This is a genomic window from Methylobacterium sp. E-005 (assembly GCF_022829725.1).
Taxonomy (GTDB): Bacteria; Pseudomonadota; Alphaproteobacteria; order Rhizobiales; family Beijerinckiaceae; genus Methylobacterium.
Map to the genome: position 1 here is coordinate 1 of NZ_JAKSYG010000105.1, position 55,309 is coordinate 55,309.

At 70.4% G+C, this 55,309-nt stretch carries 54 protein-coding genes (1 of these 54 cut by a window edge); 32 read left to right on the forward strand and 22 right to left on the reverse strand.

Annotated elements, in window-relative coordinates; genetic code table 11:
- Positions 1-192: 192 nt before the first annotated feature.
- The 4 genes from MKK88_RS12185 to MKK88_RS12200 form a co-directional block, all read right to left on the reverse strand.
- Positions 193-1,119: a hydroxymethylglutaryl-CoA lyase gene (locus tag MKK88_RS12185; RefSeq protein WP_244000133.1), complete on the reverse strand. Its 927-nt coding sequence runs from the start codon at positions 1,117-1,119 to the stop codon at positions 193-195.
- Positions 1,120-1,127: 8 nt separating this feature from the next.
- The gene (locus MKK88_RS12190) at positions 1,128-2,321 is read right to left on the reverse strand and encodes a CaiB/BaiF CoA transferase family protein (protein WP_243999990.1); all 1,194 of its coding nucleotides are present in this window, start codon (positions 2,319-2,321) and stop codon (positions 1,128-1,130) included.
- A gap of 67 nt (positions 2,322-2,388) precedes the next feature.
- Complete coding sequence (locus MKK88_RS12195; protein ID WP_243999992.1) at positions 2,389-3,336, reverse strand: LysR substrate-binding domain-containing protein; 948 nt, start codon at positions 3,334-3,336, stop codon at positions 2,389-2,391.
- 17 nt (positions 3,337-3,353) lie between these two features.
- A complete protein-coding gene (locus MKK88_RS12200) occupies positions 3,354-3,728 on the reverse strand; it encodes a hypothetical protein (RefSeq protein ID WP_243999994.1) in 375 nt (124 codons plus the stop codon).
- Positions 3,729-3,972: 244 nt separating this feature from the next.
- Between MKK88_RS12200 and MKK88_RS12205 the strand changes: the two genes are divergently transcribed.
- The 4 genes from MKK88_RS12205 (at position 3,973) to MKK88_RS12220 (ending at position 7,629) form a co-directional block, all read left to right on the forward strand.
- Complete coding sequence (locus tag MKK88_RS12205) at positions 3,973-4,605, forward strand: LemA family protein (RefSeq protein ID WP_243999996.1); 633 nt, start codon at positions 3,973-3,975, stop codon at positions 4,603-4,605.
- A gap of 9 nt (positions 4,606-4,614) precedes the next feature.
- A complete protein-coding gene (locus MKK88_RS12210) occupies positions 4,615-5,430 on the forward strand; it encodes a TPM domain-containing protein (RefSeq protein WP_409566651.1) in 816 nt (271 codons plus the stop codon).
- A complete protein-coding gene (locus MKK88_RS12215) occupies positions 5,420-6,052 on the forward strand; it encodes a TPM domain-containing protein (protein ID WP_243999998.1) in 633 nt (210 codons plus the stop codon). The genes MKK88_RS12210 and MKK88_RS12215 overlap by 11 nt, the downstream gene beginning before the upstream one ends.
- 248 nt (positions 6,053-6,300) lie before the next feature.
- Complete coding sequence (locus MKK88_RS12220) at positions 6,301-7,629, forward strand: glycosyltransferase (RefSeq protein WP_244000000.1); 1,329 nt, start codon at positions 6,301-6,303, stop codon at positions 7,627-7,629.
- A 24-nt stretch (positions 7,630-7,653) separates the two neighbouring features.
- Here MKK88_RS12220 and MKK88_RS12225 read toward each other — a convergent pair whose 3' ends face one another.
- The 3 genes from MKK88_RS12225 to MKK88_RS12235 all read right to left on the reverse strand — a co-directional run bounded on the left by MKK88_RS12225 (position 7,654) and on the right by MKK88_RS12235 (position 13,534).
- On the reverse strand, positions 7,654-11,019 hold the full coding sequence (locus MKK88_RS12225) for a GAF domain-containing hybrid sensor histidine kinase/response regulator (RefSeq protein WP_244000002.1): 3,366 nt from the start codon (positions 11,017-11,019) through the stop codon (positions 7,654-7,656).
- Positions 11,016-12,338, reverse strand: a complete 1,323-nt coding sequence (locus MKK88_RS12230; protein WP_244000004.1) for an O-antigen ligase family protein — start codon at positions 12,336-12,338, stop codon at positions 11,016-11,018. The genes MKK88_RS12225 and MKK88_RS12230 overlap by 4 nt, the downstream gene beginning before the upstream one ends.
- Before the next feature lie 182 nt (positions 12,339-12,520).
- Positions 12,521-13,534 carry a CobW family GTP-binding protein gene (locus MKK88_RS12235; RefSeq protein WP_244000006.1) on the reverse strand — a complete coding sequence of 338 codons (1,014 nt, stop codon included), beginning with the start codon at positions 13,532-13,534 and terminating at the stop codon, positions 12,521-12,523.
- A gap of 293 nt (positions 13,535-13,827) precedes the next feature.
- Between MKK88_RS12235 and MKK88_RS12240 the strand changes: the two genes are divergently transcribed.
- From MKK88_RS12240 to MKK88_RS12250, 3 genes are all read left to right on the forward strand, one after another.
- The gene (locus tag MKK88_RS12240) at positions 13,828-15,153 is read left to right on the forward strand and encodes an efflux RND transporter periplasmic adaptor subunit (RefSeq protein ID WP_244000008.1); all 1,326 of its coding nucleotides are present in this window, start codon (positions 13,828-13,830) and stop codon (positions 15,151-15,153) included.
- Positions 15,154-15,169: 16 nt separating this feature from the next.
- On the forward strand, positions 15,170-18,319 hold the full coding sequence (locus tag MKK88_RS12245; RefSeq protein WP_244000010.1) for an efflux RND transporter permease subunit: 3,150 nt from the start codon (positions 15,170-15,172) through the stop codon (positions 18,317-18,319).
- Between the two features lie 134 nt (positions 18,320-18,453).
- On the forward strand, positions 18,454-19,989 hold the full coding sequence (locus MKK88_RS12250; RefSeq protein ID WP_313902315.1) for an efflux transporter outer membrane subunit: 1,536 nt from the start codon (positions 18,454-18,456) through the stop codon (positions 19,987-19,989).
- Between the two features lie 150 nt (positions 19,990-20,139).
- Here the strand turns inward: MKK88_RS12250 and MKK88_RS12255 are convergent, their stop codons facing one another.
- The 4 genes from MKK88_RS12255 to MKK88_RS12270 form a co-directional block, all read right to left on the reverse strand.
- Complete coding sequence (locus MKK88_RS12255) at positions 20,140-20,931, reverse strand: flagellar hook basal-body protein (RefSeq protein ID WP_244000013.1); 792 nt, start codon at positions 20,929-20,931, stop codon at positions 20,140-20,142.
- Between the two features lie 210 nt (positions 20,932-21,141).
- Positions 21,142-21,621, reverse strand: a complete 480-nt coding sequence (locus MKK88_RS12260) for a secondary thiamine-phosphate synthase enzyme YjbQ (protein WP_244000015.1) — start codon at positions 21,619-21,621, stop codon at positions 21,142-21,144.
- The gene (locus MKK88_RS12265) at positions 21,618-23,465 is read right to left on the reverse strand and encodes a cisplatin damage response ATP-dependent DNA ligase (protein WP_244000018.1); all 1,848 of its coding nucleotides are present in this window, start codon (positions 23,463-23,465) and stop codon (positions 21,618-21,620) included. The genes MKK88_RS12260 and MKK88_RS12265 overlap by 4 nt, the downstream gene beginning before the upstream one ends.
- The gene (locus MKK88_RS12270) at positions 23,462-24,520 is read right to left on the reverse strand and encodes a ligase-associated DNA damage response exonuclease (RefSeq protein ID WP_244000020.1); all 1,059 of its coding nucleotides are present in this window, start codon (positions 24,518-24,520) and stop codon (positions 23,462-23,464) included. Before MKK88_RS12270 ends, MKK88_RS12265 begins: the two co-directional genes overlap by 4 nt.
- A gap of 68 nt (positions 24,521-24,588) precedes the next feature.
- Here MKK88_RS12270 and MKK88_RS12275 point away from each other — a divergent pair, with 68 nt between their 5' ends.
- Entirely contained in the window at positions 24,589-25,536 is a 948-nt protein-coding gene (locus MKK88_RS12275; protein WP_244000022.1) for a class I SAM-dependent DNA methyltransferase, read from the forward strand.
- A 67-nt stretch (positions 25,537-25,603) separates the two neighbouring features.
- Complete coding sequence (locus MKK88_RS12280; RefSeq protein ID WP_244000024.1) at positions 25,604-26,398, forward strand: YoaK family protein; 795 nt, start codon at positions 25,604-25,606, stop codon at positions 26,396-26,398.
- 58 nt (positions 26,399-26,456) lie between these two features.
- Here MKK88_RS12280 and MKK88_RS12285 read toward each other — a convergent pair whose 3' ends face one another.
- The 4 genes from MKK88_RS12285 to MKK88_RS12300 all read right to left on the reverse strand — a co-directional run bounded on the left by MKK88_RS12285 (position 26,457) and on the right by MKK88_RS12300 (position 28,240).
- Positions 26,457-26,903 (reverse strand): carboxymuconolactone decarboxylase family protein, encoded by a 447-nt coding sequence (locus MKK88_RS12285; protein ID WP_244000026.1) that lies wholly within the window; start codon positions 26,901-26,903, stop codon positions 26,457-26,459.
- On the reverse strand, positions 26,900-27,271 hold the full coding sequence (locus tag MKK88_RS12290; RefSeq protein WP_244000028.1) for a MerR family transcriptional regulator: 372 nt from the start codon (positions 27,269-27,271) through the stop codon (positions 26,900-26,902). Before MKK88_RS12290 ends, MKK88_RS12285 begins: the two co-directional genes overlap by 4 nt.
- A gap of 119 nt (positions 27,272-27,390) precedes the next feature.
- A complete protein-coding gene (arfB, locus tag MKK88_RS12295) occupies positions 27,391-27,822 on the reverse strand; it encodes an alternative ribosome rescue aminoacyl-tRNA hydrolase ArfB (protein WP_244000030.1) in 432 nt (143 codons plus the stop codon).
- Between the two features lie 121 nt (positions 27,823-27,943).
- The gene (locus tag MKK88_RS12300) at positions 27,944-28,240 is read right to left on the reverse strand and encodes a BolA family protein (RefSeq protein ID WP_244000032.1); all 297 of its coding nucleotides are present in this window, start codon (positions 28,238-28,240) and stop codon (positions 27,944-27,946) included.
- 100 nt (positions 28,241-28,340) lie between these two features.
- On the opposite strand from MKK88_RS12300, the gene MKK88_RS12305 reads away from it, so the two are divergent.
- From MKK88_RS12305 to cobT, 4 genes are all read left to right on the forward strand, one after another.
- Positions 28,341-28,964 carry a J domain-containing protein gene (locus tag MKK88_RS12305; protein WP_244000033.1) on the forward strand — a complete coding sequence of 208 codons (624 nt, stop codon included), beginning with the start codon at positions 28,341-28,343 and terminating at the stop codon, positions 28,962-28,964.
- A gap of 208 nt (positions 28,965-29,172) precedes the next feature.
- Positions 29,173-30,156, forward strand: coding sequence for a cobaltochelatase subunit CobS (gene cobS / locus MKK88_RS12310; RefSeq protein ID WP_244000035.1), 984 nt, complete (start codon positions 29,173-29,175; stop codon positions 30,154-30,156).
- A gap of 17 nt (positions 30,157-30,173) precedes the next feature.
- Complete coding sequence (locus tag MKK88_RS12315; RefSeq protein WP_244000037.1) at positions 30,174-30,668, forward strand: DUF29 domain-containing protein; 495 nt, start codon at positions 30,174-30,176, stop codon at positions 30,666-30,668.
- A 6-nt stretch (positions 30,669-30,674) separates the two neighbouring features.
- Positions 30,675-32,582: a cobaltochelatase subunit CobT gene (gene cobT, locus MKK88_RS12320; protein ID WP_244000039.1), complete on the forward strand. Its 1,908-nt coding sequence runs from the start codon at positions 30,675-30,677 to the stop codon at positions 32,580-32,582.
- Positions 32,583-32,944: 362 nt separating this feature from the next.
- Here cobT and rpmB read toward each other — a convergent pair whose 3' ends face one another.
- Entirely contained in the window at positions 32,945-33,247 is a 303-nt protein-coding gene (rpmB, locus tag MKK88_RS12325) for a 50S ribosomal protein L28 (RefSeq protein WP_091718626.1), read from the reverse strand.
- 351 nt (positions 33,248-33,598) lie between these two features.
- Here rpmB and MKK88_RS12330 point away from each other — a divergent pair, with 351 nt between their 5' ends.
- Together MKK88_RS12330 and MKK88_RS12335 are read left to right on the forward strand one after the other, a co-directional pair.
- Complete coding sequence (locus MKK88_RS12330) at positions 33,599-34,546, forward strand: DUF3108 domain-containing protein (protein ID WP_244000137.1); 948 nt, start codon at positions 33,599-33,601, stop codon at positions 34,544-34,546.
- Positions 34,547-34,617: 71 nt separating this feature from the next.
- Positions 34,618-34,908, forward strand: coding sequence for a DUF1330 domain-containing protein (locus MKK88_RS12335; RefSeq protein WP_244000041.1), 291 nt, complete (start codon positions 34,618-34,620; stop codon positions 34,906-34,908).
- Positions 34,909-35,010: 102 nt separating this feature from the next.
- Here the strand turns inward: MKK88_RS12335 and MKK88_RS12340 are convergent, their stop codons facing one another.
- Complete coding sequence (locus MKK88_RS12340) at positions 35,011-35,367, reverse strand: darcynin family protein (protein ID WP_244000043.1); 357 nt, start codon at positions 35,365-35,367, stop codon at positions 35,011-35,013.
- A 75-nt stretch (positions 35,368-35,442) separates the two neighbouring features.
- On the opposite strand from MKK88_RS12340, the gene MKK88_RS12345 reads away from it, so the two are divergent.
- From MKK88_RS12345 to MKK88_RS12375, 7 genes are all read left to right on the forward strand, one after another.
- Positions 35,443-36,069 carry a TetR/AcrR family transcriptional regulator gene (locus tag MKK88_RS12345; protein WP_244000044.1) on the forward strand — a complete coding sequence of 209 codons (627 nt, stop codon included), beginning with the start codon at positions 35,443-35,445 and terminating at the stop codon, positions 36,067-36,069.
- A 29-nt stretch (positions 36,070-36,098) separates the two neighbouring features.
- On the forward strand, positions 36,099-36,416 hold the full coding sequence (locus MKK88_RS12350) for a hypothetical protein (RefSeq protein WP_244000046.1): 318 nt from the start codon (positions 36,099-36,101) through the stop codon (positions 36,414-36,416).
- Between the two features lie 88 nt (positions 36,417-36,504).
- Positions 36,505-39,915: a helicase-related protein gene (locus MKK88_RS12355; protein ID WP_409566654.1), complete on the forward strand. Its 3,411-nt coding sequence runs from the start codon at positions 36,505-36,507 to the stop codon at positions 39,913-39,915.
- Between the two features lie 9 nt (positions 39,916-39,924).
- Positions 39,925-40,218 (forward strand): RNA-binding S4 domain-containing protein, encoded by a 294-nt coding sequence (locus MKK88_RS12360; RefSeq protein ID WP_244000050.1) that lies wholly within the window; start codon positions 39,925-39,927, stop codon positions 40,216-40,218.
- Positions 40,219-40,423: 205 nt separating this feature from the next.
- A complete protein-coding gene (fdxA, locus tag MKK88_RS12365) occupies positions 40,424-40,762 on the forward strand; it encodes a ferredoxin FdxA (RefSeq protein WP_091718611.1) in 339 nt (112 codons plus the stop codon).
- Between the two features lie 504 nt (positions 40,763-41,266).
- Positions 41,267-41,866, forward strand: a complete 600-nt coding sequence (locus MKK88_RS12370) for a CarD family transcriptional regulator (protein ID WP_244000052.1) — start codon at positions 41,267-41,269, stop codon at positions 41,864-41,866.
- A gap of 311 nt (positions 41,867-42,177) precedes the next feature.
- Positions 42,178-43,053 (forward strand): RNA polymerase factor sigma-32, encoded by an 876-nt coding sequence (locus MKK88_RS12375; protein WP_244000054.1) that lies wholly within the window; start codon positions 42,178-42,180, stop codon positions 43,051-43,053.
- 56 nt (positions 43,054-43,109) lie between these two features.
- Here the strand turns inward: MKK88_RS12375 and MKK88_RS12380 are convergent, their stop codons facing one another.
- The 4 genes from MKK88_RS12380 to MKK88_RS12395 all read right to left on the reverse strand — a co-directional run bounded on the left by MKK88_RS12380 (position 43,110) and on the right by MKK88_RS12395 (position 45,933).
- Positions 43,110-43,616: a GNAT family N-acetyltransferase gene (locus MKK88_RS12380; protein ID WP_244000056.1), complete on the reverse strand. Its 507-nt coding sequence runs from the start codon at positions 43,614-43,616 to the stop codon at positions 43,110-43,112.
- Positions 43,617-43,658: 42 nt separating this feature from the next.
- The gene (locus tag MKK88_RS12385; RefSeq protein WP_244000058.1) at positions 43,659-44,891 is read right to left on the reverse strand and encodes an MFS transporter; all 1,233 of its coding nucleotides are present in this window, start codon (positions 44,889-44,891) and stop codon (positions 43,659-43,661) included.
- A gap of 70 nt (positions 44,892-44,961) precedes the next feature.
- Positions 44,962-45,351 (reverse strand): tautomerase family protein, encoded by a 390-nt coding sequence (locus MKK88_RS12390; RefSeq protein WP_244000060.1) that lies wholly within the window; start codon positions 45,349-45,351, stop codon positions 44,962-44,964.
- Positions 45,352-45,363: 12 nt separating this feature from the next.
- Positions 45,364-45,933 (reverse strand): DUF4865 family protein, encoded by a 570-nt coding sequence (locus MKK88_RS12395; RefSeq protein ID WP_244000062.1) that lies wholly within the window; start codon positions 45,931-45,933, stop codon positions 45,364-45,366.
- Positions 45,934-46,024: 91 nt separating this feature from the next.
- On the opposite strand from MKK88_RS12395, the gene MKK88_RS12400 reads away from it, so the two are divergent.
- The gene (locus tag MKK88_RS12400; protein ID WP_244000064.1) at positions 46,025-46,912 is read left to right on the forward strand and encodes a LysR family transcriptional regulator; all 888 of its coding nucleotides are present in this window, start codon (positions 46,025-46,027) and stop codon (positions 46,910-46,912) included.
- An 18-nt stretch (positions 46,913-46,930) separates the two neighbouring features.
- On the opposite strand, the gene secB is transcribed toward MKK88_RS12400, so the two are convergent.
- Positions 46,931-47,431: a protein-export chaperone SecB gene (gene secB, locus MKK88_RS12405; RefSeq protein ID WP_244000066.1), complete on the reverse strand. Its 501-nt coding sequence runs from the start codon at positions 47,429-47,431 to the stop codon at positions 46,931-46,933.
- A 321-nt stretch (positions 47,432-47,752) separates the two neighbouring features.
- Here secB and MKK88_RS12410 point away from each other — a divergent pair, with 321 nt between their 5' ends.
- The 9 genes from MKK88_RS12410 to gmk all read left to right on the forward strand — a co-directional run.
- Positions 47,753-48,466, forward strand: a complete 714-nt coding sequence (locus MKK88_RS12410; RefSeq protein WP_244000068.1) for a Tim44/TimA family putative adaptor protein — start codon at positions 47,753-47,755, stop codon at positions 48,464-48,466.
- An 18-nt stretch (positions 48,467-48,484) separates the two neighbouring features.
- Positions 48,485-49,666, forward strand: coding sequence for a murein transglycosylase A (locus MKK88_RS12415; protein ID WP_244000070.1), 1,182 nt, complete (start codon positions 48,485-48,487; stop codon positions 49,664-49,666).
- A complete protein-coding gene (locus MKK88_RS12420) occupies positions 49,663-50,295 on the forward strand; it encodes a Smr/MutS family protein (RefSeq protein WP_244000072.1) in 633 nt (210 codons plus the stop codon). Before MKK88_RS12415 ends, MKK88_RS12420 begins: the two co-directional genes overlap by 4 nt.
- Before the next feature lie 97 nt (positions 50,296-50,392).
- Positions 50,393-51,283, forward strand: coding sequence for a bifunctional DNA-formamidopyrimidine glycosylase/DNA-(apurinic or apyrimidinic site) lyase (gene mutM, locus MKK88_RS12425; RefSeq protein WP_244000074.1), 891 nt, complete (start codon positions 50,393-50,395; stop codon positions 51,281-51,283).
- 164 nt (positions 51,284-51,447) lie between these two features.
- Positions 51,448-52,845, forward strand: coding sequence for an endolytic transglycosylase MltG (gene mltG / locus MKK88_RS12430; protein WP_244000076.1), 1,398 nt, complete (start codon positions 51,448-51,450; stop codon positions 52,843-52,845).
- A 245-nt stretch (positions 52,846-53,090) separates the two neighbouring features.
- On the forward strand, positions 53,091-53,267 hold the full coding sequence (locus MKK88_RS12435; protein WP_244000078.1) for a hypothetical protein: 177 nt from the start codon (positions 53,091-53,093) through the stop codon (positions 53,265-53,267).
- Between the two features lie 126 nt (positions 53,268-53,393).
- Positions 53,394-53,834 (forward strand): DNA-binding protein, encoded by a 441-nt coding sequence (locus MKK88_RS12440; protein WP_244000080.1) that lies wholly within the window; start codon positions 53,394-53,396, stop codon positions 53,832-53,834.
- Positions 53,835-53,934: 100 nt separating this feature from the next.
- Positions 53,935-54,810, forward strand: coding sequence for a YicC/YloC family endoribonuclease (locus MKK88_RS12445; RefSeq protein ID WP_244000082.1), 876 nt, complete (start codon positions 53,935-53,937; stop codon positions 54,808-54,810).
- A gap of 39 nt (positions 54,811-54,849) precedes the next feature.
- Positions 54,850-55,309, forward strand: partial view of a guanylate kinase gene (gene gmk, locus MKK88_RS12450; RefSeq protein ID WP_244000084.1) — the 5' portion only. It continues 203 nt past the right edge of the window; the window shows 460 of its 663 coding nt (coding positions 1-460); the start codon lies at positions 54,850-54,852; its stop codon lies off the right edge, out of view.

Genomic DNA, 55,309 nt, shown 5'->3' on the forward strand with positions numbered 1-55,309 from the left:
GATCCGGCTCCGGCCGAGATCGAAGCCGCCGCCGAGATCGAGTCCGAGGTCGAAGCCGAGCCAGTCGTGGCGGCGCTCGAGCCGGTCGCCCCCGCGCCGGTCGCGCTTCCCATGGTCGCGCCTCGCGCCCATCTGATCCCGCCGGGCGGGAGAGGGGGCGCGTTGCGTCCGCCAGTAACGTCTCACTTCGGTTCAAGCCGCCTTGGCGGGCACCGGGTGCAGGTCGCAGGGGCGTCCGGCCTTGGCGACCTGCCCGGGCACGTCGTGCCCGACAAGGCGCGGCAGGTCCCGCGACAGGCCGATCAGCGCCGCGAGGTCGAGGCCCGTCGTCAGGCCCATCTCGTGCGCCATGCTGACGAGATCCTCGGTGCAGATGTTGCCGGTGGCGCCGGGCGCGAACGGGCAGCCGCCGAGGCCGCCGAGCGCCGCGTCGAAGCGGCGGGCGCCCGTGTCGTAGGCGGCCAGCACGTTGGCGAGGCCGAGGCCGCGCGTGTTGTGGAAGTGGAGCGTCAGCCGTCCGGCGCCGACCAGGGGTAGCACCCGCGCGACGAGGCGCGCCACCTGCCGGGGGTTGGCCATGCCGGTGGTGTCGGCGAGGGTCACCCCGTCGACGCCGAGCGACAGGTACCGCTCCACCTGCGCGACGACCTTGTCGACCGGCTGGTCGCCCTCGAACGGGCAGCCGAAGGCGGTCGCCACCGTGGCGTTGGTGCTGACCGGCGCGCCGCGCACCGAATCCATGATCCGCGCGAAGCCCGCGATCGAATCGGCCGGGCTCATCCCCATATTGGCGCGGTTATGGGTCTCGCTCACCGAGGCCACGAGGTTGATCTCGTCGACCTTGGCGGCGAGCGCCCGCTCGGCACCCTTCGGGTTCGGCACCAGGGCGACGTAGACGGTCCCGGGCCGGCGCCGGATCCCGGCGAAGACGTCCGCCGCGTCGGCGAGCGCCGGCACCGCCTTCGGCGAGACGAAGGACGAAACCTCGATCCGGCTGAAGCCGGCCTCCGAGAGCGCGTCGATCAGGCGGATTTTTTCTGCCGTCGCCACGAAGACGGGCTCGATCTGGAAGCCGTCGCGGGTGGCGACCTCCTGGACGATCATCGCGTCGCTGTTCATGACCCCAGTCATGCCACCGCTCCCTTCGCGCGGAGCGCCGCGATCCGCTCGGCATCGAGGCCGAGTTCGCCGAGCACCGCGTCCGTGTGGGCGCCGAGCGCCGGGCCCTGCCAGCGGATTTCGCCCGGGGTGTCGGACAGCTTCGGCACGATGCCGGGCATCTTCACCTGGGTCCCGCCGGGCAGCTCCGCCTGGAGGATCATGTCGCGGGCCTGATAGTGCGGGTCGGCCACGATGTCGGCCACCGAGTAGATCCGGCCGGCCGGCACGTCGGCGGCCTCCAGCACGGCGAGCGCCTCCTCGACCGTCTGGGTCTTCGACCAGTCGGCAATCGTGCCGTCCAGCATCGCGGATTGCTGCGAGCGCCCCGCGTTGTTGCGCAGGGCCGGATCCTCCGCGAGGTCCGGACGGCCGATCGCCGTCATCAGGCGGCGGAAGATCGGGTCGCTGTTGCCGGCGATGACGACGAAGCCGCCGTCCCGGGTCGGATAGGTGTTCGACGGGGTGATGCCCGGGAGCGCGCCGCCGGTGCGGGTGCGGACCTCGCCCAAAAGATCGTATTCGGGGACGAGGCTCTCCATCACGTTGAACACGCTCTCGACGAGCGAGACGTCGATCACCTGCCCGGCGCCCTGGCCGGTCTTGACCCGCAGCAGCGCCATCAGGGCGCCGATCACGCCGTGGAGCGAGGCCAGGGTGTCGCCGATGCTGACGCCGACCCGGGCGGGGGGCGCCTCCGGGCTGCCGGTGGTGAAGCGGATGCCGCCCATCGACTCGCCGATGGCGCCGAAGCCCGGCCGGTCGCGGTACGGGCCGGTCTGGCCGTAGCCGGAGATCCGGACCATCACGAGGTTGGGATTGAGGGACGAGAGCACGTCCCAGCCGAGTCCGAGCTTCTCCAGGCCGCCGGGGCGGAAGTTCTCGACCACCACGTCGGCGCTCCGGGCGAGCTGCTTGACGATGTCGAGGCCCTCAGGACTTTTCAGATTGACCGCGATCGACTTCTTGTTGCGCGACTGCAGGTACCACCAGAGCGAGGTGCCCTCGTGCATCTTGCGCCACTTGCGCAGGGGGTCGCCCTCGCCCGGGGGCTCGACCTTGATCACCTCGGCGCCGAACTCGGCCATCAGCCGCGTCGCGAAGGGCGCGGCGATGAGCTGGCCGAGTTCGAGAACGCGGATACCGCTGAGCGGGCCGGACATCCTCTCCTCCATCTTTTGTTACCTCACGGCTACTTTGAACCAGGGCCTGGAGTCCAAACACCATCCATCATCCTGCGTTCTCCAGCGGAGAACGCAACGCATCGGCGGCGCGCAGATGGTCGAGCAGGAGTTGGGCGGCCGGCGGCAGGAAGCCGGGGCGGACGACGAGGCTCAGCATGCGCTGCGACCACGGGTCCGTGAGCGGCACCGCGGCGAGCCGCATCGACGGCCCGAGCAGGGCATGGACATGTTCCGGGACGGTCCCGAGGCCCATCCCGACCTGCGCCATCCGGCAGATCGCGTCGAAGCTCGGCACGTGCATGCGCAGGTGCAGCGGCCGGCCGAGGCGCCGGGCCTCGTCCCGCAGGGCCGCGTAGATCGAGCTCTCCACGTGCAGCCCGACATGGTCGTAGTCGAGCGTCTCGGCGAGCGCGATGGCGGCGCGGTCGCTCAGGGGATGATCTTCCGGCATGACCAGGACGAGCCGGTCGGCCCGGTACGGGTAGGCGATGAGCGTGCGCGTGTCGGTGCCGCCCGCGCAGATGCCGAGATCGGCGAGCCCCTCCTCGACGCCGGCCACGACGCCGCCGCTCGGGCGCTCCTCCAGATCGACCCGGATCCCACCCTGCGCGGCGAGGAACGCCTGCAGATCCTCGGGCAGGAATTCCACGATGGCTGAGAGGTTGGCGAGCACCCGCACGATGCCGCGCACGCCGCGCGCATGCTCGGCGAGTTCGAGCGCGATCTGCTCGGCGCTCGCCAGCATGCGGCGGGTGTGATGCAGCAGGGTCTCGCCCGCCGGAGTCAGGCGCATGCCGCGGGGCTCGCGGATTAGCAAGGTACAGCCCAGCGCGTGCTCCAGTTCAGCGAGCCGCTTGCTCACCGCCGATGGGGCGATCGCGGCCCGCCGCGCCGCGCCGTTGAGCGTGCCCTCCGTGCAGATCGCCGCGAACAGGCGCAGCGTCTTCAGGTCGAGGCGGCTCAGGGTCGCGGCGATCGGCGGGCCTGCGGACATCGGATGTCCCGGCCCGGTCAGTCCGGCGAACCGACCGGCTGGCCATAGCTGCCATAGCCGAGCTTCGCCCCCTGCCGGTTGACGCGGCCGAAGCGCATCACCGCCTGCTCCAGGTAGTCGATCGCGTCGACGAGATGCGTGCGGGCCGCCGCGATCGTGTCCTCACCCTCCTCGACCGGCGCCTCGGCGAGCTTCACGGCGGCGATCAGCACCCGGTCGCGCTCGTCCTCGATCCGGGGGTCGCGCTCGACATGGCCGCGCACCCGCGCATCGTAGGCCTCGATGACCGACCAGGGCAGCGCGTCCTTGTTGGATGGCGCCTGGAAGGCGAGCGCATGGCGCCGCGCGACCGCGCTTGCGGCCCTGACGTGATCGGCGAGCACTGCATCCATCTCTGACCTCCGCGGCACCGCCTCGAGTACAAGGACCGAGAGCCGTGTCGATTGCAACGCGATCGGGATCGACCCTCGGCATCCCGAACGTGCATCCCGAACGTGTATGGCCGCACGCCGTTGCCCCGATCGGCCGATCCTCCCATCCTTGAGCAGGGGGTGGGGCTTACCTTGGTGGATCGAATCGGTATCTGTCGAATTCGTGATGAACGAGCCGCGACTCGCCCGGCGAACGGGGAACGGAATGATGACGACACTGACGGCCGGCGCCCAGCGCCAGCCCTCCGCGGCGCGGCTCCTCGGCCTGTTCTCGATCGTCCTGGTGGCCATCGGCCTGTCCGGCTGCGGGGCGATCAACCGGGTGCCGACCCTGCAGGAGCAGGCGAAATCCTCCTGGAGCGAGGTGCAGAACCAGTACCAGCGCCGGGCCGACCTGATCCCCAACCTCGTCGAGACCGTGAAGGGCTACGCCCAGCAGGAGAAGGACGTGCTGATCGGCGTCACCGAGGCCCGCGCCAAGGCGTCGAGCGTGAAGGTCGACGCCTCCACGGTGAGCGACCCGCAGAAGTTCAAGGAATACCAGGACGCGCAGAACCAGCTCTCCGGGGCGCTCGGGCGCCTGCTGGTGACGGTCGAAAAATACCCCGACCTGAAATCGAACCAGAACTTCCTGGCCCTGCAATCGCAGCTTGAGGGCACCGAGAACCGCATCGCGGTGGCGCGGCGCGACTACATCACGGCCGTCCAAGCCTACAACACCGAGGTGCGCACGATTCCGGGCCGCTGGATCGCGGCGTTCCTCTATCCCGACGCCAAGCCGATGGAGACCTTCACGGCGACGCCGAATGCCGACCGGCCGCCGAACGTGAAGTTCTAGGGACCGCCCGTGAGCCGGAACATCCCGGTCCGGGTGCGGCTCGCCCTGGCGCTCGCCGTCATCGCGGCCTGCCTGGCGGTCTACGCGGTCGGGGCGCTCGCGGCCGAGCTGAGCTTCCCGACGCTCACCGGCCGCGTCGTCGATGTGGCCGGCCTGCTCACGCCGGACCAGCGCCACGCGCTCGAAGTCAAGCTGAAGGCGCACGAGGACAAGACCTCGGATCAGGTCGTGGTCGCGACCGTGCCGAACCTCCAGGGCACGACCATCGAGGATTACGCCAACCGCCTGTTCCGGGCCTGGAGGCTCGGGCAGGCCAAGACCAACAACGGCGTCCTGCTCCTGGTGGCGCCGCAGGAGCGCAAGGTCCGCATCGAGGTCGGCTACGGCCTCGAAGGCGCGCTGACCGACGCCCAGTCCCGCACCATCACGGCGAGCGCGATCACGCCGCGCTTCAAGACCGGCGATTGGTTCGGGGGGCTCGACGCGGGCGTGGACGGGATCCTGGCGATCCTGTCGCGGGACGCACAGGAATGGCAGCGCGCGCCGCAGCCCAAGGACGACGCGGCCGATCCCATGCAGGTGGCGATCTTCGTGATCCTGCTTCTGATCGTGGTGGTGGTGGCGTGGCGCATGGCCCGGCTCGGCAACCGGGGCGGACGGGGTGGACGGGGCGGCGGAATCGTGATCCTGCCCGGCCCCGGTTCGGGCGGCTGGGGCGGGGGCTTCTCGGATGGCGGCTTCGGCGGTTCATCGGGTGGGTTCGATGGCGGCTTTTCCGGCGGGGGCGGCTCGTCGGGCGGCGGAGGGGCCTCCGATGGCTGGTAGCCTTACCGACGCGCTCACGCCGGAGGCGCGCGCCCGCCTCGCCCGGGCCGTGGCGCGGGCCGAGGCCGGCACGTCCGGCGAGATCGTCGTCATAGTCAGCGCGCGGGCGGGCGCCTACCGCTCGCTCGTCCTGCTGGCGACGCTGGTGGCGGCCCTGATCCTGCCCTGGCCGCTGATCGCGCTGACGCCCTGGGGGCCGGCCGCCATCGCGCTGGCGCAGGCCGCCCTCGTGGCGGCGATCCTGCTCGCGAGCCAGAGTGAGCGGCTGCGCCTCGCCCTGGTCCCCCGCCGCCTGCGCAGCGCCCGCGCCCGGGAGGCGGCGCAGCGGGCCTTCTGGTCCCGGGGCCTGAGCCTGACCCGATCCCGCACCGGCGTGCTGCTCTACCTGTCGCTGGCCGAGCGGCACGCGGAGATCGTCACCGACCTCGGCGTCCTGCGTGAAGTCTCGCCCGCCGCCTGGGACGGCATCCTGGCCGCCCTCATCGCGGCCCTCGGGCGGGGCGAGATCGAGGCCGGGTTGACGGCGGCGATCGGGGCCATCGGCACCTGCCTGGCGGAGCATCTGCCGGCCGGGCCCGACGATCCGGACGAGTTGCCGAACCGGGTGATCGTGGTGGACTGATACGGCTTCCGGTCGAGGGCTTCGGCACCGCCGTCCATGCGCGCAGAGCGAAGCGGTCCAGCCCGCGCCACGCGCGCCGATGGTGCGCTGCCGCACGAAGCCGTTCGCACTCCGTAACCAGATGGATCGGCGGGCGATTTTCCCTCTGACACCGGCGCATGATCGCGCCCGGGGCGCCCGCTCGAGACGGGGCCGAAACCCCAACAGGGGCGAGGCCGGTGCCGCTGGCGTCGCCCAAGGAGGCCTCGATGAAGATCCTGATCGCGGCGACGCCGCTCACCGGCCACGTCAACCCGCTGCTCGCCATCGGCCGCGCCGCCGCCGCGCGGGGTGACGACGTGCTCGTGCTGTCCGACGCGCTGTTTCGCGCAAAGATCGAGGCGGCGGGCCTGCGCTTCACGGCCTACGCCGATAACGGCTCAGCCACGTTCCGGGAGACCGAGTTGCCGGCGGGGCCCGAGCGCTACCGGCGCGAGTTCCAGCGGCGCTTCATCGATCCGATGCCGGATCAGGCCTCCGTGCTGCGCCGGCTGATCGCCGAAGAGGCGCCGGACGTGATCGTCGCCGGCAGCCTCTTCCTCGGGGTGCTGCCCCTGCTCCTCGACGAGACGCCGCGGCCGCCGATCGTGACCGTCAATGTCAGCTTCCTGTTCCTGGATCGGCCGGACCACGCCCCGGTCGGCCTCGGCCTTCCCCCCGCCCGGGACCGGGGCGAGCGGGTCCGCTACGCCGCCCTGAAGGCCGGTATGGACGCGGCCTTCACCAACCCGGTGCGCAGCTACACGGACGGCGAACTCGCCAGGCTCGGCCTGCCGCCGCTGCCGGCCTCGCTGCCGCATTCCATCGTGGTGCTCCCGGACCTGTTCCTCCAGCCGACGGTGCCGGGCTTCGAATACGAGTACGGCACGCTGCCCCCGGGCGTGCGCTTCATCGGGCTCCTGCAGCCGCCGACCCCGCCAGCCCCCCTCCCGGACTGGTGGCCGGCGCTGGAAACCGCGAACGCGGCGGGCAAACCCGTCGTGCTGGTCACGCAGGGAACGCTGGCCAACGCCGATTTCGGCGAGCTCCTCGAACCGACCCTCGCGGCCCTGGCCGACCGGGCCGATCTCCTCGTCCTCGCCACCACCGGCGGCCGCCCCGTCACGGCCCTGCGCGGGCCGATCCCCGCGAACACGCGCCTCGCCGGCTTCCTGCCGTTCCGCGATCTGCTGCCGCGGGTGAGCGTGCTCGTGACCAATGGCGGTTACGGCAGCGTCAGCCTAGCGCTGGCCGCCGGGGTGCCGATCGTCTCGGCCGGCCTCACCGAGGACAAGGCCGAGGTGAATGCCCGCGTCGGCTGGTCCGGCGCCGGGATCAACCTCGCCACCAACAATCCGAGCCCGGAGGTCCTGCGGGAGGCGGTGGATCGGGTGCTCGCCGAGCCGACGTTCCGGCAGCGCGCCGGCGCGCTCCAGGCGGCCTTCGCCAGCCGCGACGCCATGGCGGGCACGCTGACGGCCCTGGACGACCTCGCCCGCTCCGGGCCGATGCGCAGCGGCGGCGCGAGGCTCGCGGTGCCGCTGGCGCGGTCGGCCTGACGGCGTCCGCCCGGTCGCGCGCGTTCAGGCCGCGCGCAACTGGCGGATGGCGCGCAACGCCGTCGCCCGCTGGATCTCCAGGCGCCGGATCAGCGGGATCAGGTCGGCCCCCGCATGGGCGGCCGCCTCGACCTCCCGGCACAGGCTCGACAGGCCGACGAAGCCCAGGAGCCCCGCCGCCGCCACGAGGGCGTGCGCGTCGTGGGCGATCTGGAGCCGGTCGGTCTCGCTCGGCCGGAACCGCTCGGACAGCTCGTTCGCCAGGAGATCCAGCAGCGCGCCGACCCGATCCGCCCCGAAATTCGACTCCATCTCGGTCAGCACCGCGGCGTCGAGGATGGCGGAATCGACCTGCGCGGCCCGGTGTGGCTCCTCCGCCCGCGTCGGCCGCCGCGCACCGGGCGCCGACCAGCGGCTGATCGTGGCGAAGAGATCGGCCCGGCGGAACGGCTTGCCGACATAATCGTCCATCCCGGCCGCGCGCAGCTCCTCGATCTGGGCGGGCAGCACGTTGGCCGTCATGGCCACGATCGGGATGTCGCAGGCCGGCGGCGCCAGCGCGCGGATGCGGCGGGTGGCGGTCAGCCCGTCGACCCGGGGCATCTGGACGTCCATCAGCACCAGATCGTAGGGGCGCCCACCCGCGACCGCGGCGGCGACCGCCGTGATGGCCTCGGCCCCGTCGCCCGCCACCTCCACGACGTAGCCCTGCGATTCGAGCACCGCGCAGGCCAGTTCCTGGTTGAGCGGCACGTCCTCGACCAGGAGCAGGCGCAGTTGCGCGGCGTCCCGCTGCGCGGTGGTGGTAGCCGCGGCAGGGGCTTGGGCGGTAGCCCGGGCAGCGGCTTGCGCCCGCGGCCGGGCGCTCTCGCGCTCCTCCCCCGCCGCGTGGCCTGGGGCCGCTTCGGCGCTCCGCGGCAGGGTCAGGCGGAACCAGAAGGTCGATCCCTGACCCTCGCGGCTCTCGACGCCGATCTCGCCGCCCATCAGCGTCACGAGGTGGCGGGAGATGGCCAGCCCCAGCCCGGTGCCGCCGAAGCGCCGGCTGATCGAGCCGTCCACCTGGCTGAAGCGCTTGAACAACCGGTCCTGCTGGGCCGGTGCGATACCGATGCCGGTATCGGTCACGGCGAAGCGAATGACGTCGCCGGGGCTGCCGTCGGGGGCGGTGCCCGCGCCCTCCCGCTGCACCGTCAGAGTGACGGAGCCGGCGGGCGTGAACTTAACGGCGTTGTTGAGCAGGTTGAGCAGCACCTGCCGCAGGCGGCCGGGATCGCCGACCACGTGACCCGGCAGCGCCGGGTCGATCCGGCCCTCGATCGCGAGGCCGCTCCGGATCGCGCTGCCGCGCACGATCGACACCGCCGCGTCAACGGTGGAGACCAGGGGGAAACCGACCGGATCGAGGGTCAGCTCGCCGGCCTCGATCTTGGAGAAATCGAGGATGTCGTTGACGACGGTGAGGAGCGCCGCGCCGGAGCTCTGGATCAGCTCCAGGCGGCGCCGGTCCTCGTTCTGGAGCGTGCCCTGGTCGAGGAGCAGGTCGGCATAGCCGAGGATGCCGTTGAGCGGCGTGCGGATCTCGTGGCTCATGGCGGCCAGGAACTCGCTCTTGGCCGCGCTCGCCCGTTCGGCCTCGGCACGGGCCGCCTCCGCGTCCCAGGTGGCCGCCCGCAGCGCCGCCTCGGCGGCCTTGCGCTCGGTAATATCGAGGTGGAGCCCGACCATGCGCTGCGGCTGGCCCTCGGCTCCGAACACGGTCCGCCCGCGGGCATAGAGCCAGCGCTCGCCCACCCGGAACTCGGCCGCGTAGGGCGTCGAGGTCTCCACCGCCCGCCGGATCTCGTTCCAGACGTCGCCGACATCCTCGGAATGGAGGAGCCTGGTCCAGTCGGCCGCAGGCAGGATATGCGGCGCGCCGGTCTCCGGGAGCCCGTGCATGCGTGCGCTCTCGGGGCTCAGGGTGGCGAGCCCGGTCCGCATGTCCCAGTCCCAGGTGCCGGCCTCCGCGGCGTCGAGGGCGATCCCCAGCAGACCGCGGGCCTCCTCCACGGCGAGGCGGGCCGTTACGATGTCGTCGACATCGAGGGCGGTGCCGAGCCATTCCAGCACAGCGCCGTCCGCGGGATCGAGGCGGATCGGGACCAGGGATACCTTGTGCCAGCGGTAGACGCCGTCGTGGCGCCGGATCCGCCACTGACCGCTGAAGCCCTCGCCCGTCGCGACCGCCCGGGTCCAGGCCGCCTCCATGGCGGCGGCGTCATCGGGATGGTTTCGTGCGAGGCGCTGGGCCCGGTCCGACCCGATCGGCCCATAATAGGCCTGGAACTGCGCGTTGGCGTAGGTCGCCTGCCCGTCGCCGACCCGCATGGTCCAGATGAGGATCGGCAGGGTCTCGGCGAGGCCGCGATAGCGCAGCTCGCTGCGGCGCACCTCGTCCTCGGCGCGGCGGCGCTCGGTCACGTCGATCAGCACGCCGGCGAGGCGGACCGCGTCCCCGTCCTCACGGCAGACGCCGCGCACGACCACGTGGCGGATCTCGCCGTCGGGCCGCAGCAGCCGGGCGTCGAAGTCGAAGCTCGCCCGGCGCGCGATCGCGTCGGCCACGATCGCCTCGAGCCGGGCCCGGTCGTCGGGGTGGTAGAGCTGCGCGAAGGCGTCGAGGCGCGGCGGTGGCGTTCCGGGATCGCGGCCAGCGATCGCGTAGAGGCTGGCCGACCAGACCGGCTGGCCATCGGCGAGGTCCACCCGCCAGTTGCCGACGCTGGCGAGCTGCTCGGCCATGGTGAGCTGCTGGTTGGCCGCCTCCTGGGCCCGGGCGCGGGCGTTGATCTCCCGATGCTGCTCGCGGATCAGGGCCTCACGGATCGCCGCCCGCTCGATCTCGCGCGCCCGGCGGGCATTGGCCTCGGTGAGGCGCAGATGGGCGAGGACGATCTCGGCCAGGTCGCGGAAGGTCGCGATCTCGTCCTCCGAGAGCCCGGCGCGGGGCTCCGGATCGATGAGGCAGAAGGTGCCGATCCGCAGGCCGGGCCGCAGGCTCAGCGGCAGGCCCGCGTAGAAGCGGAAGCCCCCGGCGGCGGCGACCCCCGGCATGTCGCGGAAGCGCGGATCGTCCCGGGCATCGGGCACGACCAGCAGGGCGTCGCTGCGGATCGTGTGATCGCAGATGCCGTCCGTGCGCGGGATCGCCCCCGGCAGATCGATGCAGGGCGTTTTCGGCCACAGCTCCGTGGCGTCGATGAAGTTCACGAGGGCGGTGCGTACGCCGAACAGGCGGCGGGCGGTGTGGCACACGGCATCGAAATGCGGCTCGGGCGCCGTCCCCAGGATGCCGAGGGCCCGGAGGGCTGCGAGCCGTTCCCCCTCGCTGTCCGGCTGTGTGCTCACGGGATCGTCTCCGGCTGCGGACCTCCGACCGGTGATCCGCTGGCCCGGAGGGAGGGATGGCCCGCCCGGGTCCGGGTTTCAAGCGCAGCCCGATGCGGCCTTCCCACGCGCAGCCGCGCGGCTTCGAGCGCCCAGACCATGCCGAGCATCATGTAGACGTGACGCCACTTCTCGATATCGATCTGGAAGGCCTGCAGGAAGAACATCAGCAAAGCCGGCCAGACGATCTGGGCATGCGCCCGGAACGGCGACGGAAGCACCAGCAGGCGGAACCCCACGAAACTCGTCGTCAGCACCAGGCCGATGAACACCGCCCCGCCGAGCCAGCCGCCATTGGCGAAGGAGCCGATATAGGAGTTGTGCGGCTCCAGCCCGAAAACCAGCCGCCAGTGCATCGGCCCCATCCCGAACGGGCGTTCCAGCAGCATGGCGAGGCCGCGGATCTGATTGCCGAACCGCCCGGTCTCGCCCTGATCGTAATCCTGGGTGAGCGCCGCGCGGGTCTCGAACATCTTGTGGACGTGGTCGACCGAGAGCAGGCCGATCACCGCCACGGTGCCGAGCACGAGGGTCGCGAGGGTGAGGAGCACGATCCGGCGGCGCAGCCGGATCGAGCGGCTGCCCGCATAGACCGAGCCGACCATGAGCAGCACCGCGACGGCGCTCCCGCCCCAGGAGCCCCGGGAGAACGACAGGAAGATGCCGGCCACGATGATCAGCAGGCCGGCGAACGCGGCCAGGGGCCGGCGGGCCGAGCCGGTGAGCAGGCCATGCATCAGGTAGAGGGCGCCCAGCGTCAGGAACGAGCCGAACACGTTCGGGTCCTGGAAGGTGCCCGACGCCCGGTCGTACTTGTAGAACAGGTCCTCGATGCCGAGCCATTGCAGGTAGCCGACGATGCCCAGCGCCGCCGAGAACACGCAGCTCGCCGTATAGGCCTTGAGCGCCAGCTCCATCCGGGCGTGGGTGTCATCCGCGAAGAACATGGCGAAGAAGATGCAGGTGATCGTGAGGTAGATCAGCTGCACCGTCCAGGTGACCGGAAACTCCTCGTTGAGATACGGCAGCAGCGCGCAGACGATCGCCGCAAGGTAGAGCAGCAGCAGGGCGAGCAGCGGCACCGCCCCCCGGTGCAGGCGCACGCCGAGGCAGAGCCAGAGGACGATCGTCGGGATCGCCACCGCGTCGTAGGGGGACGTGTCCGAGAACGCGAAGCAGGCGAAGAAGATGAAGGCGGCAAACAGCGCCTTCGCCATCGTCTCGACGGCGAAGCGGAGCGGGATGCCGGGCGCGATTCCGGCGGGAGCGCTGTGGGCCATGATACGCGGGCTCCGCGGGCCCGATACGCAGGCCCGCAGCCGCTAGGGTGACAGTCAATCGTTGAGAATCGGCTTCGGCCCCGAAACGGGGGTGTCCGACGGCAGCGAGGTTGAGAACGCGGAGCGGCCGAGCGCTCCCTCGCCCCTCTGCGGGGGAGGGAGAACCGTGTCGCCCTACAGCCTCACACCCGGCAGGCCTCGAACCCCTCCCGGATCGTCGCCTCATCCAGGTTCCGGCCGATGAACACCACCCGGGACACCCGCTTCTCGTCCTGTCCCCAATCGCCCTGCACGTCCCCGTCGAGGATCATGTGGACGCCCTGGAAGACGAAGCGCTTCGGCTCGTTCGGGAAGGCCACGATGCCCTTGCAGCGCAGGATGTCGGGCCCCTGAACCTGCGTCAGATTCGAGATCCAGGGCATGAATTTCTCCGGGTCCACCTCCCCGTCGATCTTCGCCGAGATCGAGCGGATGTCGGAATCGTGGTGATGGTGATGCCCCTCCTCCAGGAAGTCGGGTTCCACCTCGAGGATGCGGTCGAGATCGAAGGCGTTGCGCTCCAGCACCGCGTCGAGGGGGACGGCGCAGTTCTGCGTGCGGTGGAGCTTGGCCAGGGGGTTGATGGCGCGGATCTCGGCCTCGACCCGGTCCAGGTCGGCCGGCGCCACGAGGTCGCTCTTGTTGAGCAGAATCACGTCCGCGAAGGCGATCTGGTTCTTCGCCTCGGGGGCGTCCTTCAGGCGGTCGGTGAGCCACTTGGCGTCCGCCACCGTCACCACGGCGTCGAGGCGGGCGGCCTCGCCCACGTCCTGGTCGACGAAGAAGGTCTGGGCCACCGGCGCCGGGTCGGCGAGGCCCGTGGTCTCGACGATGATCGCGTCGAACTTGCCCCGGCGCTTCACCAGCCCGTCCATGATCCGGATCAGGTCGCCGCGCACCGTGCAGCAGACGCAGCCGTTGTTCATCTCGAACACTTCCTCGTCGGCGCCGACCACGAGGTCGTTGTCGATGCCGATCTCGCCGAATTCGTTGACGATCACGGCGTATCGCTTGCCGTGATTCTCGGTGAGGATCCGGTTGAGGAGCGTGGTCTTGCCCGCACCGAGATAGCCGGTGAGCACGGTCACCGGGATCTTGCCGGAGGTCGATCCAGCTGGGACGCCGGTTTGGGCGGGAGCAGGGCTCGTGTCGGTCATGGCGAATCTTCGGGCTGTGACGGAGGATCGGGCCGGGCTGGGCCCACGACCGTTGTCATATTGTAACAAATCCCGGCAAAGGAAGACGGAGCCACACGGTTTCGCGACCGGGGCCGCCCATCGATTGCACGTTGGACAAGCTTTGCTCTAGGCACGCGGGGTCGCCGGGGAACATCCGCGCGATTCGCCACAGAAAAGCACCAGCGATCGCATTGATAGGGGTAGCGTTCCGCGCGAATCCTATCCGCTTGAGTCAGCCCGGTCTCTTCGTCCGGACGCAGAAGAACACGCCCATGGACGCCCGAAACCCGCTGGAACAGGACGACACGACCCTGGCGCCGCCGCGCAGGCGCCGGTTGTCGGGTCCGCTCGTCATCGTTCTGCTCCTGGCAGCCCTGGGCGGCCTCGCCTTCGCCTTCCCGGATCGGGCCCGCGAGACGGCCTCGCATGTCGCCGGCTCGGTGACCGGCCTGTTCGGCGGTTCGAGCAACCCCGATCCGGGCATCGACGCCGTGAAGGCCGGCCCGGTGGAGCGGGTGTTCCGGCCCTCCAAGGAGCAGCGCGCCGCCTTCGAGATCCTGCCGGTGGCCACGCAGGTGTTCCGGCCGGAGGGAGCCGCCGAAGGGCGCATCGCCCTCAACGACGACGACAACGTGCCGGTGGTCTCGCCCTATGCGGGCCGGGTGACCAAGGTGCTGGTCCGCGCGGGCGACGACGTGAAGGCCGGCGACGTGCTGCTGACGCTGGAGGCCACCGACATGGTCCAGGCGCAGAACGATTATCAGGCGGCGCTGAACAACCTCGGGAAGCAGCAGGCGCTGCTCAAGCTCGACCAGACCATCGCGCAGCGCCAGCAGGAGCTGTTCCAGGCCAAAGCCACGGCGCTCAAGGACTACCAGTCGGCCCAGAACGACGTCATCGCCGCCCAGAGCGACCTGAAGACCGCCGAGGCGGCGCTGGACGCGGTGAAGAACCGCCTGCGGCTCCTCGGCAAGACCGATTCCGAGATCGCCGCCTTCGAGAAGAAGGGCACGATGAGCCCGGAGACGCAGATCCGGGCGCCGATCCCTGGCACGATCGTCCAGCGGAAGGTCGGCATCGGGCAATATCTCTCGGCCTCCAGCGATCCGGTCTTCGTGATCGGCGACCTGTCCACCGTCTGGCTCGTGGCCAACGTGCGCGAGAGCGAGATTCCGAAGATCCGGATCGGCCAGGAGGTCGAGGCGAAGGTCGCGGGCTTCGGCACACGGGTGTTCAAGGCCCGGGTGAACTACATGGCCTCCAGCCTCGATCCGGCGACGCGCCGGCTCGCCGTGCGCAGCGAGGTCGACAACCCCGACCGGGTGCTGCGGCCCGAGATGTTCGCCACCTTCACGATCATCACCGGCAAGGGCGAGCCGAGCCCGAGCATCCCGGCGGCGGCGATCGTGTACGAGGGCGACCGCACCCATGTCTGGGTGGCGCGGCCGGACGGCGCGGTCGAGGCGCGCGACATCAAGCTCGGGCTGATCAACGGCGACAGCGCCCAGGTTGTCGACGGGTTGAAGGCGGGCGAGCAGGTCGTGACCCGCGGCGCCCTGTTCATCGACCGGGCCGCCTCCGGCGACAAGGCGTCCTGAGCGAGGATCCGGTCCGATGAACGCGCTGATCGCCTTCTCGCTGCGCCAGCGCGTGCTGGTGGTTCTGCTGTTCGTGGTGATGCTGGGCATCGGCTACGGCGCCTACACGCAGCTCAACATCGAAGCCTATCCCGACCCGGTGCCGCCCCTGGTCGACGTGATCACCCAGAACCCGGGGCAATCCGCCGACGAGATCGAGCGCTACATCACGATTCCGCTGGAGGTCGCGCTCGCCGGCATCCCGAACGCCCAGGTGGTGCGCACCATCTCGCTGTTCGGCCTGTCCGACGTGAAGGTGCAGTTCAACTACGAGTACACGTACGAGGAGGCGCTGCAGCGGGTGCTCAACCGCCTGTCGCAGGCCCCATCCCTGCCGAACGGCGCCACGCCGCAGATCTCGCCGACGAGCCCCGTGGGCGAGATCATGCGCTACAAGCTGGTCGGCCCGGCGGGCTACTCGCCGATGGACATGAAGACCCTTCAGGACTGGGTGCTGCAGCGCCGGTTCAAGGCGATCCCCGGGGTGGTCGACGTGACCGCCTTCGGCGGCAAGGCCAAGGAATACGAGATCGCGGTCGACCTGAACCGCCTGCAGGCGCAGGGGCTGACCCTCGTCCAGCTGACCACGGCGCTGAACAACGCCTCGATCAACGTCGGCGGGCAGACGCTGAATGTCGGCCAGCAATCGGCCGTGGTGCGCGGCATCGGCCTGATCCGCGACATGGACGACATCAAGGACACGATGATCAGCCTCGTCAACGGCACGCCGGTGCTGGTGCGGGACGTGGCCGAGGTGCGCGTGTCGAACGCGCCGCGGCTCGGCATCGTCGGCCATGACGACCAGCCCGACGTGGTTGAGGGCATCGTGCTGATGACCCGCGGCGGCAAGAGCCTGCCGACCCTGGAACGGGTCGAGGCCGAGATCGACAAGATCAACAGCTCCACGATCCTGCCGCCCGACGTGAAGATCGAGCGGATCTACGACCGGTCGGGCCTGATCCACACCACCACCCATACGGTGATGCACAACCTCGTCTTCGGCGTGGTGCTGGTCTTCGTGGTGCAGTGGCTGTTCCTGGGCTCGCTCACCAGCGCGATCATCGTGGCGGCGACGATCCCCTTCGCCCTGGGCTTCGCGATCCTGATCCTCGTGGTGCGGGGCGATTCGGCGAATCTGCTGTCCCTCGGCGCGATCGATTTCGGCCTGATCGTCGATGCCACCGTCATCATGGTCGAGAACGTCTTTCGCCACATCGCCGAGCCCGACCACGTGAAGGGCGAGGCGCCCCCGGCGGGGCTGACCGGGCGGCTCGGCACGATCGCGATCGCCGGCCGCGAGGTGAACCGGGCGATCTTCTTCTCGGCCACCATCATCATCGTCGGCTTCCTGCCGCTGTTCACGATGACGGGCGTCGAGGGCCACATCTTCGGGCCCATGGCCAAGACCTACGCGTACGCGCTGATCGGCGGCTTGCTCGCGACCTTCACGGTCTCGCCCGCCCTCTCGGCGCTGATGCTGCCTAAGAACCTGGAGGAGCGCGACACCCTGATCGTGCGGGTGCTGCGCGTCGGCCACGAGGCGGCCCTGCGCTTCGGCCTCCGGAATCGGGTCCTGGCGCTCGGCGTGATGCTGGCGGTGCTGCTCGTCTCGGGCCTCGCGGCGCGCAACCTCGGCCTGGAATTCCTGCCGCGGCTCGAGGAGGGCAACCTCTACGTGCGCGGCACCATGCCGGCCTCAATCTCGCTGGAGGCCGGCAACGCCTACGTCCAGCGCCTGCGCAAGATCTTCCAGGAAGTCCCGGAGGTCGTCACCGTGCTGTCGCACCAGGGCCGGCCGAACGACGGCACCGACGCGACCGGCTTCTTCAACGTCGAGATCCTGGCGCCCCTGAAGCCGATCGACCAGTGGCGCAAGGGCCTCGACAAGGAGACCCTGATCGCCAACCTGAACAAGCAGCTGGAATCAGAGTTTCCGGGCATCGAGTTCAACTTCTCCCAGTATATCGAGGACAACGTCCAGGAGGCGGCCTCCGGGGTGAAGGGCGAGAACTCGGTCAAGATCTACGGCAGCGATCTCGCCCAGCTCACCAAGACCGCCAACGCCGTGAAGGCGGCGCTCGGCACCGTCCAGGGCATCACCGACCTGTCGGTGTTCGAGTCGCTGGGCCAGCCGACGGTGCGGATCGACGTCGACCGCCACAAGGCCGCCCGGTACGGCCTCTCGATCGGCGACGTGAACACCACGATCCAGGCGGCGATCGGCGGCCAGACCGCGGGCGACCTCTACGAGTACGGCTCGGACCGGCACTTCCCGATGCGGGTGCGGCTGGCCAAGGAGTACCGCTCGTCGCTCGCCGGCATCCGCAACATCGCGGTCGGCGCCCAGAACCCCAACGGCGGCGTGATCCAGGTGCCGCTCTCCGAGATCGCCGATGTCGACCTCGTCTCGGGCGCCTCGTTCATCTACCGCGAGGATCAGGAGCGCTACATCCCGGTGAAGTTCTCGGTGCGCGGGCGCGACCTCGGCAGCGCGGTGATCGAGGCGCAGCGCAAGGTCGCCGATGCGGTGGACCTGCCGCCGGGCTACCGGCTGGAATGGGTCGGGCAGTTCACCAACCTGCAGGAGGCGGCGCACCGGCTGAGCCTCGTGGTGCCGATCACGCTGCTGCTGATCGCCCTGCTCCTCTACATCAACTTCTCCTCGGTGGCCGACATGCTGCTGACGCTGTCGGTGATCCCGATGGCGATGATCGGCGGCATCTTCGCCCTGTCGCTGACCGGCACGCCGTTCTCGATCTCGGCGGCGATCGGCTTCATCGCCCTGTTCGGCATCTCGACCATGGAGGGCGTGATCCTGCTGGCCTACTACAACCAGCTCCTCGACGAGGGCTGGAGGAAGCAGGAGGCGGTCTGGCACGCCGCCGTGGTGCGCATGCGCCCGGTGATGATGACCTGCGTGGCGGCCTGTGTCGGCCTCCTGCCGGCCGCCGTCTCAACCGGCATCGGTTCGCAGGTGCAGAAGCCCCTGGCGCTGGTGGTGGTCGGCGGCATCATCCTGGCGCCGAACCTGATCCTCGTGGTCGTGCCGGTGCTGATCTCCCTGTTCTCCCGGCGCAAGCCGAACCCGGACGCGCAGGCGCGGACAGAGCATCGGGCCGCCGCGTGAGCCGGCTCATAAGCAGGGTGCGGCTCGTTGCAGGCGCGCCACAACGGGCTGCCGGCGCGCGCCATCTGGGGACGGCTGCATTGACTTGGACGGGCTCCGCGCCGCTCTACCACGATGGGGTTTCCGGGGGCGGAATGGTGATGCGTGCGCCGAAACGGTGCGGACGGGCGGTGGCCGTGCTGGCCGCATCCCTGTCGCTATCGGCCTGCGCGGTCGGTCCGAACTACGTGCCGCCCGAGGTTCCGCCGGTCAGCCGCTACACCCGAGAGCCGCTGAAGAACCCCTCGGCCGCCGATGCCGTCCGCACCCGGCAGGGCGGATCGGCCGACCAGAGCTTCGTGTCCGGTGCCGACATCCCGGGCCAGTGGTGGACCCTGTTCCACTCGAAGGCGCTGAACCGCCTCGTCGAGCAGGCGCTCGCCAACAACCCGAACCTCGAAGCCGCCCAGGCCGCGCTGCGCATCGCCCAGCAGAACGTGCTGGCCCAGAAGGGCACGCTCTATCCGAGCCTGACCGCGACCCCGCAGATCCAGGGCGCCCTGGCGCCGGGCCTCGACCTGCAATCGCCCCTGCAGAACCAGGCCCAGTACCTCTACAGCCTCTCCACCCCGCAGGCGGTCGTCTCGTACAATCCGGACGTGTTCGGCGGAAATCGCCGCCAGATCGAATCGCTCGAGGCCACCACCGAGAACCAGCGCTTCCAGCTGGAGGCCGCCTATCTCAGCCTCACCGGCAACGTCGTCGCCGCCGCGATCCAGGAGGCGTCCCTGCGGGCGCAGATCGAGGCGACCCGCCGGGTCATCCAGGCGCAGACCGAGATCCTGCAGCTCTACAACAAGCAGCTCTCGCTCGGTCAGATCGCGGGCGCCGACGTGGTGCAGCAGCAGGCGGCGCTGGCCCTGTCCCAGCAGCTCCTGCCGCCGCTGGAAAAGGCGCTGGCGCAGCAGCGCAACCTGCTCACCGCGCTGGCTGGCCGGCTGCCCTCGGACGAGGTCAGCGAGACCTTCGAGCTCTCGGCCCTGCGGCTTCCGACCAAGCTGCCCGTCAGCCTCCCCTCGCGGCTGGTGCAGCAGCGTCCGGACGTGAAGGCGGCCGACGCGCTGGTCCAGCAGGCGAGCGCGAATGTCGGCGTCGCCCTGGCCAACCGCCTGCCGCAGTTCAGCCTGACGGCGACCGGCGGTTCCAGCTCCACGCGGATCGCGCAGGTGACCAATCCGGGAGCCGCGTTCTTCACGATCATCGGGCAGGCCACGGCGCCGATCTTCGATGCCGGCACGCTGTTCCGGCGCCAGCGGGCGGCGGAGGAATCGCTCACCCAGGCGGAGGCGCAGTACAAGGCGACGGTGATCACCGCCTTCCAGAACGTCGCCGATGCCCTGCGGGCGCTCCAGGCCGACGCAAAGGCGGTGGCCGCCGCCGATGCCGCGGTCAGCGCCACGAACCAGAGCCTCGGGCTGATCCGCAAGCAGTACACCGCGGGGGCGGTCACGTCCTCGCAGGTGCTGATCGCGCAGCAGGGCTATCTCTCGGCGCTGATCACCTCGGCGGGCGCCCGCGCCACGCAATACGCCGACACGGCGGCCCTGTTCGTGGCCCTCGGCGGCGGGTGGTGGAACCGCGCCGACGTGGCGCCGCCCCCGCCCGAGAAGGATCCGCTGAAGATCCTGTGACGTCGCCCGGATGGCTCCAGCCGTGGTTTCGAAAGGTCGAGACCTTTCGCGGGTCCAGGGCGGAGCCCTGGAGTCCTTCAGGGCTCCGCCCTAAAAACCCGCCAAACGGCACGCCCTTTGGAATCCCGGAATCTGAAGTCAGACAGACCCTCACGCGTACATCGCGATGGCGTCCTGCAGCATCTGGTCGGCGGTGCTCATCACCTTGGTGTTGGCCGTGTAGGCCTGCTGGGTCTCGATCATCTTCGAGAACTGGTCCGCGATGCCGGCATTCGATTGCTCCACCGCACCGGCCTTCAGGGTCGCGCCGTTGAGGCCGTAGCTCGGCGTCTCGGACTGGCCGTTGGCCACGTAGGCGCCGCCGTCGAGGGAGGTCAGGTTCTCCTGCGTGCCGAACTGCGCCAGCGTCAGGGTGCCGAGCGGCACGGTGCTGCCATCCGCGGCGGTGCCCGTCATGGCGCCGGCTGAGGAGACCGACAGGTCCGCGAGGGTGTTGGCGCCGGTCGGCACCGTGACCGGCGCGGTCGCCGAGGGACCGGCGAACAGGTAGTAGCCGGCGCCGTTGACGAGGTAACCGTTGGCATCCGGGGTGAAGTCACCGCGCCGCGTGTAGGCGGTCTGGCCGGTGAAGGTCGGGCTCTGGTCGGTGCCTGTGTTGTCCCGGACGATGAAGTAGCCGTTGCCCGAGATGCCGAGGTTGGTCGAGACCCCGGTGGATTGCATCGTGCCCTGGATGCCGAGCGTGTCGCGCGTATTGCTCGCCACACCGCCCGATTGCTGCGGCCCGCGGCCGGTCTGCGCCAGCATGTCGGCGAAATGCGTCTCGGTGGTCTTGAAACCCGCCGTCTGCGTGTTGGCGATGTTGCCCGAGATGTTGTTGAGCGCAAGGGACTGGGCCGATGCGCCGGAAATCGAGTTGGCGAGCGCGGCGTAGAGGCTCATCGGGGTCTCCGTGCGTCGGAGCGGCGGGAATCATCCGACGGGACATCATAGGCGCGCGCTATGGTTAACCGGCGGTGTGTTGCTGGTTTCGCAGACGTCCTTGCGTGCAGCGAAGCAATCCCGTCTCGCGCCGCGGCTCCGAACGTCGCGCCGCCCTGGGCCGCTTCGCTGCGCGCGCGATGACGGCGCTGGTCGAACGGGCCGTGCCGGTCACCGGCCGATCACGCTCAACACGATCTCTCGCCGGTGCGGCCGGTCGCGGTGCTCGATCAGGTAGATCCCCTGCCACGTGCCTAGCGCCAGCCGGCCATTGACCAGGGGTATGCTCAGCGCCGAATCGGTCACCAGGGTCCGGATATGGGCCGGCATGTCGTCCGGCCCCTCGGCGCCGTGGACGTAGCCGGCGTGGCGCGGCGCGAACCCGTCGAGGGCGGTCATCAGGTCGGTCTGGACGTCGGGGTCCGCGTTCTCCTGGATGGTGAGCGAGGCCGAGGTGTGCCGGCAGAACACCGTCACCAGCCCGTCCCGGAGGCCGCTGTCGCGGACGAACGCCGATACCGCCTCGGTAAAGTCCGTAAACCCCTGCCCCGGCGTCGCGATGGTGAGCCGCCCACTGGCGTGGCGCTCGACCGCGCCCGCGGCGAGCGTCTCGACCGGACTGATCTTCCCCTGCCCTCTGCCCTGCCTCATGCGTCCGTCTCCAGCAGCGTCGCCCCCGGCGCGACCTCGCGCTCGCCCCGGGCGAGGATGCGTTCCAGTACGTCGATCCGGTCGGCCTCAGCGGGGGGCTTGTCCCAGCGGATCCGGCTGACCCGGGGGAAGCGCATCGCCACGCCCGACTTGTGCCGGGTCGAGCGCTGCACGCCCTCGAAGGCGATCTCCAGCACCAGCCCGGCCTCGCGCCCATGGGCGACCTCGCGCACCGGCCCGAACCGTTTGGTGGTGTTGTTGCGGACGTAGCGGTCGAGCTTGGCGAGCTCGGCATCGGTGAAGCCGTGATAGGCCTTGCCCACCGGAACCAGCTCGTCCCCGCCCTCGGGGGCCGCGCGCCAGACCCCGAACGTGTAGTCCGAATAGAAGGACGAGCGCTTTCCGTGGCCGCGCTGGGCGTACATCATCACGGCGTCGACCACGTGGGGCTCGCGCTTCCACTTCCACCACGGGCCCTTGGGACGGCCCGGCAGATAGGGGCTGTTGCGGCGCTTGAGCATGATGCCCTCGATCGCCTCGGCATCGTCGCCCGCCCCCACCGAGGCCGGATCGGCCCGGGCGGCGGCGAGCGCCTCCCAGTCGGCGAAGGGCACCAGCGGCGAGATGTCGACGCGGGCGTGATCGAGGCGCGTGACCAGGGCCTCCAGCTTCTCCCGCCGCTCCACGAACGGGTCGGCCCGCAGGTCGTCGCCATCGAGGGTCAGCAGGTCGTAGGCCCGCACATGGGCGGGGAACTCATCGAGGAGCTTGCCCGTCACCGCCTTCCGGTTGAGGCGCTGCTGGAGCACGTTGAAGCTCTGGACCCGGCGCTCGCGCAGGATCAGCAACTCGCCGTCGAGGGTGCCGGTGAAGGTGATCGCCTCGGCGAGATCGGGGAACGCCCCGGTGATGTCCTCGCCGGTGCGGGAATAGATTTTTCCCACCTGCTCCCCCGCCCGGTCGCGACCGCCAACGAGCTGGACGCGGATGCCGTCCCATTTCCACTCGGCCGAGAAGGCCTCCGGCTCCAGCTTCTCCAGGTCGTCCTCTTCCTCGATCGGATGGGACAGCATCGGCGGCCGGAACGGGGCCGGGTTCAGGGTCTCGGGCCGTTCGGCCCGGCCCTCGACCCAGGCGAACAGGGTCTCGAAGGGCGGCGTGAGCCCGTGCCAGACCTCCTCGACGGCGTCGGCATCGTGGCCGCCCAGCGCGCCGACCGCCGTCTTGGCGAGCCGCGCCGAGACGCCGACGCGAAGGTTGCCGGTGACGAGCTTCAGGAGCGCCCAGCGGCCGGTCTCGTCGAGGGCGTCGAGCCAGTCCGCGAGGTGCTGGGGGAGTTCGCGCTTGGGGATGGTGGCGAGGGTTTCCACGACTTCGGCCAGGGTCGGGACGTGGGGCGGCGGGTTGTTGTGGCCGAGGCCTGCTGGCGCATCCCGGCGTGAGACAGCTGAGTTTGTCTCGCTCGGCCGCCCGGGTGTCGCGACGAGCCCCCTCTCCCGCTCGGGAGAGGGGACCTGCGCCTCATCCGGCAGTGTGAGAGCCCTGTCGCTCCCGCGATCCGGTGCCAAGGGCGTGGCGGGCCAGATCAGCGCCGTCGTCTCCGCGAGATCGCCCACGTAATTGTGCGACAGCCGGAACAGCACCGGGTCGATCCGCTCCTCCACCAGCCCCCGGATCAGCGCCGGCTTGGCCTCGCGAAAGCTCAGCGTGCCCGTCATGGCGCCCAGCGCGTAGCCGCGCTCCGGATCGGGCGTGCGGGCGAAATAATCCTGGAGCATCCGCAGCTTGGCGTTGCGGCGGGGCTCGTAGGCGAGGCGGTCGAGGAGATGGGCGAAGTCGTTCACGCGGCCGCCTCCGTCTCGGGGCCGGGCTCCGTGGGCGCAGGCTCGGCCTCACCGTCGTCGCCATAGCCCAACAGGTGCAGCGGCTTCGCCCGGATGCCCTGCGTCCCGCACCAGTGGACCAGCGCATCCTCCTGCCCGTGCGTCACCCAGACCTCTCCGGCGCCGGTGTCGCGGATGGTGCGGCACAGGTCCGGCCAGTCGGAATGGTCGGAGATCACCATCGGCAGCTCCACGCCCTTCTGGCGGGCCCGGGCGCGCACCCGCATCCAGCCCGAGGCGAAGCAGGTGACCGGATCGGGAAATTTCCGTGACCACAGATCCTGCATCGACGAGGGCGGACAGATCACGATCGCCCCGTGCAGATCCTTGCGCTCGGCCGCCACCACCTTCGGCGTGTCGCCGAGCGGCAGCCCCTCCTCCTTGTAGAGGGCGGTGAGCTTCTCCATCGCGCCGTGGAGATGGATCGGCCGGTCCCAGCCCTCCTCGCGCAGCAGGGCCATCACCCGCTGCGCCTTGCCCAGCGCGTAGGCGCCGACGATGTGGGCGCGCTCCGGGAACAGCCGCACGGAGTCGAGGAGCTTGCGCACCTCGCCGCGCGTGTCGGGATGCGTGAAGACCGGCAGGCCGAAGGTCGCCTCGGTGATGAACACGTCGCAGGGCACCACCTCGAAGGGCAGGCAGGTGGGATCCGGCGCGCGCTTGTAATCGCCCGAGACCACCACCCGGGCGCCCTCCCGCTCGATCGCGATCTGCGCCGAGCCAAGGACATGGCCCGCGGGGGCGAAGCGCACGGTGACGTCGCCGACGCGGATGTCTTCGCCCAGACGCGCCTCCTGCCGATGTTCGCAGAAGTCCGCGCCGTAGCGCACCGCCATGATCCGCAGGGTCTCGGGCGTCGCCAGCACGTGGACGTGGCCCGAGCGGGCATGGTCGGCATGGCCATGGGTGATCAGCGCGCGCTCCACCGGCCAGGTCGGATCGACATGGAAGCCTCCGAGGGGGCAGTAGAGACCCTCGCGGGTCAGGGTCAGGAGATCGCTGGCGCGTATCGGCATCGGGTCCGTGCTGCCGGTGGAGTCCGCCGGTGGCCCCGATAGAGTGGCGCCCCCGAACCGGCAGACGCATGGCCCCGCAGCACAGTTCCGGCGATCTCCTCGCCGACCGCCGCTATCGCTACGCGGAGGCCTGCCTGGACGAGGGCGACCACGCGGCCGCCGCGGATCTCGCCGAGCAGGTTCTGGAGATCACCCCGCGCTACGCCCCGGCCTGGCTGCTGCTCGGCCGGGCGCGGGAGGGGCTTTCCGCATCGCGCGGCGACCCGGCGCTGCGCGACGCCGCGGCCCGGGCCTATGCCTGCGCCCTCGACATCGACCCGGACGATACGCTGGGCGTCCGGGCCCAGCTCGTCCGTCTGGGTGCGGGCGATGGCCTCCCGGCCCTCTCCCCCGCCTACTTGAAGGCCCTGTTCGACGGCTACGCACCGCGCTTCGAGCGCCATCTGGTCGGGGGCCTCGCCTATATCGGCCCGGATTTGGTCCGCGACGCCCTCCCCCGCCTGCCCGAGCGCTTCGGCACGGCCCTCGATCTCGGTTGCGGCACCGGCCTGATGGGCGCGGCGATCCGTGAGCGGGTCGATCACCTGACGGGCGTCGACCTCTCGCCGGCCATGCTGGCCCTGGCGCGCGCCAAGACGTGGCAGGGCCGCCCGCTCTACGACCGCCTCGTCGAGGGCGAACTCGGTGCGTTCCTGACGGGAGAACCGGAAAACTCCGCCCACCTCTGCCTCGCCGCCGATGTGCTGATCTACGTGGCGGATCTCGGCCCCGTCCTGGCGGGGATCGGCCGCGCCCTGCGGCCGGGCGGGCTCGCGGCCTTCACGGTGCAGTCCCATGACGGGACCGGTGCGATCCTGGGCGCCGATGGGCGCTACGCCCATGCCGATTCCCACATCGCGGAGGCCGCGACTGCTGCCGGCCTCGAAATCCTCACCCTGCGTTCGGCCGGGGTCCGGCGGGAGGCCGGACGGCCGGTGCCGGGCCGCGTCGTTGTGTTACGCCGCACCGCGGCATGAAACGGCTGCGCTATTCGTCCATAGTCAGTCGGTCGCGACGGGTGCGGCCGCTGTATCGGGGAACAGCATGGCGGATTATGGCAATCGGACGGGCCTCGGCACACCGGAGCACAAGCCCGAACCGCCCGCCGACAAGTCCTTTCCGGCCGATCCGCGGAGCCGCATCCCCTTCGCCATCGCCCTGGCCATGCTGGCGGGCTGCGCCGATTCCATCGGCTTCCTGGAATTCTCGCAGCTCTTCATGTCGTTCATGTCGGGTAACACCACGCGCTTCGGCGTGGCGGTGGCCAATGCCGACTGGGAGAACGTCACCCGGGTCGCCAGCACGATCTGCATCTTCTGCTTCGGCGCGTTCCTGGGCACGCTGATCGCCGCCTGGGTCGGGCGCTGGCGCTTGGCCGTGCTGCTGACCCTTCAGGCACTGCTGCTGGCGGGCGGGCTCCTGATGCCCTGGGGCACCTTCGCGTATCCGCTCCACGCCTATCCGATCGTGCTGGCGCTGGGGCTCCAGAACGCGACGCTCCAGGACGAGGGCGGCCGCTCCATCGCGCTGACCTACGTCACCGGCGCGGTGGTACGCTTCGGCACCGGCTGCGCCAACCTGCTGCTCGGGACGGTGGCGCCGTCATTCTGGATCCAGGCGCCGCTCTGGGCCGGGCTCAGCACCGGCGCCGTGCTCGGCGGCCTGCTCGACCTGCGCTACGGCGAATCGGCCTTCCTGTTCCCGGCTGCCCTGGCGGCGATCCTGGCGCTGATCGCGATCGCCCTGACCATCGCCCGGCCGGGCAGCACCCTGGTGGCGGGCTCGTCGCCCGCCCCCGACGCGAACCCGAAGGCCGCGGTGATCGACGCGATCCATTGAGGCATCCGGGCGAAGGCCGCGGCGCGCCGGCGTTCCGCGACCTTCGCCCTGTTGCGGCTCACGCGGCCGCGAAGGCATCCCGCGCGATGCCGATGGCGTTGAGCGCCGCCGGAAAGCCGGCATACGGGATCATCTGCATCACCGTCTCGACGATCTCCTGGCGCGAGGCCCCGACGCGCAGGGCCGCCTGCATATGGACCTTCAGCTGCGGCGCGGCCGTGCCCATGGCGGTCAGGGCCGCCACCGTGGCGAGTTCCCGCGTCTTCACGTCGAGGCCCGGGCGCGCGAACACGTCGCCATAGGCGAACTCGACGATGTAGCGGCCGAGGTCGGGGGCGATGTCGTTGAGGCTCTCAATGACCGCCGCGCCCTGCGGCCCGCTGATGGCCCGGAGCTGGTCGAGCCCACGCTGGTAGCGATCCTGTGTTGCCGATCCGTCAGACGATTCTTCGGCCGGCGGAAGCGCCGCCGCGCCGGCCACCACGGTAGCTTGATCGACCCTCATTGGCTGTCTCCCCTTTGGGTTTCGCGATCGCGGTAATGTGCGATCTTCGCGTCGAGCGCCGCGATCAGAGCGCGAAGCTCCTCCTGACGCGCGACGAGGGCGGACCGGTGCGCCTCCAGCATGGTGCGCCGGGCACCGAGGGTGGCGTCGCCCTCCGAGCGCAGGCGGCTGTAGGCGAGCCGCTCACGGATCGGCATGTCCATGGCCTGGAGCTTCCCGAGGAAGCACGCCCAGGCGAGGTCGTCCGCCCCGTAGCTGCGCCGTCCGCCGCCGTCGCGGGCGGTGCGCGGCAGCAAGCCGATCCGCTCGTAGTAGCGGAGGGTATCGATGCTGAGGCCGCTGCGTCTGGAGGAGTCGCTGATCTTCATCGGCACGATTCGCTGCGCCGATGCGGTCTACTTGCTGGAGCGCACTCCAGGTCAAGGGCCCCCGTCGCGGCGGCTTCGTCGAACCACGACAGCGCTGGAACCGGCATCCGAAAGCGTGGTCAGCCCTCGGAATCCCGGACGTTGCCCCGCCCCTGCTTGATCGTGGCGCGGTTCTTCTTGGCGCCGATGCGCCGCTCCTGCGAGCCCCGGGTGGGCTTCGTCGGCCGGCGGATCGGGGGCGGGGGCTTGGCGGCCTCCGCCACGAGGTCGACGAGGCGCTGGAGGATCTCGGCCCGGTTGCGCTCCTGCGTGCGATGCCGCTGCCCGGTGAGCACGAGGACGCCGTCCTTGGTCATCCGCCGCCCGGCGAGCCGCACCATGTTGGCCTTGACCCGCTCGTCGATGGAGGGCGAGGCGAGGACCGGCCAGCGGAGTTGCACCGCCGTCTCGACCTTGTTGACGTTCTGGCCGCCCGCCCCGGAGGCGCGCAGGAACGACATCTCGATCTCGTCATCCGCGATGGCGATGCGCGGCGTCACCCGCAACGACATGGCGGCCTCCGGAAGCCTTTGTCACCGGCGCAGGCGGGAATGCAGAAACGGACCAGGATCGCCATATCGTCTCTCGTGATCCCCGGATCGTCATCCCCAACGGTGTCGGCGCCCCCGGGGTTCAGGCCGCCTCGTCCGGCGTGCGCGCCCGCACCGCGAGGGCGTGGAGCCCGCGCGTGAACGCCTCCTCCATCAGCGCGTTCACCAAGCGGTGCCGCTCGACGCGGCTCTTGCCCGCGAAGGCGGAGGCGACGATGTCGAGCCGGTAATGCGTTTCGCCCCCCGGGCGGGCCCCGGAATGGCCCGCATGCAGGTGCGACTCGTCGATCACGTCGAGCCGCTCCGGCGCCAGTTGCTCCCGCAGCCGCGCCTCCATCCAGTCCCGGAGCGTACCGCCCCCGTTCGCCCCGTCCGCCATCGCGTCGCGTCCCTCTCATCCGTCAAGCCCGATCCCGCGCATGCGTCATCAGGCCCGACACCCTTGTGTCTCAGGTCCGCCCCCTCATAATCGGCCCGTCATGGATCTCAACTCGCGCCTGTTCGACAGCATCCGGATCAAACCGTCCTGCGACGAGCCGAAGGCCGCGGCCGAGGGCGTCTGCGAGAGTCCGGGCTGCGCGCAGCCGGGACTCTATCGGGCGCCGAAGGGCCGGAAGGCGGAGGGCCAGTACTGGCGCTTCTGCATCGATCACGTCCGGGCCTACAACGCGACCTACAATTACTTCGACGGCATGAACGACGCCGCCGTGCAGGCCTACCAGAAGGATGCGATCATCGGTCATCGCCCGACCTGGGCGATGGGCGTGAACAAGAGTGGCCAGGCCAAGCCGGCGGACGAGCCGGCCCGCGACTGGGCCTATGTCGATCCGCTCGGCATCCTGCGTGGCGAGGGCGTCGGCGACACGCGCCGCCGCGCCCGCCAGCCCGAGCCGGAAAAGCCACGCCACTCGGCGACGGTGCGCCGGGCGCTGGACGTGATGGGGCTCGAAGAGGGCGCCGACACCGCCTCCATCAAGGCGCAGTACAAGGTGCTGGTGAAGCGCTTCCACCCCGACGCCAATGGCGGCGACCGCTCCTTCGAGGAGCGGCTGCGCGACATCATCCGCGCCCACGACGTGCTCCGGGCCGCCGGCCTCTGCTGACCGGCACGATGCATGCACGTCGGTTCTATCTCCCCATAGGGAAAACCACGCCGCGCAGCCCTATATGGTGTCCAGGCCGGTCGGTGGCGCGGGAACGCGCCGCCGTCTAAGAATGGCTCCGCCCCGCCGCGGAGGCCCGGCTCGACGTTCTTCCGCGCGGATGTTCCACTGTTAGGGAGTGGAGCGTCCGCGCCTTACGAGGTTCCGAATGCGCTCTGACGACACGCCCGCCCGGCTCCCCGACCGCACCGTCTCCGTCCGTGAGGTCTTCGGCATCGACCTCGACCTCAAGGTCCCGGCCTATGCGGAGTCCGAGGAGCACGTCCCCGATCTCGACCCCGACTACATCTTCGACCGGGAGACGACGCTGGCGATCCTGGCCGGCTTCGCGCGCAACCGCCGCGTGATGGTCACCGGCTATCACGGCACCGGCAAGTCGACCCATATCGAGCAGGTCGCGGCCCGGCTGAACTGGCCGTGCATCCGCATCAACCTCGACAGCCACGTCTCGCGCATCGATCTCGTCGGCAAGGACGCGATCGTCCTGCAGGACGGCAAGCAGGTCACCGCCTTCCAGGACGGCATCCTGCCCTGGGCGCTGCAGAACAACGTCGCGCTGGTGTTCGACGAGTACGATGCCGGCCGCCCGGACGTGATGTTCGTGATCCAGCGCGTGCTGGAGCTGTCGGGCCGCCTGACGCTGCTCGATCAGAAGCGCGTGATCCGCCCCCACCCGGCCTTCCGGCTGTTCGCCACCGCCAACACGGTGGGGCTGGGCGACACGTCCGGCCTCTATCACGGCACGCAGCAGATCAACCAGGGTCAGATGGACCGCTGGTCGATCGTCACGACGCTGAACTACCTGCCGCATGACCGCGAGGTCGACATCGTCCTGTCGAAGGCGACGCACTACCGGGGCGATCAGGGCCGCGACATCGTCAACCGGATGGTGCGCGTGGCGGATCTCACCCGCAACGCCTTCATGAACGGCGACCTCTCCACCGTCATGAGCCCGCGCACGGTGATCACCTGGGCCGAGAACGCCGACATCTTCAAGGATATCGGCTTCGCCTTCCGGGTGACCTTCCTCAACAAGTGCGACGAGCTGGAGCGGACGCTGGTGGCCGAGTTCTACCAGCGCGCCTTCGGCAAGGAGCTGCCCGAGAGCGCGGTGAACGTCGCGCTGAGCTGACCCGCATGGAGGACGCAATGGCGCATCCGGCCCTGACGCACGAGGACGCCCCGGCGGCCCCGCACGCGCGAGGCCGGACGCGTTATGCGGACGATCTCTACACCTGGGTCCAGGAGCAGGTGGCACTGCTCCGCGCCGGCCGGGTGGACGCGCTCGACCTCGACAACATCGCCGAGGAGCTGAGCGACGTGGGCTCGGAGCAATACGACAAGCTCGAAAGCGCGATCGACGTGCTGTTGGCTCACGCCCTTGAGTGGGACCATCAGCCCGAACGACGCAGCCAAAGCTGGTCGCTGACGATCGCAGAGCAGCGGGTGCGCATCGACAGGCAGCTGCGCAAGAATCCCGGTCTCAAGGCGCGAATCGCAGAGGCTGTCTCGGACGGGTACCGGCTCGGCCGGATTCGAGCCGCCCGCGAGATGAAGCGCCCTCTCAAAGCCCTGCCGGCTGAGTGTCCCTATAATTGGGACAAGATCCTCAACCGCCCCTTCGCGTTCGACGACGACCGGTAGCTCCGCATGTCCATCTCCAACCGCAAGCCCGGCGAGCGCCGCGAACCCGTGGCCGAGCCCCTGAAGCGCTCGGTGGCCGGGTGCCTGCGCGCCATCGCCCGGCGCTCCGAGGTCGAGGTCACCTACGCCACCGACCGGCCGGCGCTCACGGGCGACAAGGCCCGCCTGCCCGAGCCGCCGCGCAAGCTGTCGGCGCAGGACGTCGCGGTGCTGCGCGGCAATGCCGACGCCATGGCGCTGCGGCTCGGCTGCCACGACGTGTCCCTGCACCGCCGGTTCGCCCCCGAGAACGCCGCCGCCCGGGCGGTCTACGATGCGGTCGAGCAGGCCCGGGTCGAGGCGATCGGCTCGCGCCGGATGGCGGGCGTGGCCAGCAACATCTCGGCGATGCTGGAGGACCGCTATCACCGCGGCGGCAAGTACGAAAACATCACCGACCGGGCCGACGCCCCGATGGAGGATGCCGTCGCCCTGATGGTGCGCGAGCGGCTCACCGGTCAGCAGCCGCCCGAAGCCGCGGCCAAGATCGTGGAGCTGTGGCGCGCGCATATCGAGGCGAAGGCCGGCCCGAATCTCGATGGGCTGCTCGGCTCGATCGAGGACCAGCGCAAGTTCGCCCGCTCCGTGCGCGATCTCCTCACCTCGCTCGATATGTCGGACGAGACGCCGTTCGATTCCGAGGATGACGAGAACGACGACGAGAACGACGCCCAGGACGACGAGCAGAACCCGAGCGAGGGTGATTCGGAGGAAAAGAGCCAGGGCGAGCGCGCCGAGATCGAGACCTCGGAAGAAGCCTCGGACGAGATCGAGGAAGGCGCCCAGGAATCCGCCGACGCGCCTTCGGGTGAGCTGCCGGAGGAATCCGAGGACGCGGATTCGGAGGAGGCCTCCGAGGCCTCGCGCCCGCCTCAGCGGCAGGGCAACGAGGCGCGCGGGCCCGAATACCGGGTGTTCAACCCCAAGTTCGACGAAGTCATCCACGCCGAGGAGCTGTGCGATGCCGACGAGCTGGCGCGCCTGCGCTCCTATCTCGACAAGCAGCTCTCGCATCTGCAGGGCGTGGTCGGACGCCTCGCGAACCGCCTGCAGCGGCGTCTGCTCGCCCAGCAGAACCGCGCCTGGGACTTCGACCTGGAAGAGGGTCAGCTCGACCCGGCACGCCTCGTGCGCGTGGTCATCGACCCCTACCAGCCGCTCTCCTTCAAGCAGGAGAAGGACACGAATTTCCGCGATACGGTCGTCACGCTGCTCCTCGACAATTCGGGCTCGATGCGCGGCCGGCCGATCACCGTCGCGGCGACCTGCGCCGACATCCTGGCGCGGACGCTGGAGCGCTGCGGCGTGAAGGTGGAGATCCTGGGCTTCACCACCCGGGCCTGGAAGGGTGGCCAGAGCCGCGAGGCGTGGCTCGCCGCCGGCAAGCCGCCGAATCCCGGGCGCCTGAACGACCTGCGCCACATCGTCTACAAGTCGGCCGACGCCCCGTGGCGGCGGGCGCGCAAGAACCTCGGGCTGATGATGCGCGAGGGCCTGCTCAAGGAGAATATCGACGGCGAGGCGCTCGACTGGGCGCACAAGCGCCTGCTCGGCCGGCCGGAGCAGCGCAAGATCCTGATGGTGATCTCCGACGGCGCGCCGGTGGATGATTCGACCCTGTCGGTAAATGCCGGCAACTACCTGGAGCGGCACCTGCGCTGGATGATCGAGGAAATCGAGACGCGCTCGCCGGTGGAACTGCTCGCAATCGGCATCGGCCACGACGTGACGCGCTACTACCGCCGCGCCGTGACGATCATCGACGCCGAGGAACTCGGCGGCGCGATGACCGAGAAGCTGGCGGAGCTGTTCGAGGAGGACGGGGCGGCCGTGCCGACGGGCCGTATGCTGCGCGCGGCGGGCGGCCGGCGATAATCAGGTCCCCCCTTGCCGCGCGCAAGAGGCGATTCGTGCCGCGGAAGCCGGCTGATCCAGACCGAACCTCCCTAGATCCGGTTCGTGTTCGCAACTTGGATGTCGAAGCCCCCTTCGTCATCACGAGCGCAGGGAAGCGACCCAGGGCAGCGCGGGGCTTGTCAACGTGGCGCCACCTGGATTGCTTTGCTCCGCCCGCAAGGACGGCGCAGTGGCATCAGCCTTAAATCGACAGCAGCCGGTGGCCGAGCTTTGGATTGCTCGGACTGGCGGGTCTGCTGCGGACAAGCGTAGAAACCGCCGCGGCCTTCATGGCCACGGCGGTTGAAACATCCGCTCAGGAACGGTGAGAGCCCGAAGGCTCAGGCCGCTTCGGCCGGAGCCTCGGCGAGCTTCTTGTGGATCTCGCGCTTCAGGAGGCGGGCGGTCTGCGACAGGTCGCCCTCGCCAGCCTTGATCAGGAAGGCGTCAAGCCCGCCGCGGTGCTCCACCGAGCGCAGGGCGTGCGCGGTGACCCGCAGGCGCACGCGCTTGCCGAGCGCGTCGGACTGGAGGGTGACGTTGCACAGGTTCGGCAGGAACCGGCACTTGGTCTTGCGGTTCGAGTGGCTCACGAGGTGGCCGACCTGAACGGCCTTGCCGGTGAGTTCGCAGCGGCGCGCCATGATGACTTTAGATCCCGTCTCGTTCCGCTCGATGAAGACCCGATCGCAGCGGCGCGATCGTCGTCGCAGCGGGCGGCGCCCATTGCGGTTCCAGGTCCGGCGGAGTCCTGTTGAAGGCGCGAGCCTATAGGCGACGAAGCCGCACCGCGTCAAGGTATGAGGGAGGGACGGGCCGTCCCCGCGGTCCAACGGTCTGTTAACCACGATGCCGGGATATAGCCTTCTTCCACCCGCAGGAAGGCGCCTCACCCGGCTTCGGGCATCGCGAGGATGCCGCCAGCGGGTGTGTTCGTGAGGGCGGACGTGGGCCTGAAGGTCCTCGGCCGCTCGTCCTGGGATGCGATCCGGATCATGAGCGCCACGCCTGACCATCGGACGATCAAGACGCTGACGAAGCATGCCGCCGGACGGCTGGTCGTCAGCGCCCTCGCGGTCGCGGCGCTCGTCGCGCCGGCCGAGGTCGCCGCGCGCACCGGCCGGTCCAAGCGGGCTCCGGCACCGGCCGCCACCGTGGCGGTCGATTACAGCATCAACCTCGCCGGCCTGCCGATCGGCACCGCGCGCCTCGCCGGCTCCTTCGAGCGCGACCGCTACCTCATGGACGTGTCGGCCGTGCTCACCGGCCTGGTCGGCGCGATCACCGGCGGCAAGGGCTCGGCCCGGGCTTCCGGCACCTTCGCGGCGGCGCCCCAGCCCGGCGCCTTCTCGATCGCCACCCACACGGCGAGTTCCGGGATCGCGGTGCGCATGGCGCTGGCGCACGGGAACGTCGTGCAGGCCGAGATCACGCCGCCGCTCGTCGACATGCAGGACCGCGTGCCGGTCACCCCCGCCAACAAGCGGGGCATCCTCGATCCGGTCAGCGCGCTCCTGATGCCGACCCAGGGGCGCGGCGAGCCCCTCGACCCGGAGAACTGCAACCGGACCCTGCCGGTCTTCGACGGCGCGACCCGCTTCAACGTGGTGCTCAGCTACGCCGAGACACGGCCGGTGCAGAAGCCGGGCTATGCCGGCCCGGTCCTCGTGTGCACCGCCCGCTACCAGGCGGTGGCCGGCCACCGGCCGGACCGGCCGGGGGTGAAGTTCATGGAAGACAACCGCGAGATGTCGGTCTGGCTCGCCCCCGTCGAGGGGACGCGGGTGCTGCTTCCGCTGCGCATCTCGGTACTGACCACGGTCGGCACCAACATCATCGAGGCGACGCGCTGGAGCCAGGGCGGTACCGCGGCCACCACCGGGACGGCCGGGGCCGAACCGAACACGGCCAGCCTCGCGCAGGCGAGCGTACCCGGAGAATAGGAACCTTTGACCGGGGCCCGTTTTCCCGGCACGCCTGCCCGGCGCGGCGACCGCGCCAGGGAGGTCAGCCAATGCCCAAGGGCTACATCATCGTCCGGATGACGGTCACCGACCCGGACGCCTACAAGGACTACGCCGCCATGGCCTCCGAGGCCATGCGCAAGTACGGCTGCACGCCGCTGGTCCGCGGCGGCCGCAGCGAGGCGCTTGAGGGCGAGGCCCGGCCGCGCAACGTCGTGCTGCAATTCGAGTCCTACGAGGCGGCGCGCACCTACTATTTCTCACCCGAGTATCAGGCTGCCATCGCCAAGCGCCGGCCGGCGGGAATCGGCGAGGTGGTGCTGGTCGAGGGGGTGGACTGAGAGCCTCTCACCAAACGCCCGCTGCCCTGTCGCGGTCAGGGGGAGAACGCCCGGGGTCCGGGCGTTTTGCGAGGAGCTCTGAGCCGCCCCCTCGTTCGCCGGTCAGGCCGCCAGCGGGGCCCGGCCGTAATGGGTCGCGTAGGCGTTCTCCACCGCCGGAATGATCTCGACGATCGAGAACCACCGGTCCCAGAACGCCGTCTCGCGCAGGGCCTCGACGACGAGCTCGTAGGCGTGGTGGTCGGCGGCCTCCCAGACCCAGAGGTCGGTGAGGCGGGCCGTGTAGAACTCGGCGTCATAGAAGCGGAGCCGCACCGCGTCGGCGTGCCGGCGCAGGATCGGCTCGAAAGCCTCACGCAATCGCGCGAAGCGATCGTCGATCGGCAGGGCGAGCCATTCGGGGGATGTCTTCACCAGCATGAAGACGGTGAGCTTGGGGTCGAAGGTCTTGTCGGACATGGGGTTCTGCGCTCCAGAAGTCTGTCGGAACGTCGCGATGATGCCCTCGGCCGGCGCGGTGGCGAACTCGCGTTCATGAGCGCCGCTTCACCGCGCCGGCCGGCACTCAAGCCCCGGAAAAGTCCGGGACAATCGCGCTCCGCCGAGACCGTGCGGACGATCCTGGAGGGGGCGGCTCGCGTTCTGGAGGAGCGCGGCCTCGACGGCTACACGACCAACGCCGTCGCCGAGCGGGCGGGCGTCTCGATCGGTTCGGTCTACCAGTACTTCCCCGGCAAGGAGGCCCTGACCGCGGCCCTGGTGGCCCGGGAGACCGCCCTGCTGACCGAGGCGGTGCGCGCCGCGCCGGGCGCCGCGACGCCGGAGGACGGGCTGCGCCGAATCGTCCGCGCCTGCGTCGCCCACCAGATGGCGCGGCCACGCCTCGCGCTGCTGCTCGACCGGGAGGAGAGCCGGCTTCAACTCGCCGACCCGCTGGGCTCCGTCGCCATGGACCTGACCGCCGCGCTGCTGGCCCTGCTGGAGCGCCCCGGTGTTGCGCCGCCGGCCGAACCCGAGACCGCCGCGGGCGACCTCTTCGCCCTCGTCCGGGGCATGGTCGACGCCGCGGGCGAGCGCGGCGAGCGGGACGGCGTTGGCCTGGAGCGGCGCGTCCTGCGCGCCGTCCACGGCTATCTCGGCCTGCCACAGGCGGTGGCCTGAATCTTCACGATCCGCGCGATAATGCGCGGATGCGCTCGTCCATCCTCCAAATCGCCCTTTCCCTGATCGCCCTTGCCGGTCCGGCCGTCGCACAGCCGCTGACCGCCGGCACTGCGGAACCCGGCTGCGGCGGCGACGCCTTCTCGTCCGCCGAGATCGTCCAGCACCGAAGCGGCCCCCTCGTGGCGATGCCCGACACGCTCTGCGCCGACCTCGCACCTCAGCCGGGGACGCCGGCGACGCAGATCGACGTCTATCCGCAGATCGTGCCGCAGGGTGGACCGGTTGGACCTGGCGGCGGCGGCATCCCATATGGGGGAAGACCGAACCGGCCCTATCGTCCCTGACGCGACCGGCCGATAACACCCCTCCCCGCCCGCGCCGTCATGGCGCCGCGACGGCCTTCACCCGAAGGAACCGCCGACCATCGACGCGCTGCTCCGCCCCACGCCCAGCCGCTCGCTGTCCCGCGACGCCCGCGCCCGCGGGGTCACGGCGGTCCTCGGGCCGACCAACACCGGCAAGACGCATCTCGCCATCGAGCGGATGCTCGCGCACCCGACCGGGATGATCGGGCTGCCCCTGCGGCTGCTCGCCCGGGAGGTCTACCTGCGCGTCGTCGCCAAGGTCGGCCCGGAAAAGGTCGCGCTGGTGACCGGGGAAGAGAAAATAAAACCGGACCGGCCGCGCTACTGGATCTGCACGATCGAGGCGATGCCCCGCGACCTCGACGTGGCCTACGTCGCCATCGACGAGATTCAGCTCGCCGCCGACATGGACCGCGGCCACGTCTTCACCGACCGCCTGCTCTACGTCCGCGGCCGGGAGGAGACCCTGCTGATCGGCTCCTCGACCATGCTGCCGCTGGTCCAGAGCCTGATCCCCAACGTCCACACCACGACAAGGCCGCGGCTGTCGCAGCTCAGCTTCGCGGGGGAGAAGCGCCTGTCGCGCCTGCCCCGACGGACCGCCATCGTGGCGTTCTCGGCCGAGGAGGTCTACGCCATCGCCGAGCTGATCCGCCGCCAGCGCGGGGGCGCCGCGGTGGTGCTCGGCGCCCTATCGCCTCGGACCCGCAACGCCCAGGTCGAGATGTATCAGGCCGGCGACGTGGACTACCTCGTCGCAACCGACGCCGTCGGGATGGGCCTCAACCTCGACGTGGATCACGTCGCGTTCGCGGCCAACTGGAAGTACGACGGCACCCGCTTCCGCAAGCTGACCCCCGCCGAGATGGGCCAGATCGCCGGCCGGGCCGGGCGGCACCTCGCGGACGGCACCTTCGGCTCCACCGGCCGCTGCCCACCCTTCGAGGCCGAGCTGGTGGAGCGGCTGGAGAGCCACGATTTCGACCCGCTGCGCATCCTGCAATGGCGCAACCCGGACCTCAGCTTCGGCAGCCTGGAGGGGCTGCAGGCGAGCCTGGACGAGCATCCGCGCGAATCGGGCCTGACCCGCGCCCCCATGGGCGAGGACCAGCAGGCCCTCGAGATCCTCATGAAGGAGGAGGATATCCGCGACATGGCGCGCAGCGCCGCCACGGTCCGGCGGCTCTGGGACACCTGCGGCGTGCCGGATTACCGCAAGGTCCACCCCCAGGTGCATGCCGACCTCGTGGCCCAGCTCTATCGATTCCTCATGAAGGGGATGGCCGGGCGCATCCCCGATACGTGGTTCGCCGAGCAGGTGGCGATGATCGACCGGACCGACGGCGACATCGATACCCTGTCCCGCCGGATCGCCCAGGGACGCACCTGGACCTTCGTGGCAAACCGTCCCGACTGGCTGCGCGACCCAGAACATTGGCAGGGCGAGACGCGTCGGGTAGAGGACAGGCTGTCCGACGCCCTGCACGAACGCCTCGCGAGCCGCTTCGTCGACCGGCGCACAAGCGTCCTGATGCGGCGCCTGAGAGAGAACACGATGCTCGAAGCCCAAATCACCGCCGACGGTGACGTCACCGTCGAGGGTCAGCATGTCGGCCACCTTCACGGATTCCTGTTCGTCCCCGATGCGAGCGCTGAGGGGCACGAGGCCAAGACCCTGAGGAGCGCCGCCGAGAAGGCGCTCGCCGGGGAGATCGAGTCCCGGGCCGACCGGTTCTCGGCAACGGCCGATTCGACCCTCGTGCTCGCGCATGACGGGACGATCCGCTGGACCGGCGCGCCGGTGGCCAAGCTGACGCCCGGCGAGAAGCTGTTCGCCCCGCAGATCCGATTGCTGGCCGATGACAGCCTGACCGGCGCGCACCGTGAGAAGGTCGAGGCGCGCCTGGATGCGTGGCTGAAGGCCTACATCGTGCGCCTGCTCGGCCCGCTCATGGAGATCGAGACCGCCGCCGACCTCACGGGCCTCGCCAAGGGGATCGGCTATCAGGTGGTCGAGGCTTTGGGCGTGCTGGAGCGCTCGAAGGTTGCGCACGAGATGCGCAGCCTCGATCAGGACGGCCGCGGGGCCCTGCGCCGCCACGGCGTCCGGTTCGGCGCCTACCACATCTTCCTGCCGGCCCTGCTGAAGCCGGCGCCGCGGACGCTCGCCGCCCAACTCTGGGCCCTGCGCAACGGCGGTCTTGACCAGCGCGGCCTCGACGAGATCGCGCATCTCGCCGGCTCAGGCCGCACCTCGATCAAGGTCGATCGCGAGATCGCCAAGGGTCTCTACCGGGCGGCCGGCTTCCGGGTCAGCGGCGAGCGGGCGGTGCGCGTCGACATCCTGGAGCGGCTCGCCGATCTGATCCGGCCGGCGATCGCCTACCGGCCCGGCACGACGCCCGGCGCCCCGCCGGACGGCACCGCCGACGGCGATGGCTTCGTGGCGACCGTGGGCATGACCTCGCTGGTCGGTTGCTCGGGCGAGGATTTCGCCTCGATCCTGAAATCGCTGGGCTACGCGGTGGATACCCGCCCCGGGCCGGCCATCACGGTGCCGCTGGTCCCGGCGGCCGCCACGATTCCGGCCGCGACGGCCGCCGCCGAGGCTGCCTCCGACGCGGCCGTCACCGCGCAGGCGGATGCCGCCGAGCCGACCGGCGACGAGGCTCCGGCCGCGGAGGCGTCGACGGAAGAGGCCCCCGCCGCGGAGACCCGCGAGGCGGAGGCCGAGACCGGGGACGAGACCGCCGGTGACGCGCCCGCCGAGCCGGAGACCGCCGAGCCCGTGAGCCCCGCGGAAACGGTGGCGGCACCGGAGCCGGCAGTCGAAGCTCCTGCGGTCGAGGAGTCCGCGGTCGAAGAGTCCGCGGCCGAGGATCATGGCACGGCTGCGGTTTCGGCCGAGGCGGAACCCACGGCCGAGCCCGAGACCGCCACGGAAGCGACCGCGGGTGCGGCTCCGGAGCCCGCTTCCGCCGAGGCGGAGCCGGTCGCGGCGAGCGCCACGGGCGAAGCGGTCCCGGATTCTGCCGAGGCCGGGGGCGAGCCCGCCGGTGAGATTCCGCAGATCGAGGTCTGGCATCTCCAGCGCCATCAGCGCCCGGCCCATCAGCGCCCGCAGAACCGCCCGCGCGGCGCCGGCCGGGGCCGGGATGGTGGACAGCAGGGCCAGCCTCAGGGACAGGGCCGTCCGGACGGCAACCGGCCCGAGGGTGGCCGGCCGGAGCATCGCCGGGCCGAGGGCGGCGATGGCGGCCCGCGCCCCGGGCGCGACCGCGGCCCCCGGCGCGACCGCTTCGAGGGTGGCCGTCCGGAGCGCCGGGATGACCAACGGGGGGCCGAGCAGCGCCACGCCGGTCCGCGGCCCGACCAGCGACCGCCCCGGCGCGAGCGGGCGCCGGACCCGGATTCGCCCTTCGCCAAGCTGGCCGCGCTCAAGGCGCAGCTCGAGTCTGGCGACGGCGGGAAGCGCTGACCCCCGCGCATGCGGGATGATCGGCAGCGCCTCGACAAATGGCTGTGGTTCGCGCGTTTCGCGCGGACCCGTTCCCTCGCGGCGCGGCTCGCCGCGGATGGGTTCGTACGGGTGAACGGGCTCCGGGCGGAGAACCCCGCCAAGGGCCTCGCGGTCGGCGACGTGGTGACGGTGGCCGCGCCCCACGCCACGCTGGCGGTGCGGGTGACTGGCCTCGGCCTGCGGCGCGGACCGGCCCCCGAGGCGCGGCTGCTCTACGACAACCTGTCGGGCGATCCCGCCCCGCCGGAACTCTCCGAGTGACGAGGCGGGCCACAGCCGCGGAAACAGCGGCCGGGATGCGGCGCCCGTGCGCTTGTCAGCCCGAGAACCAGAGTCTAAGGCCGTTGCCTCCGAAGCCCGGCCTCGAGCCGGGCTGCACCGGCATTCCCTCGCAGTGCCACCCGGGCGTGCGGGCCATCCCGAGGCTCCGCCCGGGCCAAGTCGTGTTTGAGGACGAAGACATCCGATGACCTATGTCGTCACCGACAATTGCATCAAGTGCAAGTATACGGACTGTGTCGAAGTCTGTCCGGTCGATTGCTTCTACGAAGGCGAGAATATGCTCGTCATCCACCCGGATGAGTGCATCGATTGCGGCGTCTGCGAGCCGGAATGCCCCGCCGAGGCGATCAAGCCCGACACCGAGTCGAATCTCGACACGTGGCTGAAGCTGAACGCCGACTACGCCAAGACGTGGCCGAACATCACGCAGAAGAAGGAAGCGCCGGCCGACGCCAAGGAATGGGACGGCAAGTCCGGAAAGCTTGAGGCTTACTTCTCCCCCAACCCCGGCTCCGGCGACTGAGCCGGCCCGTCGATCCACAGGATTTCAGGACGGGCCCGGCACGGGCGATCCGATCCTGGGGACAGCTGCGGGTTACCGAGGCCGTGAGCCGACCTGCAAGGGGCGAAGCCCAGACCCGCGGCAGGCTCATTTCACTTCGGCCACGCCGGTGTAAAACGCGATGTCGCCGTGCATGGATGCCGTGCGCGAGCCTGCGCACGTCTTTCGGTATGCTTTGCTCTGGGCGTCGGATTGTGGTAGACAACCTGCCTGCCGTCGCTTGCGCCTGACGTGCTTCCTCCGGCTGAAACACCTTCGATCATCGTGGGTTAGGAGTGGTACGCGATCGACCGCCGAAGGTGTTTCGGCGGGAGGTCCAGGCTTTTGCACGGCCGCGCCGGGGAATTCCCCGGCCCTCGCGTAGAGCGGGGGCTCGGGAGCGGCGAGGCAAACCGGGTGTCCCGCCCGGAAGAACACGGTTTCGTGCGGCAGTGAATGCTGCGCGCCAGTGGAGGCCCTTCTCGCATGACCACAGCCAAGAAGACGACGACCGCAGGCCGGCAGGGTTTCAAGACCGGCGAGGCTGTCGTGTATCCGGCCCATGGCGTCGGTCGCATCACGGCGATCGAGGAGCAAGAGATCGCGGGCTACAAGCTTGAGCTGTTCGTCGTGTCGTTCGAGAAGGACAAGATGGTCCTGCGCGTCCCCACCGCGAAGGCCAACAGCGTCGGCATGCGCAAGCTCGCCGAGCCGGAACTGGTGAAGAAGGCCCTCGACCTGCTGACCGGCCGCGCCCGGATCAAGCGCACCATGTGGTCGCGTCGGGCCCAGGAATATGAGGCGAAGATCAATTCGGGCGATCTGCTGGCGGTTACCGAGGTGGTGCGCGACCTCTTCCGCTCCGAGGCGCAGCCGGAGCAGTCCTATTCCGAGCGCCAGCTTTACGAGGCGGCCCTCGACCGGATCGTGCGGGAGATCTCCTCGGTGAACCGCATCACCGAGACCGAGGCCCTGAAGCTCATCGAGCAGAGCCTCGCGAAATCGCCCCGCCGGGCCAAGAGCGAGGCGGAGCCTGAGGCCGAGGGTGAGAGCGACGGCGACGACATTCAGGAAGAAGCCGCCTGAGCGCAGTCTCCTGCCGCGGTGATGACAAACCCGGCCTTTGCGGCCGGGTTTTTTCTTGGGCACTCGAACCGACGCTCCGGGGCGCGACGTTTTCGCACCCGCTGGACTGGACACGCGATCCCCGCCCCCCATGTCATCTTAACGGAACACGAAATCGTGCCCGGCGGCTTGTCGCAAACTGGGGCAGCCGCGCGGAACTTTCTCCTTGAGCCTTCCGTTGTCGATGGCCAGGCGTCGCTTTGCGGCTGCGCCTGTGCGCCGGCCAAAAGGTCCGGCGCCGCACCAGCACTCGACAACAAGAGGCAGGCGGAATGGCTGAGATCGCAGGGATACGCAGGCAGTTCATCCGGACTGCGATGGAGGCACCCTTCCTGGCCCGGGAAGAGGAACGCGGCCTCGCCGTCAGCTGGAAGGATCATCGCGACGAGCGTGCCCTGCACCGCCTGATCTCGGCCCATATGCGCCTCGTCATCGCCCTGGCGGGGCGTTTTCGTCACTATGGCCTGCCGATGGCCGACCTCGTCCAAGAGGGCCATGTCGGATTGATGGAGGCTGCCGCCCGGTTCGAACCGGAGCGGGATGTCCGCTTCTCGACCTACGCGACGTGGTGGATCCGTGCCTCGATCCAGGACTATATCCTGCGGAACTGGTCGATCGTGCGCGGCGGTACGTCGTCGGCCCAGAAGGCGTTGTTCTTCAACCTGCGCCGCCTGCGCGCCCGGCTGATGCAATCCACTGAAGAGCATGTCGGCGACGAGATCCATCGCCGGATCGCCACCGCCATCGGCGTCTCGCGCGACGACGTCGCCCTGATGGATGCGCGCTTGTCCGGCCCCGACATGTCGCTCAACGCCCCCGTGGGCGAGGACAGCGATGCCTCCTCGGAGCGGATGGACTTTCTGGTCGATGGCGCCGATCTGCCGGACGAGACGGTGAGCGCCACCGTCGATGGCGAGCGCCGCCTCAGCTGGCTCCAGCAGGCGCTGACGGTGCTGTCCGAGCGCGAGCTGCGCATCCTGCGGGAGCGCCGGCTCGCCGAGGATCAGGCGACCCTGGAGGCGCTGGGCCAGCGGCTCGGCATCTCGAAGGAGCGGGTCCGTCAGATCGAGAACCGCGCCCTGGAGAAGCTGCGCCGCGCCCTCGCCGACCGCTTCCCCGCCGCGACCGGCAGCCCGCATATCGGCTGAACAGGCGCGGCAGCGTCGTTCGATGAAGCCCGGCCTCAGGTCGGGCTTTTTCATGTCTAGAGGTCTTTCTCCATCACCATGGCCTGAGACATGACGCGTTCGCCCTGGAACGGCTTGATCGCGCCCGTCATGTGGAATCCCATCCGCGTCCAGAAACCGACAACAGGATTGGTCTTCACCACCGCTAGGCGCAGAACACGCGCCCCCAGATCCGCTCGTGCGAAACGCTCGGCCTCGCCATAGAGCGCCCGACCCAGCCCGGCTCCCTGCGCGCTGCCACGGATAGCCAGAAGACCGATGAAGACTGTTCCAGCGCTTGGATAGCCGTCGATAAGATCGAGAAGGCCGACAGCGCGGGTACCGCTGCGTGCCAGAAACACATGTTTGCGCTGCGGCTCGCAGCCTGGCGGGCGGGTGCTGACGAATGCGTGGGCGGCATCCGCCCGCCGCCGAACTCCATCGACGGCCAGAGAGTAGGTCTCGAGTTCGTCGAATACCCCGTCGACATCCCGAAGGTTCTGTTTGGTGACAGCCTCAAGCGATAGGGGTTGGCCAAATCCCATTGCCGCCTTTCCTCAAAGCCGTCCGAACGCGTGACGCGGTTGCTACGCGGCCTGAATTGCCGCGTCGCGCCGCTCCCGCCGCTTGCGGCGGCGGCCGGGCTCCGGCGTGGCGTCGAGCCAGATCACGAGGGCCAGGGCGAAAAGCGCCGGCACCCCCAGGGCGAAGAACGCGCCGGTCCAGCCGAACAGACTGTAGGACAGGCCGCCATACCAACCGGACAGGGCACCGCCGACCCCCTGCACCGCGTTGACGCTGCCCAAGGCCGTCTGGGTCCGCCCGGAGCCCCAGGTCAGGTCTGCGATCACCACCGGGACCGCGACGCCGACGATGCCCGAGGCGACGCCGTCCAAGACCTCGGCGCCGATGAGCCAGACCGGATCGTCGATCAGCCCGGACATCACTGCCCGCACCGGCAACACCGCGAAGGCGACCATGAGGAGCTGGCGCCGCCCGCGCTTATCCGCGAGCGAGCCGGCAAATAGAGCCACGGGCACCATCACGAGCTGCGCCACCATCACGTAGCGCGCCGTCCAGGTGGTGGCGTCGGAGGCCGTGGCCACGAGCTTCTGGCCGAGCAGCGAGAGCATCCCGCCATTGCCGAGGTTGAACAGCGTCAGCGCCACGGTCAGCACGAGGAGCCGGCGATTGCCCAGAACCTGCCGGATGCCGCCGCGCTCGGGCTCATCCTCCGCATCCTCCTGCCAGCCCACCGCCCGGCGGCGGTTCCAGGCGCCGGCCGGGGTCGTCAGGGTGGCGACGATCGCCGCCACCGCCATGCCGCCGAGCACCCAGAAGGCGAGCGCCGGACCGAAGGCGCCGGTCCCGAGGCTGATGGCGCCGGCCGCGACCAGGATGCCGAGATGGTTGAAGGCCTGGTTGCGGCCCTGCTGCTTGGGAAAGCGGTCCTTTCCGACGATCCCGAGGGTCAGGGACGCGACCGCCGGCAGCAGGAGCGTACCGCCCGCCGCAGCCAGGAGCTGGGCGAACAGCACCGCGACAAAGCTGCGCGCCGGCAGAAGCAGCAGCGTGCCGGCCAGGATACCGCCGCAGGCGAGCGCGATCAGCAGGCGGGGCTTGGGATAACGGTCCACAAGGGCGCCGAACGGGCCGCTGAGGAACAGCGTTCCAAACCCGACCAGCGTGATGACGAAGCCGACCCGCGCCGGGCTCCACGACGCCGCCTCGGCCAGCCAGGTTCCGAGGAAGGGGCCGAGGCCGCCCTGGATGTCGCCGATGAAGACGTTGATCAGGGCAAGATGCGTTGTGGGGGACATTCCGACCGGCAAAGCTGAAAAGACCGCCCGAACTGGGCCGTGGCACCCGTGCGGTCAAGCCGGCCGCCGGTCACACGGGCGGCCCGTACTGCATCAGGCCATCGCCGAACGACCAGTTTTCCGGTGCGACCGCGACGAGGTTCACGAACACGTTGCCGGGCTTCACTCCGGGATCGCGCCCGAGATTGCGGGCGATGGCGGCGTACAGCGCACGCTTCTGATCGATCGTGCGGGTCGCGTTGGCGGTGATCTGGATCAGCACCAGATCCGCGTCCCGGGCGACTCCGAGATACTGAGGTCCGAAGGCGAAACTCGCCGCGTCTTGCTCGTGGATCACGGCGAACAGGTCGTCCTCCGGCACCGCGAAGGTCTCGCGCTGGGCGGCGTAGATGCTGCGGATCAACGCGGCGCGGTAGTGTGGGCTCGTGCCGGCACGCAGGGAGATGCGGGTCAGGGGCATGGAATCGTGACCTCAGGCAATGGCGGCGGGCATGTCCCGCAGCGCCGCGAGTCCGGGCGCGGCGAGATGGGCGATCTCGGCACCCGCGTTTGTCGCAGGGGCGCGCAGCACGAAGCGGACGAGCCGCCAGCCGGTGGGATCAAGCCCCGATACGACGGCGAGGACATCGGGCTCCGCGGCCAGCGCCGCGCCCTGCTCGACTTCGGCGCGCCGCTCGGCGGCAAGGTCGGCCCCTGCCGGCAACGTCCGCTCGTCGATCGCGAGGCTGCTTGCCCCCGCGGCCCGGCCAGGGCTGATGACGAAGGGCAGCCAGATCTCCGTGCGGGGCCGTCCGAAGGCCGCGATGACGGCCTCGAAGGCTGGGCCGGCGAAGAAGTCGGCCGCCGCCGGCGCGTTTTGCCAGAGGTAGAGCGAGGAATAGGCATTGGCGGCCGCGCCGCTGGCCCGGTCCTCGATCGTGAAGGCCTTGAAGACGAGGCCTGGCGCACCGTCCCACAGGGGGCCGCGTGCCGCGATGCGGTCCCGGATGCGCGCCATGTTGTAATCGGCCGGCAGCGGGTGGCGGTAGCAGGTGAGAATCATCCTGTCCTCCGGGATCGTCCGCAGACAGGGTTGCAGCCGCCGGAAATTACAGAAAGATATGGGCTGCTATATCTGTCATAACGGACCTGTCATGCTACCGCGCACCGAGACCCTGCTGGACATCGAGGGCGTGCGCGCCTTCGTGCGGGTGGTCGATCTCGTGAGCTTCACCCGGGCCGCCGACTCGCTGGCGACCTCGCAGGCCGCGATCAGCCTACGGGTGAAGCGGCTGGAGGACAGGCTGGGCGTGCGTCTCTTGGATCGGACCCCACGCCACGTGGCACCGACGCTTCGCGGCGCCAAGTTCCTGCCCTCGGCCCGGCTCCTCCTGGAGGCCCATGCCCGCGCGGTGGCGGATCTGGCGGATGCGCCCCCACCCCGGCTCAGCCTCGGGATCAGCGATCACGTCGCCGGCCCCGACCTGCCGGGCCGCCTCGCCCGGCTCGGCCTCGACGGGATGGGTGTGGTGCCGGAGGTGACGATCCTGCCGTCACGCGACCTGCGCCCCGCCTTCGTCGCCGGCCGATTCGACGCGGTTCTGGTGCGGGCGGGCGTCGACGACGCGGAGGAGCCCGCGGGCGGCACGGTCCTGGCGGCGGAGCGGCTGTGCTGGTTTGCCGCCCCGGCCTTCGCCTGGGTCTTCGGGGTGGGTCGGCCGCTGCCGCTCGCGACCCTGGCGGGTCCGTGCAATGTCCGGATGTCGGCCGAGGCGGCCCTCGACGCGGCCGGTCTGCCCTGGCGGGAGGTGTTCGTCGGTGGCGGCGTCGCGGCGGTCGGCGCCGCCGTGGCGGCCGGACTCGCGGTGGCGGCCCTCGCCCCGAGCACGGCGCCCGCCGGGGTGGCGGCGGCCGGGGAGCGCCTGGGCCTGCCCGAACTCCCGCTCACCCAGGTCCTGCTGCATGCACGCCCCTTGAAGGGGCCGGCCGCGGATGCGCTGCGCGCTCTGGCCGCGGCCTATCGCGGTCCCGGCGGCCGCTGAAGGCCGCCGGTCGCCGCCTCAGGAGGCGAGCGGACCCGGCGCGCCCTGCTGCTCCATGATCTTCTGCCGGTAGAGGCCGACGAAATCGATCGGATCGATGTACAGGGGCGGGAAGCCGCCATTGCGCACCGCCTCGGCCACGATCTGGCGGGCGAAGGGGAAGAGCAGGCGCGGGCACTCGATCATCACGGCCGGGTGGATCTGGTCGGCCGGGATGTTCTGCAGGCGGAACACGCCGGCATAGGTCACCTCGAAGGCGAACAGCACGTCGTTCTGGACCTTCGCATCGCCGTCGAGCTTGAGCTCAACCTCGAAGTCGGTCTCCGAGAGCTGCGCCGCGTTGACGTTGACCTGGATGTTGATCTGCGGCCCCTGGCCCTCCTTGGGCTGCAGGGAGCGCGGCGCGTTCGGATTCTCGAAGGAGAGATCCTTCGTGTACTGCGCCAGGGCGTTGATCATCGGCATATCGCCCTGCGGCATGCCGCCGCCGTTGCCGTTCGCTGCCGGAGAGTCGGCCATGCGGATTTTCCTTCTCGATCGGCCGGCGGAGCCGGCGCGTGTTGTCTCAGCGGGTGCCGCTGGATCGCGCCGCGGAACTGCCCCGAACGGCAGGGCCGCTAACACGCGCGCCGAGCCTCGACAAGCGAACTGGCGCCGGCGGCAGCGGCGACCCATATCGGATCCCGACCGCAGGGTCGGGTCCCGCGGGTACAACCGGCTCGCTCCCGGCGCGTTGGTCGGATATGAGTCGCCAGGACTATGCGCGCTTTGCCGGCGTCGCAGCGCGCGCGACCTGAGCAAAGGGCACAGGGTCGCGCCGCGGCCACCATCGGATCGGTGATGCAGGACAGTTTCGACGTTACGACGATCATCTTCCTCGCGCTTGCGGTCTTCGTGATCTGGCGTCTGCGCTCGGTGCTGGGCCAGAAGACCGGCGCGGAACGCTCGCCGTTCAAGCCGGTCGACCGCAGCCGTACCGAGCCCCAGGCGCGCAGCGAGGGCGACAACGTCGTGCGCCTGCCCGGCGCCGACCGGGCGCCCCCGACCCCGGCCGCCGCCCCGGCCCCGCGCGACTGGCGCGGGATCGCCGAGCCCGGCTCCGAGGTCGCCCGCGGGCTGGAGGCCTGCATCCAGGCCGAGCCGAGCTTCGAACCGCGCAGCTTCCTGGAGGGCGCGAAATCGGCCTACGAGGCGATCATGATCGCCTTCGCCAAGGGTGACCGGAAGACCCTGCGCGGCCTCCTGTCCAAGGAGGTCGGCGAGGCGTTCGAACGGGCGATCGCCGAGCGCGAGCGCAATCGCCAGACCCTGGAGACCACCTTCGTCTCGATCGACAAGGCCGAGATCGTGGCCGTCGAGGTGCGCAACCGCGTCGCGCAGATCACCGTGCGCTTCCTGTCGAACCTCATCACCGCCACCCGCAATGCCGAGGGCAAGGTTGTCGACGGCAGCGCCGAGACCGTGGTCGAGGTGCCCGACGTCTGGACCTTCGCGCGTACCCTGGGCTCGCGCGATCCGAACTGGCAGCTCGTGGCCACTGAGGCCGGCGCCTGACCGCCTGACGGCTGCACTGTGACGATCCCGCGCACCTGGCCCGGAGCCGTCACGGCTACCCTTCTGGCCCTGGCTCCGACCGGGGCTGCGGCCGCCGCGCCGGCCATGGTCGGTGGTGCGAGCCTGACGCCCGTCCCTTTCGAAGACCTCCCGGGTTTTCCGGGCCCGGACGCCGACGCAGCCCTCGGAGCGTTCCGCCGGGTCTGCGCGGCCCCCGCGCCGGCCCTGCCGCAGCCCGCTGTGGTCGCGGGCGATCCGGCTGCCCTGTCCGCCGCCTGCGCGGCCGCGGGTGGGGATGTGCCGGACGCCACCACCTTCTTCCGGACCCATTTCGACCCCTTCCGCATCGAGCGGCCCGATGCCGGGCGGGCCGGCTTCCTCACCGGCTATTTCGAGCCCGAGCTGACGGGATCCCTCGATCCGGGGCCGGATTTCTCGACGCCGGTCCTCGCCCGGCCCGACGACCTCGTGTCCCTCGGCCCCGGCGAGACCCGCCCCGGCCTCGATCCGACGCTCCGGGCCGCCCGCGCCACCGCCGATGGGTTCAGCCCCTACCCCGACCGCGCCGCCATCGAGGATGGCGGGCTCGGCGCGCATGCGAAGCCGATCCTGTGGCTGCGCGACGCGGTCGATCTGTTGGTCCTGCAGGTGCAGGGTTCCGGGCGCGTCCGCCTTCCCGACGGCCGGGCGGTGCGGGTGCTGTATGACGGGCGCAACGGGCGGCCCTACACGGCGGTGGCCAAGCTCATCGTGCAGGAGGGCCACCTGCCCCTCGAAGGCCTGACGCTGGCGCGCTGGACAGGCTGGCTGCGCGCGCATCCCGACATCGCCAAGCGGCTGATCCGGGCGAACGCCGCCTACATTTTCTTCCGCCTCGCCCCGGTCGAGGATCCGGCCCTCGGCCCGCCGGGGGCCGCCAATGCGCCGCTCAAGCCCGGCCACAGCCTCGCGGTGGATGCGGGCCTCTGGCGCTACGGGCTGCCGTTCTGGCTGGCCGGCCCGCTGCCGGGCGCAGGCCCTGGCGAGACCGGACGCCTCGTGATCGCCGCCGATACCGGCTCGGCGATCGTCGGGCCGGCCCGGGGTGACCTGTTCGTCGGGACCGGCGCGCAAGCCGGCATCGCCGCCGGGAACCTGCGCGACGCCATCGGCTTCGTGGTGCTGCTGCCGAAGGCCGCGCCGGGCGGGAGCCCCCGATGAGGCCCCCCCGCCGCGCGCGCCGCCTCAGCGCGGGAGAGGCTCGTCTCTGGGACGCGATCGCCAAGCTGGTGACGCCGCTCCCGGGCCGGGCCGCGCCGGTGCCCGAACCCGCCCCCGAAGGGCCTGCGCCGACCGCCACCATGCCGGCGCTGACCGCCCCGATCCTGAAGCCGAGCGCGCCGCCGGTTGCGAAAAAGCCGCGCGCCAAGAAACCTCCGCCGGCGCCGGAGCCGCCGCGCCCGGCCACCGCCGCGCCCTATCAGGCGCCAACCCAGCGACACAGTCCGGGCGCCGGGCTTGAGCGGACCGCGAAGGTCGGCCTGCGCCGGGGACGGCTCGCCATCGAGGCGCGGATCGACCTGCACGGGATGGTGCAGACCGAGGCGCACGCCGCGCTCACCGGTTTCCTGCTCCGGGCGCGCGCCGCCGGGCACGCCTACGTGCTGGTTGTCACCGGCAAGGGCGGTCCGGGCTATTCGGAAGCCTTCGCTGAACGCGGCGTGCTCCGCCGCAGCGTGCCGCACTGGCTGCGCGGTGGGGAACTGCGCGGGATCGTACTGGGCTTCGAGGAGGCGGCCCGCCACCATGGCGGCGCAGGAGCGCTCTACGTGCGGTTGCGGCGACGCTGAGAAGCGTCAAACCGCGCAGACCCCAGCCGTTGCGGCCGCCGCCGTTCCCGCCGATATCCGGAAGCCGGCGCACGAGGCGCCGCGAGCCGCGAACACCATGCCGGAACTTCCCGAGGTCGAGACGGTACGACGGGGGCTGGAGCCCGCGATGGTCGGGGCACGCTTCAGCCGCGTCACCCTGCGCCGGCCCAACCTGCGCTTCCCCTTCCCCGAACGCTTCGCCGGCCGGCTGGAGGGCCGCACCGTGACCGGGCTGGCGCGGAGAGCGAAATACCTCACCGCCGATCTCGATTCCGGCGAGACGCTGATCATGCATCTCGGCATGAGCGGCCGATTCGACGTGGCTTTGCCCGATGGCAGCAACCTCTCGCCGGGGGATTTCTACCTCGAAGGTGCCCAGGGCACGCCCAAGCACGACCACGTGGTGATGGCGATGAGTACCGGCGCCACCGTCACCTACAACGATGCCCGCCGCTTCGGCTTCATGGATCTCGTCCCGAGCCGGGACCTCGCGACCTGCCGCCACTTCGCGAAGATGGGTGTCGAGCCCCTGGACGGACTCACCGGCGCGGTGATCGCGCAGCTCTTCCGGCACAGGATCACGCCGCTGAAGGCTGCGCTGCTCGATCAGCGGCTGATTGCGGGACTCGGCAACATCTATGTCTGCGAGGCCCTGCACCGGGCGCGGCTGCATCCCGAGACCCCGGCCGGCAGCCTCGCCCGGCCCGACGGGCGGCCGACGCCCAAGGCCAACGCGTTGGCCAAGGCGATCGTGCAGGTGCTGCAGGAGGCCGTGAAGGCCGGCGGCTCGACGCTGCGCGACTACGCCCACACCGACGGCAGTGCGGGTGCCTTCCAGCACGCCTTCCGGGTCTACGACCGGGTCGGCCTGGCCTGCAGTCGGCCGGGCTGCGGCGGCGCGATCAGTCGGATCGTGCAGGCCAACCGCTCGACCTTCTTCTGCGCGACCTGCCAGCCGCCTGGTTGAAGGCCCGGGCCGACCGCGACGATCCGTACCGTTTCGCGGCGCGGAACGGCATTTTCGCCACAAACCCGGCTAGGGTCGCGAGGCTCGCCGTGCGCACCCGGTTGCGGGCAGCCGATCCCGGCCCGCGATGCGTGATGGGCCGCGCGGCCCCAGACAGGATCCCGATGTTCTTCCGCCGCTCAAAGTTGCCCGCGCCCGAACGCATCGTGCAGGATCCGACGGACGAGCCCGCCCTGCCGCATCGGCTCTCGCCGCGCTCCCCCGGCGAGGCGATCAAGCCGACCGTCGCGCCCCCGCCCCCGGAGCGGCCCGAGCGGGAGCGCAGCGGCTTCATCGGCGTCATCAGCGGCGCGCTGACCTTCGCGGTCGTGATCGCCATCGCGGCGATGATCGGCATCACGCTGTTCCAGCGGCAGGTGCGCGAGGCGGGGCCGCTTGGCGCCGACAAGGTCGTGGTGATCCCGCCGAGCGGCACCACCGAGATCGCCGAGACCCTGAAGCGCGAGGGCGTGATCGACCATACCGGCCTGTTCGAGTTCGCGGCCCGATTCGGCGGGCGGCCGGCGCTCCGGGCCGGCGAGTACGCGTTCAAGGCCCATGCCAGCATCGCCGACGCCCTCGACACGATCGCCACCGGCCGGCAGGTCCAGCATGCCATCACCTTCCCGGAGGGCCTGACCTCCGAGCAGATCGTGAACCGCCTCAACGAGAACGACGTGCTCACCGGCGAGATCAACGAGATCCCGCCGGAGGGATCGCTCCTGCCCGATACCTACAAGTTCGAGCGCGGCGCCACGCGCCAGAAGATCGTCGACCTGATGAAGGCCAAGCAGCGCGAGGTGCTGAACCAGATCTGGCTCCGCCGCAGCGCCGACGTGCCGGTGCGGACCCCGGCCGAGATGGTCACCCTGGCCTCGATCGTCGAGAAGGAGACCGGCCGGGCCGACGAGCGGCCCCGAGTGGCGGGCGTGTTCATCAACCGCCTGAACAAGCGGATGAAGCTGCAATCGGACCCGACGATCGTCTACGGGCTCGTGGGCGGGCGCGGCACGCTGGGCCGCGGGATCATGCGCTCCGAGATCGACCGGCCGACGCCCTACAACACCTACGTGATCGAGGGCCTGCCGCCGGGCCCGATCGCCAATCCCGGCAAGGCCGCCCTGGAGGCGGTGGCCAACCCGTCCCGGACCAAGGACCTGTACTTCGTGGCGGACGGGACCGGCGGCCACGCCTTCGCGGACTCACTGGAAGGGCATCAGCGCAACGTTGCCCGCTGGCGGGCGGTGGAGAAGAGCCGGCAGGCTCCGCCGGACGCGGTCGACAAGGTCGAGCCGGGTCCCGATCCGGCGACGCCGGGCCGCGCCTCGGCCTTCGCGCCGGGCAACGGAGCCGGGAGCACGAACGCGGCCTTCCTCGAGACGGGCACGCCGGGCACCCGGGCCTTCGACGCGTCCGAGGGCACGCGACTCGATCCGCTGAAGAATCGCAGCTACGATCTCGGCTCGCCCAAGACCGTGCCGGCCCTCGCAGCGCCGGCGCCCGCGCCGAAGGGTCGGCGCTGAGGTTCGCCGCCTGAGGCCGCGCCGTTTCACGTTGCCGCCTAAAACCGTCGCGCCTGTGTGAGCGGTATCGGCGATCTGTTAAACAGCCCGGCGGGACGATGCCCAAACGAGCGGTGCGTCGGGAGACGGGATCGGGCGGTGGATCGATTGCGCCGGGAGCAGCCGATGCCGCCCTCGTGCCGGTGATCGATGCCCTGCGCGAGCACGTTGTGCGAACGGGGCTGGACCAGGGTGAGCGGTAGCAGGTGGGAACCCGCCTGCCGGCCAGCCTCATCCAGCAGGCCAAAAAGCGGACCGGCCTCAGTTCCAACACCGACCTTCTCACCGTCGCACGCGCAAACCTCGTGGCCGAGGACTCGTTCGCGGATGCGTTCGAGCGCACGCAGGGTCAGCTCGATCCGGATCTGGATCTCGGCTTCTGAGCCGTGTTTCCGATCTCGCGTTGGGCGGGGAAGCTCAGCACCCGTCACGACTTGAGGCAGATTCAACCGCGACCGCGCGCCAGCTTGCCCTTCCTTGCCGCGGCCCCGGCGGCAGGCGGCCCGCTGATGCTCGACACCAGCGTCTATATCCACGGCCCCATGGGACGCACGCCGCCCGCACCGGGAGGCCTCCTGCGATCCCGCACCGTCCATCACAGCGTCGTTGCCACACAGGAAGCGCTGCATAGGATCGGCGTCCTGGACCCGGCGCATCCCAACACGGCGCGACATGTCGGGGTGATCCGTACCCCGCTCGACCGCATTCCGCTTCACCGCCTCTCTGTGCCGGATCAGGAAGTCCTGACCGACGCGGCGGTCGTGGCCCGGATCCTGTGCCGTCTGCGCGGCTATGCGCGGCACCATCGGATGAAGGCCCTGCATGATTGCACGCTGTATCTGCAGACCCTGAAAACCGGATGCACGCTGCTAAAGGCCAACGTGGCGGATTTCGAACCGCTCCAGCAGTTGCAACCGGCGGGTCGCATCCTGTTCTACGAGGCCGTCTGACGGTCCTGCCCGCGAATGCCGGCCCGGATCAGCACACTGTCTCTTCCCGGCGGGACGATCCGTGCTACAGGCGCCGATCTTCTCCGCAACGGGGGTCGCCATGGCCGAAATCGCGAGCATGACCGGCTTCGCCCGGATCGCGGGCGCGACCGGATCGGTCCACTGGGCCTGGGAGGTCCGCAGCGTCAACGGGCGCAGCCTCGAGGTGCGCGTCCGCGTGCCGGCCGGCCAGGACGGAGCCGGCGAGGCCGCCCGCACCGCGCTCCAGAAGGTCCTCACCCGCGGCCAGTGCCAACTGACCCTCACCCTGACCAAGCCGGAGGCCGCCGCGCGGGTGCGGATCAACGAGGCCCTGCTGGCGAGCCTCGCCCAGGCGGTCGCCCGGGTGCCGGTGCCCGAGGGCGTGGCCCCCGCCACGATGGACGGGCTGCTCGGCCTGCGCGGTGTGGTCGAGATCGAGGACGAGGCTGTCGACAGCGAGACCCTCACCCGGGATCTCACCGAGAGCGCGGCTCGGCTGGTGGCGGATCTCGTCGCGGCGCGCCGGGCCGAGGGGCGCCAGCTGGAGCAGATCGTCACCGCTCAGGTCGACCGGATCGCGGCGCTGACACAGGCCGCGGAGGACAACCCGGCCCGGCAACCCGCGGCGGTGCGCGCCCGACTCGAGGCGGCCATCGCGGCGCTCGGCAGCAGCGGCCTCGACCCGGACCGGCTCCACCAGGAGGCGATGCTGCTCGCCGGCAAGGCGGATGTGCGCGAGGAACTCGACCGCCTCCGGGCCCATGTGTCCAGCGCGCGCGAGCTGCTGGCGGCGGGCGGCGCGATCGGCCGGCGCCTGGATTTCCTGGCCCAGGAATTCGGCCGAGAGGCCAACACCCTGGGCGCCAAGGCCAACGACATCAGCCTGTCGCGGATCGGCCTCGACCTGAAGGCCGTGGTGGAGCAGTTCCGCGAGCAGGTCCAGAACATCGAGTGACGTGAGGATACGGATGCGCAACACCGCGGAGCCACGCCGATGACCGAACCGGCCGGCAACGTCTCGGACTCCATCGCCCGGCGCGGCTTGATCCTGATCCTGTCCTCGCCCTCGGGGGCGGGCAAGACCACGCTCACGCGGGCCGTGGCGCAGGATCCCGCCTGGGCGCTCGACCTGTCGATTTCGGTGACCACGCGCGCCCGGCGCCCCTCCGAGATCGATGGACGACACTATCATTTCATCGACCGTGAAGCCTTCGAGGATCTGCGCGCCCGCGACGACCTGCTCGAATGGGCCGAGGTCCACGGAAACTTCTACGGGACCCCCCGCCGCCCGGTGGAGAAGGTGCTGGGTGCCGGCCGGGACATGATCTTCGACATCGACTACCAGGGCACGCGGCAGGTCCGCTCCAAGCTCGCCCAGGACGTGGTGACGGTCTTCATCCTGCCGCCCAGCATGGCCGAGCTGCGCCAGCGCCTGGAGCGCCGGGCGGAGGATT

Bases quoted from the DNA above. Each gene is read 5' to 3' on its own strand.
- MKK88_RS12185 (WP_244000133.1), bottom strand. From the start codon at position 1,119: ATGAACAGCGACGCGATGATCGTCCAGGAGGTCGCCACCCGCGACGGC.
- MKK88_RS12190 (WP_243999990.1), bottom strand. From the start codon at position 2,321: ATGTCCGGCCCGCTCAGCGGTATCCGCGTTCTCGAACTCGGCCAGCTC.
- MKK88_RS12195 (WP_243999992.1), bottom strand. From the start codon at position 3,336: ATGTCCGCAGGCCCGCCGATCGCCGCGACCCTGAGCCGCCTCGACCTG.
- MKK88_RS12200 (WP_243999994.1), bottom strand. From the start codon at position 3,728: ATGGATGCAGTGCTCGCCGATCACGTCAGGGCCGCAAGCGCGGTCGCG.
- MKK88_RS12205 (WP_243999996.1), top strand. From the start codon at position 3,973: ATGATGACGACACTGACGGCCGGCGCCCAGCGCCAGCCCTCCGCGGCG.
- MKK88_RS12215 (WP_243999998.1), top strand. From the start codon at position 5,420: ATGGCTGGTAGCCTTACCGACGCGCTCACGCCGGAGGCGCGCGCCCGC.
- MKK88_RS12220 (WP_244000000.1), top strand. From the start codon at position 6,301: ATGAAGATCCTGATCGCGGCGACGCCGCTCACCGGCCACGTCAACCCG.
- MKK88_RS12230 (WP_244000004.1), bottom strand. From the start codon at position 12,338: ATGGCCCACAGCGCTCCCGCCGGAATCGCGCCCGGCATCCCGCTCCGC.
- MKK88_RS12235 (WP_244000006.1), bottom strand. From the start codon at position 13,534: ATGACCGACACGAGCCCTGCTCCCGCCCAAACCGGCGTCCCAGCTGGA.
- MKK88_RS12240 (WP_244000008.1), top strand. From the start codon at position 13,828: ATGGACGCCCGAAACCCGCTGGAACAGGACGACACGACCCTGGCGCCG.
- MKK88_RS12245 (WP_244000010.1), top strand. From the start codon at position 15,170: ATGAACGCGCTGATCGCCTTCTCGCTGCGCCAGCGCGTGCTGGTGGTT.
- MKK88_RS12250 (WP_313902315.1), top strand. From the start codon at position 18,454: ATGGTGATGCGTGCGCCGAAACGGTGCGGACGGGCGGTGGCCGTGCTG.
- MKK88_RS12255 (WP_244000013.1), bottom strand. From the start codon at position 20,931: ATGAGCCTCTACGCCGCGCTCGCCAACTCGATTTCCGGCGCATCGGCC.
- MKK88_RS12260 (WP_244000015.1), bottom strand. From the start codon at position 21,621: ATGAGGCAGGGCAGAGGGCAGGGGAAGATCAGTCCGGTCGAGACGCTC.
- MKK88_RS12270 (WP_244000020.1), bottom strand. From the start codon at position 24,520: ATGCCGATACGCGCCAGCGATCTCCTGACCCTGACCCGCGAGGGTCTC.
- MKK88_RS12275 (WP_244000022.1), top strand. From the start codon at position 24,589: ATGGCCCCGCAGCACAGTTCCGGCGATCTCCTCGCCGACCGCCGCTAT.
- MKK88_RS12280 (WP_244000024.1), top strand. From the start codon at position 25,604: ATGGCGGATTATGGCAATCGGACGGGCCTCGGCACACCGGAGCACAAG.
- MKK88_RS12285 (WP_244000026.1), bottom strand. From the start codon at position 26,903: ATGAGGGTCGATCAAGCTACCGTGGTGGCCGGCGCGGCGGCGCTTCCG.
- MKK88_RS12290 (WP_244000028.1), bottom strand. From the start codon at position 27,271: ATGAAGATCAGCGACTCCTCCAGACGCAGCGGCCTCAGCATCGATACC.
- arfB (WP_244000030.1), bottom strand. From the start codon at position 27,822: ATGTCGTTGCGGGTGACGCCGCGCATCGCCATCGCGGATGACGAGATC.
- MKK88_RS12300 (WP_244000032.1), bottom strand. From the start codon at position 28,240: ATGGCGGACGGGGCGAACGGGGGCGGTACGCTCCGGGACTGGATGGAG.
- MKK88_RS12305 (WP_244000033.1), top strand. From the start codon at position 28,341: ATGGATCTCAACTCGCGCCTGTTCGACAGCATCCGGATCAAACCGTCC.
- cobS (WP_244000035.1), top strand. From the start codon at position 29,173: ATGCGCTCTGACGACACGCCCGCCCGGCTCCCCGACCGCACCGTCTCC.
- MKK88_RS12315 (WP_244000037.1), top strand. From the start codon at position 30,174: ATGGCGCATCCGGCCCTGACGCACGAGGACGCCCCGGCGGCCCCGCAC.
- cobT (WP_244000039.1), top strand. From the start codon at position 30,675: ATGTCCATCTCCAACCGCAAGCCCGGCGAGCGCCGCGAACCCGTGGCC.
- rpmB (WP_091718626.1), bottom strand. From the start codon at position 33,247: ATGGCGCGCCGCTGCGAACTCACCGGCAAGGCCGTTCAGGTCGGCCAC.
- MKK88_RS12330 (WP_244000137.1), top strand. From the start codon at position 33,599: ATGAGCGCCACGCCTGACCATCGGACGATCAAGACGCTGACGAAGCAT.
- MKK88_RS12335 (WP_244000041.1), top strand. From the start codon at position 34,618: ATGCCCAAGGGCTACATCATCGTCCGGATGACGGTCACCGACCCGGAC.
- MKK88_RS12340 (WP_244000043.1), bottom strand. From the start codon at position 35,367: ATGTCCGACAAGACCTTCGACCCCAAGCTCACCGTCTTCATGCTGGTG.
- MKK88_RS12345 (WP_244000044.1), top strand. From the start codon at position 35,443: ATGAGCGCCGCTTCACCGCGCCGGCCGGCACTCAAGCCCCGGAAAAGT.
- MKK88_RS12350 (WP_244000046.1), top strand. From the start codon at position 36,099: ATGCGCTCGTCCATCCTCCAAATCGCCCTTTCCCTGATCGCCCTTGCC.
- MKK88_RS12360 (WP_244000050.1), top strand. From the start codon at position 39,925: ATGCGGGATGATCGGCAGCGCCTCGACAAATGGCTGTGGTTCGCGCGT.
- fdxA (WP_091718611.1), top strand. From the start codon at position 40,424: ATGACCTATGTCGTCACCGACAATTGCATCAAGTGCAAGTATACGGAC.
- MKK88_RS12370 (WP_244000052.1), top strand. From the start codon at position 41,267: ATGACCACAGCCAAGAAGACGACGACCGCAGGCCGGCAGGGTTTCAAG.
- MKK88_RS12375 (WP_244000054.1), top strand. From the start codon at position 42,178: ATGGCTGAGATCGCAGGGATACGCAGGCAGTTCATCCGGACTGCGATG.
- MKK88_RS12380 (WP_244000056.1), bottom strand. From the start codon at position 43,616: ATGGGATTTGGCCAACCCCTATCGCTTGAGGCTGTCACCAAACAGAAC.
- MKK88_RS12385 (WP_244000058.1), bottom strand. From the start codon at position 44,891: ATGTCCCCCACAACGCATCTTGCCCTGATCAACGTCTTCATCGGCGAC.
- MKK88_RS12390 (WP_244000060.1), bottom strand. From the start codon at position 45,351: ATGCCCCTGACCCGCATCTCCCTGCGTGCCGGCACGAGCCCACACTAC.
- MKK88_RS12395 (WP_244000062.1), bottom strand. From the start codon at position 45,933: ATGATTCTCACCTGCTACCGCCACCCGCTGCCGGCCGATTACAACATG.
- MKK88_RS12400 (WP_244000064.1), top strand. From the start codon at position 46,025: ATGCTACCGCGCACCGAGACCCTGCTGGACATCGAGGGCGTGCGCGCC.
- secB (WP_244000066.1), bottom strand. From the start codon at position 47,431: ATGGCCGACTCTCCGGCAGCGAACGGCAACGGCGGCGGCATGCCGCAG.
- MKK88_RS12410 (WP_244000068.1), top strand. From the start codon at position 47,753: ATGCAGGACAGTTTCGACGTTACGACGATCATCTTCCTCGCGCTTGCG.
- MKK88_RS12420 (WP_244000072.1), top strand. From the start codon at position 49,663: ATGAGGCCCCCCCGCCGCGCGCGCCGCCTCAGCGCGGGAGAGGCTCGT.
- mutM (WP_244000074.1), top strand. From the start codon at position 50,393: ATGCCGGAACTTCCCGAGGTCGAGACGGTACGACGGGGGCTGGAGCCC.
- mltG (WP_244000076.1), top strand. From the start codon at position 51,448: ATGTTCTTCCGCCGCTCAAAGTTGCCCGCGCCCGAACGCATCGTGCAG.
- MKK88_RS12440 (WP_244000080.1), top strand. From the start codon at position 53,394: ATGCTCGACACCAGCGTCTATATCCACGGCCCCATGGGACGCACGCCG.
- MKK88_RS12445 (WP_244000082.1), top strand. From the start codon at position 53,935: ATGGCCGAAATCGCGAGCATGACCGGCTTCGCCCGGATCGCGGGCGCG.